The 56,071-nt window shown below is 70.0% G+C and carries 53 protein-coding genes, 1 tRNA gene and 1 riboswitch; of the genes, 35 read left to right on the top strand and 19 right to left on the bottom strand.

Annotated elements, in window-relative coordinates:
* The 3 genes from ACFU7D_RS05630 to ACFU7D_RS05620 all read right to left on the bottom strand — a co-directional run.
* Positions 1 to 716 (bottom strand): phosphoglyceromutase (locus ACFU7D_RS05630; RefSeq protein WP_378864395.1); only part of this gene is annotated, 716 nt, incomplete at its 3' end.
* Entirely contained in the window at positions 716 to 1,474 is a 759-nt protein-coding gene (locus tag ACFU7D_RS05625; RefSeq protein WP_378864392.1) for a hypothetical protein, read from the bottom strand. The genes ACFU7D_RS05625 and ACFU7D_RS05630, both read right to left, overlap by 1 nt.
* A gap of 43 nt (positions 1,475 to 1,517) precedes the next feature.
* Positions 1,518 to 2,363, bottom strand: a complete 846-nt coding sequence (locus ACFU7D_RS05620) for a hypothetical protein (RefSeq protein WP_378864390.1) — start codon at positions 2,361 to 2,363, stop codon at positions 1,518 to 1,520.
* Between the two features lie 235 nt (positions 2,364 to 2,598).
* On the opposite strand from ACFU7D_RS05620, the gene ACFU7D_RS05615 reads away from it, so the two are divergent.
* Together ACFU7D_RS05615 and ACFU7D_RS05610 are read left to right on the top strand one after the other, a co-directional pair.
* Entirely contained in the window at positions 2,599 to 3,084 is a 486-nt protein-coding gene (locus ACFU7D_RS05615; RefSeq protein ID WP_008360791.1) for a CarD family transcriptional regulator, read from the top strand.
* A 79-nt stretch (positions 3,085 to 3,163) separates the two neighbouring features.
* Complete coding sequence (locus tag ACFU7D_RS05610) at positions 3,164 to 3,763, top strand: hypothetical protein (protein WP_378864387.1); 600 nt, start codon at positions 3,164 to 3,166, stop codon at positions 3,761 to 3,763.
* 4 nt (positions 3,764 to 3,767) lie between these two features.
* Here the strand turns inward: ACFU7D_RS05610 and ACFU7D_RS05605 are convergent, their stop codons facing one another.
* Positions 3,768 to 4,460: a 2-C-methyl-D-erythritol 4-phosphate cytidylyltransferase gene (locus ACFU7D_RS05605; RefSeq protein ID WP_378864384.1), complete on the bottom strand. Its 693-nt coding sequence runs from the start codon at positions 4,458 to 4,460 to the stop codon at positions 3,768 to 3,770.
* A 169-nt stretch (positions 4,461 to 4,629) separates the two neighbouring features.
* Here ACFU7D_RS05605 and nirD point away from each other — a divergent pair, with 169 nt between their 5' ends.
* From nirD to ACFU7D_RS05580, 5 genes are all read left to right on the top strand, one after another.
* Positions 4,630 to 4,998, top strand: a complete 369-nt coding sequence (gene nirD / locus ACFU7D_RS05600; protein ID WP_378864381.1) for a nitrite reductase small subunit NirD — start codon at positions 4,630 to 4,632, stop codon at positions 4,996 to 4,998.
* A gap of 27 nt (positions 4,999 to 5,025) precedes the next feature.
* Positions 5,026 to 5,505, top strand: a complete 480-nt coding sequence (ispF, locus tag ACFU7D_RS05595) for a 2-C-methyl-D-erythritol 2,4-cyclodiphosphate synthase (RefSeq protein WP_378864378.1) — start codon at positions 5,026 to 5,028, stop codon at positions 5,503 to 5,505.
* 116 nt (positions 5,506 to 5,621) lie between these two features.
* Positions 5,622 to 7,079: a cysteine--tRNA ligase gene (gene cysS / locus ACFU7D_RS05590; protein WP_378864375.1), complete on the top strand. Its 1,458-nt coding sequence runs from the start codon at positions 5,622 to 5,624 to the stop codon at positions 7,077 to 7,079.
* A complete protein-coding gene (gene rlmB, locus ACFU7D_RS05585) occupies positions 7,079 to 8,035 on the top strand; it encodes a 23S rRNA (guanosine(2251)-2'-O)-methyltransferase RlmB (protein WP_378864372.1) in 957 nt (318 codons plus the stop codon). The genes cysS and rlmB overlap by 1 nt, the downstream gene beginning before the upstream one ends.
* Positions 8,036 to 8,085: 50 nt before the next feature.
* The gene (locus ACFU7D_RS05580; protein ID WP_378864369.1) at positions 8,086 to 9,606 is read left to right on the top strand and encodes a metallophosphoesterase; all 1,521 of its coding nucleotides are present in this window, start codon (positions 8,086 to 8,088) and stop codon (positions 9,604 to 9,606) included.
* 23 nt (positions 9,607 to 9,629) lie between these two features.
* Here ACFU7D_RS05580 and ACFU7D_RS05575 read toward each other — a convergent pair whose 3' ends face one another.
* Genes ACFU7D_RS05575 through ACFU7D_RS05565 form a run of 3 tightly spaced genes read right to left on the bottom strand, consistent with a single transcriptional unit; the run spans position 9,630 to position 12,442 of the window.
* Complete coding sequence (locus tag ACFU7D_RS05575; RefSeq protein WP_378864367.1) at positions 9,630 to 10,742, bottom strand: ABC transporter substrate-binding protein; 1,113 nt, start codon at positions 10,740 to 10,742, stop codon at positions 9,630 to 9,632.
* Positions 10,743 to 10,766: 24 nt separating this feature from the next.
* Positions 10,767 to 11,546 (bottom strand): amino acid ABC transporter ATP-binding protein, encoded by a 780-nt coding sequence (locus tag ACFU7D_RS05570; RefSeq protein WP_378724659.1) that lies wholly within the window; start codon positions 11,544 to 11,546, stop codon positions 10,767 to 10,769.
* Positions 11,543 to 12,442: an amino acid ABC transporter permease gene (locus tag ACFU7D_RS05565; RefSeq protein WP_378724661.1), complete on the bottom strand. Its 900-nt coding sequence runs from the start codon at positions 12,440 to 12,442 to the stop codon at positions 11,543 to 11,545. The genes ACFU7D_RS05570 and ACFU7D_RS05565 overlap by 4 nt, the downstream gene beginning before the upstream one ends.
* A gap of 67 nt (positions 12,443 to 12,509) precedes the next feature.
* On the opposite strand from ACFU7D_RS05565, the gene ACFU7D_RS05560 reads away from it, so the two are divergent.
* Positions 12,510 to 13,226, top strand: a complete 717-nt coding sequence (locus ACFU7D_RS05560) for a GNAT family N-acetyltransferase (protein WP_378864364.1) — start codon at positions 12,510 to 12,512, stop codon at positions 13,224 to 13,226.
* Positions 13,227 to 13,295: 69 nt separating this feature from the next.
* Positions 13,296 to 13,368, top strand: a tRNA-Thr gene (locus tag ACFU7D_RS05555).
* Between the two features lie 12 nt (positions 13,369 to 13,380).
* On the opposite strand, the gene pdxY is transcribed toward ACFU7D_RS05555, so the two are convergent.
* The 4 genes from pdxY to ACFU7D_RS05535 are packed head-to-tail and all read right to left on the bottom strand — an operon-like array spanning position 13,381 to position 16,179.
* The gene (gene pdxY / locus ACFU7D_RS05550) at positions 13,381 to 14,229 is read right to left on the bottom strand and encodes a pyridoxal kinase PdxY (RefSeq protein ID WP_378864361.1); all 849 of its coding nucleotides are present in this window, start codon (positions 14,227 to 14,229) and stop codon (positions 13,381 to 13,383) included.
* A gap of 23 nt (positions 14,230 to 14,252) precedes the next feature.
* Positions 14,253 to 14,858 (bottom strand): rhomboid family intramembrane serine protease, encoded by a 606-nt coding sequence (locus ACFU7D_RS05545; RefSeq protein WP_378724666.1) that lies wholly within the window; start codon positions 14,856 to 14,858, stop codon positions 14,253 to 14,255.
* Positions 14,859 to 14,872: 14 nt separating this feature from the next.
* Positions 14,873 to 15,433 (bottom strand): hypothetical protein, encoded by a 561-nt coding sequence (locus tag ACFU7D_RS05540; RefSeq protein ID WP_378724668.1) that lies wholly within the window; start codon positions 15,431 to 15,433, stop codon positions 14,873 to 14,875.
* Between the two features lie 56 nt (positions 15,434 to 15,489).
* Complete coding sequence (locus ACFU7D_RS05535; protein WP_378724670.1) at positions 15,490 to 16,179, bottom strand: uracil-DNA glycosylase; 690 nt, start codon at positions 16,177 to 16,179, stop codon at positions 15,490 to 15,492.
* 76 nt (positions 16,180 to 16,255) lie between these two features.
* On the opposite strand from ACFU7D_RS05535, the gene ACFU7D_RS05530 reads away from it, so the two are divergent.
* Positions 16,256 to 17,251, top strand: coding sequence for an LLM class F420-dependent oxidoreductase (locus tag ACFU7D_RS05530; RefSeq protein WP_378724671.1), 996 nt, complete (start codon positions 16,256 to 16,258; stop codon positions 17,249 to 17,251).
* Between the two features lie 64 nt (positions 17,252 to 17,315).
* Positions 17,316 to 18,866 (top strand): FMN-binding glutamate synthase family protein, encoded by a 1,551-nt coding sequence (locus tag ACFU7D_RS05525; protein ID WP_378864356.1) that lies wholly within the window; start codon positions 17,316 to 17,318, stop codon positions 18,864 to 18,866.
* A gap of 113 nt (positions 18,867 to 18,979) precedes the next feature.
* Here ACFU7D_RS05525 and ACFU7D_RS05520 read toward each other — a convergent pair whose 3' ends face one another.
* Both ACFU7D_RS05520 and ACFU7D_RS05515 read right to left on the bottom strand, forming a co-directional pair.
* On the bottom strand, positions 18,980 to 20,002 hold the full coding sequence (locus ACFU7D_RS05520) for a Gfo/Idh/MocA family protein (protein WP_378864353.1): 1,023 nt from the start codon (positions 20,000 to 20,002) through the stop codon (positions 18,980 to 18,982).
* 27 nt (positions 20,003 to 20,029) lie between these two features.
* A complete protein-coding gene (locus ACFU7D_RS05515; RefSeq protein ID WP_378864350.1) occupies positions 20,030 to 21,457 on the bottom strand; it encodes a trehalose-6-phosphate synthase in 1,428 nt (475 codons plus the stop codon).
* A gap of 170 nt (positions 21,458 to 21,627) precedes the next feature.
* Between ACFU7D_RS05515 and ACFU7D_RS05510 the strand changes: the two genes are divergently transcribed.
* The 8 genes from ACFU7D_RS05510 to ACFU7D_RS05475 all read left to right on the top strand — a co-directional run bounded on the left by ACFU7D_RS05510 (position 21,628) and on the right by ACFU7D_RS05475 (position 29,886).
* Complete coding sequence (locus ACFU7D_RS05510) at positions 21,628 to 21,924, top strand: DUF3263 domain-containing protein (RefSeq protein WP_091046051.1); 297 nt, start codon at positions 21,628 to 21,630, stop codon at positions 21,922 to 21,924.
* Positions 21,925 to 22,443 carry a LytR C-terminal domain-containing protein gene (locus tag ACFU7D_RS05505; RefSeq protein WP_378864347.1) on the top strand — a complete coding sequence of 173 codons (519 nt, stop codon included), beginning with the start codon at positions 21,925 to 21,927 and terminating at the stop codon, positions 22,441 to 22,443. It abuts the gene before it with no gap.
* A gap of 92 nt (positions 22,444 to 22,535) precedes the next feature.
* Entirely contained in the window at positions 22,536 to 23,390 is an 855-nt protein-coding gene (gene otsB / locus ACFU7D_RS05500) for a trehalose-phosphatase (RefSeq protein ID WP_378864344.1), read from the top strand.
* 98 nt (positions 23,391 to 23,488) lie between these two features.
* The gene (gene lon / locus ACFU7D_RS05495) at positions 23,489 to 25,813 is read left to right on the top strand and encodes an endopeptidase La (RefSeq protein WP_378864341.1); all 2,325 of its coding nucleotides are present in this window, start codon (positions 23,489 to 23,491) and stop codon (positions 25,811 to 25,813) included.
* Positions 25,814 to 25,881: 68 nt separating this feature from the next.
* Positions 25,882 to 26,433 carry an isochorismatase family protein gene (locus ACFU7D_RS05490; protein WP_378864338.1) on the top strand — a complete coding sequence of 184 codons (552 nt, stop codon included), beginning with the start codon at positions 25,882 to 25,884 and terminating at the stop codon, positions 26,431 to 26,433.
* Between the two features lie 79 nt (positions 26,434 to 26,512).
* Positions 26,513 to 27,424 (top strand): GlxA family transcriptional regulator, encoded by a 912-nt coding sequence (locus tag ACFU7D_RS05485; RefSeq protein WP_378864335.1) that lies wholly within the window; start codon positions 26,513 to 26,515, stop codon positions 27,422 to 27,424.
* Positions 27,425 to 27,507: 83 nt separating this feature from the next.
* Positions 27,508 to 27,646: riboswitch (SAM riboswitch) on the top strand.
* 11 nt (positions 27,647 to 27,657) lie between these two features.
* Positions 27,658 to 28,929, top strand: coding sequence for a threonine synthase (gene thrC / locus ACFU7D_RS05480; RefSeq protein WP_378724690.1), 1,272 nt, complete (start codon positions 27,658 to 27,660; stop codon positions 28,927 to 28,929).
* A 45-nt stretch (positions 28,930 to 28,974) separates the two neighbouring features.
* Positions 28,975 to 29,886 (top strand): SGNH/GDSL hydrolase family protein, encoded by a 912-nt coding sequence (locus ACFU7D_RS05475; protein WP_378864331.1) that lies wholly within the window; start codon positions 28,975 to 28,977, stop codon positions 29,884 to 29,886.
* A 45-nt stretch (positions 29,887 to 29,931) separates the two neighbouring features.
* Here the strand turns inward: ACFU7D_RS05475 and ACFU7D_RS05470 are convergent, their stop codons facing one another.
* The 5 genes from ACFU7D_RS05470 to ACFU7D_RS05450 all read right to left on the bottom strand — a co-directional run bounded on the left by ACFU7D_RS05470 (position 29,932) and on the right by ACFU7D_RS05450 (position 35,162).
* Complete coding sequence (locus tag ACFU7D_RS05470; RefSeq protein WP_378864328.1) at positions 29,932 to 31,530, bottom strand: AMP-binding protein; 1,599 nt, start codon at positions 31,528 to 31,530, stop codon at positions 29,932 to 29,934.
* Between the two features lie 74 nt (positions 31,531 to 31,604).
* Positions 31,605 to 33,173, bottom strand: coding sequence for an AMP-binding protein (locus tag ACFU7D_RS05465; RefSeq protein ID WP_378864325.1), 1,569 nt, complete (start codon positions 33,171 to 33,173; stop codon positions 31,605 to 31,607).
* Positions 33,174 to 33,207: 34 nt separating this feature from the next.
* Positions 33,208 to 34,449: an RNA polymerase sigma factor gene (locus tag ACFU7D_RS05460; protein ID WP_378864323.1), complete on the bottom strand. Its 1,242-nt coding sequence runs from the start codon at positions 34,447 to 34,449 to the stop codon at positions 33,208 to 33,210.
* 9 nt (positions 34,450 to 34,458) lie between these two features.
* Positions 34,459 to 34,800: a YciI family protein gene (locus ACFU7D_RS05455; protein ID WP_378864320.1), complete on the bottom strand. Its 342-nt coding sequence runs from the start codon at positions 34,798 to 34,800 to the stop codon at positions 34,459 to 34,461.
* Positions 34,797 to 35,162, bottom strand: coding sequence for a YciI family protein (locus tag ACFU7D_RS05450; protein WP_378724702.1), 366 nt, complete (start codon positions 35,160 to 35,162; stop codon positions 34,797 to 34,799). Before ACFU7D_RS05450 ends, ACFU7D_RS05455 begins: the two co-directional genes overlap by 4 nt.
* Positions 35,163 to 35,293: 131 nt before the next feature.
* Between ACFU7D_RS05450 and ACFU7D_RS05445 the strand changes: the two genes are divergently transcribed.
* The 11 genes from ACFU7D_RS05445 to ACFU7D_RS05395 all read left to right on the top strand — a co-directional run bounded on the left by ACFU7D_RS05445 (position 35,294) and on the right by ACFU7D_RS05395 (position 49,681).
* Positions 35,294 to 39,133: a Pls/PosA family non-ribosomal peptide synthetase gene (locus ACFU7D_RS05445; RefSeq protein WP_378864317.1), complete on the top strand. Its 3,840-nt coding sequence runs from the start codon at positions 35,294 to 35,296 to the stop codon at positions 39,131 to 39,133.
* Positions 39,134 to 39,148: 15 nt separating this feature from the next.
* Positions 39,149 to 40,483 carry a M1 family metallopeptidase gene (locus tag ACFU7D_RS05440; protein ID WP_378864314.1) on the top strand — a complete coding sequence of 445 codons (1,335 nt, stop codon included), beginning with the start codon at positions 39,149 to 39,151 and terminating at the stop codon, positions 40,481 to 40,483.
* Positions 40,484 to 40,674: 191 nt separating this feature from the next.
* A complete protein-coding gene (locus tag ACFU7D_RS05435; RefSeq protein ID WP_378724708.1) occupies positions 40,675 to 41,196 on the top strand; it encodes a GNAT family N-acetyltransferase in 522 nt (173 codons plus the stop codon).
* A gap of 196 nt (positions 41,197 to 41,392) precedes the next feature.
* The gene (gene groL / locus ACFU7D_RS05430) at positions 41,393 to 43,027 is read left to right on the top strand and encodes a chaperonin GroEL (protein ID WP_160026878.1); all 1,635 of its coding nucleotides are present in this window, start codon (positions 41,393 to 41,395) and stop codon (positions 43,025 to 43,027) included.
* Positions 43,028 to 43,231: 204 nt separating this feature from the next.
* Positions 43,232 to 44,272 (top strand): alpha/beta fold hydrolase, encoded by a 1,041-nt coding sequence (locus tag ACFU7D_RS05425; RefSeq protein ID WP_378864311.1) that lies wholly within the window; start codon positions 43,232 to 43,234, stop codon positions 44,270 to 44,272.
* A 302-nt stretch (positions 44,273 to 44,574) separates the two neighbouring features.
* Positions 44,575 to 45,150: a hypothetical protein gene (locus tag ACFU7D_RS05420; protein WP_378864308.1), complete on the top strand. Its 576-nt coding sequence runs from the start codon at positions 44,575 to 44,577 to the stop codon at positions 45,148 to 45,150.
* Between the two features lie 2 nt (positions 45,151 to 45,152).
* Positions 45,153 to 45,692, top strand: a complete 540-nt coding sequence (locus ACFU7D_RS05415) for an NTP transferase domain-containing protein (RefSeq protein WP_378864398.1) — start codon at positions 45,153 to 45,155, stop codon at positions 45,690 to 45,692.
* Positions 45,693 to 45,767: 75 nt separating this feature from the next.
* Positions 45,768 to 46,646 (top strand): AAA family ATPase, encoded by an 879-nt coding sequence (locus ACFU7D_RS05410; RefSeq protein ID WP_378724714.1) that lies wholly within the window; start codon positions 45,768 to 45,770, stop codon positions 46,644 to 46,646.
* Positions 46,643 to 47,746, top strand: a complete 1,104-nt coding sequence (locus ACFU7D_RS05405; RefSeq protein ID WP_378864305.1) for a VWA domain-containing protein — start codon at positions 46,643 to 46,645, stop codon at positions 47,744 to 47,746. Before ACFU7D_RS05410 ends, ACFU7D_RS05405 begins: the two co-directional genes overlap by 4 nt.
* On the top strand, positions 47,739 to 48,860 hold the full coding sequence (locus ACFU7D_RS05400) for an XdhC family protein (RefSeq protein ID WP_378864301.1): 1,122 nt from the start codon (positions 47,739 to 47,741) through the stop codon (positions 48,858 to 48,860). Before ACFU7D_RS05405 ends, ACFU7D_RS05400 begins: the two co-directional genes overlap by 8 nt.
* Before the next feature lie 35 nt (positions 48,861 to 48,895).
* Positions 48,896 to 49,681, top strand: coding sequence for a tryptophan-rich sensory protein (locus ACFU7D_RS05395; RefSeq protein ID WP_378864298.1), 786 nt, complete (start codon positions 48,896 to 48,898; stop codon positions 49,679 to 49,681).
* A gap of 33 nt (positions 49,682 to 49,714) precedes the next feature.
* Here ACFU7D_RS05395 and ACFU7D_RS05390 read toward each other — a convergent pair whose 3' ends face one another.
* On the bottom strand, positions 49,715 to 50,173 hold the full coding sequence (locus tag ACFU7D_RS05390; RefSeq protein ID WP_378864295.1) for a GNAT family N-acetyltransferase: 459 nt from the start codon (positions 50,171 to 50,173) through the stop codon (positions 49,715 to 49,717).
* 140 nt (positions 50,174 to 50,313) lie between these two features.
* Here ACFU7D_RS05390 and ACFU7D_RS05385 point away from each other — a divergent pair, with 140 nt between their 5' ends.
* The 5 genes from ACFU7D_RS05385 to ACFU7D_RS05365 form a co-directional block, all read left to right on the top strand.
* Positions 50,314 to 51,537, top strand: a complete 1,224-nt coding sequence (locus tag ACFU7D_RS05385; RefSeq protein ID WP_378864292.1) for a transcriptional regulator — start codon at positions 50,314 to 50,316, stop codon at positions 51,535 to 51,537.
* A gap of 98 nt (positions 51,538 to 51,635) precedes the next feature.
* Positions 51,636 to 52,151, top strand: a complete 516-nt coding sequence (locus tag ACFU7D_RS05380) for a (2Fe-2S)-binding protein (RefSeq protein ID WP_357360298.1) — start codon at positions 51,636 to 51,638, stop codon at positions 52,149 to 52,151.
* On the top strand, positions 52,148 to 54,625 hold the full coding sequence (locus ACFU7D_RS05375) for a xanthine dehydrogenase family protein molybdopterin-binding subunit (RefSeq protein ID WP_378864289.1): 2,478 nt from the start codon (positions 52,148 to 52,150) through the stop codon (positions 54,623 to 54,625). Before ACFU7D_RS05380 ends, ACFU7D_RS05375 begins: the two co-directional genes overlap by 4 nt.
* Positions 54,622 to 55,476, top strand: coding sequence for an FAD binding domain-containing protein (locus tag ACFU7D_RS05370; protein WP_378864286.1), 855 nt, complete (start codon positions 54,622 to 54,624; stop codon positions 55,474 to 55,476). Before ACFU7D_RS05375 ends, ACFU7D_RS05370 begins: the two co-directional genes overlap by 4 nt.
* Before the next feature lie 3 nt (positions 55,477 to 55,479).
* On the top strand, positions 55,480 to 56,071 hold a 592-nt coding region (locus ACFU7D_RS05365), incomplete at its 3' end, for an SRPBCC family protein (protein WP_378864283.1).

The following is a 56,071-nucleotide window of genomic DNA, read 5'->3' as shown; positions in this document are numbered from 1 at the left end:
GCCTCGGCCGCGGCGGCCGCGGCCTCGGGGTCGAGGTAGGTGCCGCCGGCGACGACCGGCTTCAGCGACTCGTCGAGCTCGTAGACCAACGGCTGGCCCGTGGGGATGTTGAGCTTGGCGATCTCGGTGTCGGAGATGTTGTCGAGGTGCTTGACCAGCGCACGCAGGCTGTTGCCGTGGGCGGTCACGAGGACGGTCTTGCCGGTCTGGAGGTCGGGCACGATCGCCGACTCCCAGTAGGGGATCATCCGGGCGACGACGTCCTTGAGGCACTCGGTCGCGGGCACGTCGATGTCGGCGTAGCGCGGGTCACCGGCCTGGGAGAACTCGGAGTCGGCCTCGATCGGCGGCGGCGGTACGTCATAGGAACGACGCCACAGCTGGAACTGCTCCTCGCCGAACTTCTTCAGTGTCTCGGACTTGTTCCTGCCCTGGAGCGCGCCGTAGTGGCGCTCGTTGAGGCGCCAGTCGCGGCGCACCGGGATCCAGTGGCGGTCGGCGGCGTCGAGGGCGATGTTGGCCGTGTTGATCGCGCGGCGCAGCAGGCTCGTGTGGACCAGGTCGGGAAGGATCCCGGCATCGGTCAGCAGCTTCCCGCCGTTGACGGCCTCGGCCCGGCCCTTGTCGGTGAGGTCGACGTCGACCCAGCCCGTCGACAGGTTGAGCGCGTTCCACTCGCTCTCGCCGTGACGCAGAAGGACGAGCTTGTAGGTCATCAGTGAGCTTCCTCGGCACCGGGCAGAGCGGCCGGGGGGAACTCGCACGAGTAGGGGTCCTCGGCCTCGCCGTGCGCCTCACCCTCGGTCTCGGTGGCGTGCTCGCCCTCGGCGGACTCGTCGGCCGGCAGGGTCGACGCCTCCTCGGTGCCCTCGGCGGCTTCCTCACCGGCAGCGCCCTCGGACGCCTGGTCCTCCGCGTTCTTGCCCTTCTTCGCGGGCTTCGTGGTCTCGTCGGCGACGGCGGCGACGACCTCGGCGTACGGACCGCACTGGGTGACGACCGGGACGTTGATGGTCCGCTCCTCACCGTCGGAGAAGGTGAAGGTCATCGGGATGCTGTCGCCCGGCTTGAAGTCGCCGGTGACCGCGATGCCACCGACGGTCGGGTCGGCCAGGTTGATGATGCCGGACTTCGGCAGCTCGATCGGGGTGAACGACTCGGGCGTGACCGTCTCCTCGGCCTCGGTCCCCGTGGCGATGGAGGTGACCGACGGCAGCGCCTTGCCGGTGACCGCCGGGTTGATCGCCGGGTCGAGCGAGAAGGTGCCGACCAGGACGCCGGAGCCTTCCTGCGCGGTCACGATGCGAGCGGCGTTGATCCGGATGGCACCGTCGAGCGTCGAGCCACCGTGGGTGATCTCGTTGGGCCGGTCGGTCGCGTAGTCGAAGCTGCTGCAGGCGGTGAGCGCCGGGAGGGCGAGAGCCACGAGTGCGCCCGTCACTGCGAGCCGCTTCTGCATAACCTTGGTCGTCACGCGCGACACTCTATCCGCCCGATACTGCGATATCGGAAAAGGGTCAGGCACGTAGGCCGACGGCGCTCGCGGCGTACAGCATCCCGCCGATCACCGCGGCGATGTAGACCAGCGTGACGAGGAGGAGCTTGCCGGCCCCGAGCTTCAGTCCCGCCCTGAGCGGCAGGTACGTCCACTTGTCCTGGTTGTCGGCGACCAGGCCCCACAGCGCGGTCAGGAAGTGCACACCCACGCCGAGCGCCGCGGCGAGCGCGACCATCACCCAGTGGGGCGGTCCGCCCGAGGACTCACCGGCCCAGCCGGCGTACGAGAGATATCCGGGGTAGCAGGCGAAGGCCGCCGCCCACAGGACCCAGGAGAAGAGGCCCTTGCGCAGCAGTACGTTGGCGAGCATCCCGAGCACCAGCGAGCCGAGGTAGAACAGCCCCGCCACCGTGCCCGCGGTGACCGAGAGCGGAATGACGAGCAGTACGCCGCAGCACAGTGCGAACCAGACGCCGCCCGGTTCGAGCCGGCCGTCCGAGATCGGCTTGCCCTCGCGCTCGTGACGACGGTCGACGACCTGGTCGACGAGGTCGTTGTGCCAGCCGAGCACGGCCTGGCCGACGAGCACGGTCACCGCGATCAGCGTCACCTCGCGTGTCGTCATCCCGGCGAGGACGGCCGCCACCGACAGGCCGATGGCCGTCAGCACCGCCTGCCGGGGGTGGGCGGAGCGGATGAGGAGGAGCGGGGCCCAGTTGCCGATCTTGTCCATGACGCTTGCTCTGCCTGCCGGGGCATCAGGAACGGCCGACGCGCTGGCCTGCGTCTGTTCCGGGTCCTGATCCTGGGCGTGCGACGACACGGTGAAGATGGTCTTGGGGGCGCTCTGCGATGCATTCGCCATGGCGGCAGTATCGGGCACTCGGCCGAGCCGCGCAGGACAACAGGCTGGCTACGGCGAGATTTCGGCGTCGTTTCGAAATCAGCCATGCTGCCACGCCTGGCGGGCCTGCGCGCGCGGAACCACACAAGTCGTCAATCTGTCAACCCCAGATTGAGCCCCTGACCTGCGCAAACACGGAATCCGAATTCTAAGATCCGTGGTAGACTTATGGACCTAGGAAGGGGTACCTAAAAATATGACTTTCACCGTCGGCGAGACCGTCGTATACCCGAACCATGGCGCGGCCGTCATCGAAGACATCGAGATGCGCACCATCAAGGGCGAGGAGCGGCAGTATCTGGTCCTCCGCATCATCGCTCAGCAGGACCTCGTGGTGCGTGTTCCGGCCAACAACCTCGAGCTCGTCGGAGTTCGAGACGTCGTAGACAAGGACGGGCTTGATCGAGTCTTCGAGGTGCTTCGTGCGGAGCACGTCGAAGAGCCGACCAACTGGTCGCGTCGTTACAAGGCAAACCTGGAGAAGCTGCACAGCGGCGATGTCATGAAGGTCGCCGAGGTCGTGCGTGACCTGTGGCGTCGTGAGCGTGACCGTGGCCTCTCCGCCGGGGAGAAGCGCATGCTCGCCAAGGCACGCCAGATCCTCGTCTCGGAGCTCGCGCTGTGCGAGCACACCAACGAAGACAAGGCTGAAGTCCTCCTCGACGAGGTGCTGGCCAGCTGAGGCTGGTTTCGGTCTGCGTTACAGGCTCCGGGGAAACCCGGGGCCTGTTTCGCGTTTTCGTGCGGATACGGTGACTCCCATGGAGGACCCCTACGCCGACTACGACGAGATCGACGAGACCGCCGAGGTCCCGCCGGCTCTCGGGATCGTCGCCGAGGACGGCCGCGGATCGCTGCCGTTCGCGCTGATCCACGGTGAGGCGCTGGTCGCCGCAGCGACGTGGTCCCTCGGGGAGTCCGGTGTGACCCCGGTCGACTTCACCACCTCGTGGGAAGGGATGGTCGCGGCCGAGGAGCCGCTGGTCCTGCACGACTCGCTGTGCCCGATGACCCCGCCGGCCTTCATCGCCCACTGTGTCACGACCGCGCTCGCGCGCGAGGCGGTCGTGGTCGGCGTACGCCCGGTGACGGATACGGTCAAGAAGCTCGGTATCGAGGACGGGGTGCCGATCCTCGGCGAGACCGTCGACCGGTCAGCGCTCGTCTCGGTCGCCTCGCCGATCGTGCTGCCTCCGGCTGTCGTCGCCGCGCTGGACGACTGGCCCGCCGGCGACTTCGCCGAGATCGCGGGGGCGCTGGCCCGCCGGTTCCCGGTCGTCTCGGTCGAGGCGCCTCCGGTCGGTCGCCGGGTCGGGTCCGAGGATGACGTACGCCTGCTCGAGGCGCTCTCGCGCGGCTGAGCGGTCAGCTGAGCAGCGCCGCGGCCGCCTGCAGGTCGTCGGCGAAGGTCACCTTGAGGTTCAGCGGAGAGCTGGGCACGGCGACGATGCGTACGCCGGACGCGTAGCGCTCCAGCGTCGCGCCGGTGTCGGTGCCGTCGAAGCCGTCCGCCGCGGCCCGGGCATAGGCGGCCAGCAGGTCGGATGCCCGGAACGCCTGCGGTGTCTGTACGCCGACGAGGGCACCTGCCACGGGCTGCAGGTCGCGCGTCGAGAGGTGGGTGAGCGGCGCGGCGGGGATGGCGCCACCGTGCTCGCCGGCGGCGGCGATGACCGCGAGGAAGAGCTCGGGTGCGGCCAGCGGCCGGGCGGTGTCGTGGATCGCGACCACGTCGATCTCGCCGGCCTCGATGTCGGCCCGGAGCACGGCGAGCGCGGCCTGCTCGGAGGCATGGCGGGTGTCGCCGCCGTCCACCATTGCGACCTCGCGATCGCCGAGCAGAGGCTGCGCGACGGCCGCGACTGCCTCCTCGTCGCCGCTGCGTACGACCAGGACGAGGCGGCGCACGTCAGGCACCTCCAGCGCGGTCCGGAGCGAGAGGCCGAGGGCTGAGGAGGCCGGATCGTCGGACCCGTCGAGCGGGAGCAGCACCTTGTTGGTGGCGGCTCCGACGCGGGTGCCGGATCCGGCGGCCAGGAGGACGAGAGCGGCGGGCACCCCTGGAGGCTATCCGTTCGGTGGAGGAGGGGGCAGAGGGGCTGGGCGCTGGTGTTTACGCACCCGTAACAAAGCGAAACAGGAGGTGACCACGACGCCCCATAGCGTTCAAATCCACCGAAGGGAGGACCCGACGAATGTCGACGAAGCGGCTCGGGCCGGCGACGTCATGAGCGAGCGCCAGCAAGCCCAGCGAGACGACCAGAGAGACTGGCAGTCCGTCTGCCCGGTCGATGCGCTCGAGGTCAAGCGCGGCGCCACGGCGCTGGTCCACGGGCAGGCCATCGCCATCTTCCGGATGTCCGACGACGTCGTCTACGCCCTCGGAAACCACGACCCGTTCGCCAAGGCGTCGGTGATCGCCAAGGGCATCGTCGGGGTGCGCGACGGAGTGCCGTTCGTGGCCTCGCCGGCTCACCGGCACGGGTTCGACCTGCGTACGGGTCAGTGCCTGGACGACCCGCACGTGACCATCCCCGTCTACGAGGTCCGAGTCGTCGACGGGCTCATCCACGTCGGGCACCGGAAGGTCGCCTGAGACGGGACATCTGGGAGACTGCGGAGCGTGCAGCTTCCTCTGGTCGGCATCGGGACCGACGTACACAGCCTGGCCGACGGTGTCCCGATGCATGTGGCCGGTCTGGCCTTCCCGGACGAGAAGCAGGGCCTGGCGGGGCACTCCGACGGCGACGTCGCGGCCCACGCCTGCTGCGACGCGCTCTTCTCCGCTGCGGGACTCGGCGACCTGGGGTCCAACTTCGGCACCTCCGAGCCCGAGTGGGCAGGGGCGGCCGGGGTCGTCCTGCTCGCCGAGGCCGCGCGCCGGGTCCGTGAGGCCGGTTTCGAGATCGGGAACATCGCGGTGCAGGTGATCGGCAACCGGCCCAAGATCGGTCCGCGGCGCGACGAGGCCAACCAGGCGCTCTCCGCCGCGGCGGCCGCGCCGGTCACGGTGACCGCGACGACCTCCGACGGCCTGGGGCTTACGGGGCGCGGCGAGGGCGTAGCCGCGATAGCAACCGCGCTCATCGTGCCGCGCCGGTAGCGCAGGCGCGAGGATGCCGACGCGGCCCGATGAAATACCCGTTGTTCGCTCGCTGGCGCTCGCTCATCGTGCGTCGCGATAGGTAGGGAACCCGCGTACGTCCCTAGACTTGGGGTATGGCACTTCGGCTCTACGACTCGGCGACCCGTGAAGTACGTGACTTCACACCCTTGCAGCCCGGCAAGGCGTCGCTCTATGTCTGTGGCCTGACCGTGCAGAGCGAGCCGCATGTCGGGCATGTGCGGAGCGGGGTGAACTTCGACGTGCTGCAGCGGTGGCTGCGGGCGTCGGGCTACGAGACCACGTTCATCCGCAACGTGACCGATATCGACGACAAGATCCTGGCGAAGTCCGCGGACCAGGGCCGACCTTGGTACAACCTCGCCTACGACATGCACCGCGAGCTCGACGCCGCCTACGCCTCGCTCAACGTCGCCCGCCCGACCTACGAGCCGCTGGCCACCGGTCACATCCCCGAGATCATCGCGCTGATCGAGGAGCTGATCGCGAAGGGGCACGCCTACGCCGCCGAGGACGGCTCGGCCGACGTCTACTTCGACGTGCGCTCCTGGCCCTCCTACGGCGAGCTGTCGGGGCAGAAGGTCGACGACATGGAGGCCGCGGCCGACGCCGACCCACGGGGCAAGCGCGACCCTCGTGACTTCGCGCTGTGGAAGGGCCGGAAGGTCTCCGAGCCGGAGACCGCCTCCTGGCCCTCGCCCTGGGGGCTGGGCCGTCCGGGCTGGCACATCGAGTGCTCGGCGATGGCCGGGAAATACCTCGGGCCCGCCTTCGACTTCCACGGCGGTGGCCTCGACCTGCGCTTCCCGCACCACGAGAACGAGCAGGCGCAGTCGCGCGCTGCCGGTCGCCCCTTCGCGAGCTATTGGCTCCACAACGCCTGGATCACCACCTCGGGCGAGAAGATGTCGAAGTCGCTGGGCAACTCGCTGGTCATCCCCGAGGTCCTGAAGAAGGTACGCGGCATCGAGCTGCGCTACTACCTGGTCGCGGCCCACTACCGGTCCCACGTCGAGTTCTCCTTCGCTGCCCTGGACGAGGCGGCGTTGGCGTTCCAGCGGATCGAGGGCTTCCTGGAGCGCGTTGAAGCCGGCTTGCAGCTGAACGACCTGTTGAAGATCAAGTCCGTTGACGTGGACACCGAGGATGACGACCTCACCGCCGCTGCGGCGTGGGACGCCTTTGCGTCAGCGATGGACGACGACCTTGGTACGCCCGCGGCGGTCGCAGTTATCCACAACACCGTCCGCCGGGCTAACCGGTTCCTTGGTGATCTGCAATCGGAGCGAGCGAAGGAACTGGCTGGGGAGGTTCGCCGCATGCTTGACGTTCTTGGCTTGGACCCCGCCGACCCGGCGTGGGGTCCGACGAGCGGGGACGACGAGAAGCTCACCGGCGCGCTCGACGTACTAGTTCGCGGGGTCCTGGACGAGCGTGCCGAGGCGCGCGCCGCCAAGGACTGGGCCCGCGCAGATGCCATGCGAGACCGGCTCAAGGACGCCGGGATCGAGATCGAGGACACCCCTGAGGGTCCGAAATGGAGCGTTAACTGATGGCAGGCAACTCCCAGCGTCGCGGAGCGATCGCGAAGGGACGCAAGAAGGGTGCCCAGGTGGGCACCGGCGGCAACCGGCGCAAGGGCCTCGAGGGCAAGGGCCCGACGCCGAGGGCGGTCGACCGGCCCTACCACAAGGCGCACAAGGCGGCCCAGGCCGCCGAGAAGCGAGCCGGCAAGGGGCCGCGCAAGCGGGCCGCCGGCGACGCCGAGTGGATCATCGGACGCAACTCCGTGGTCGAGGCGCTGCGCGAGGACGTACCGGTCAACGGGCTCTACGTCGCCGAGGGTGCCGAGCGCGACGGGCGGCTCCGCGAGGCGTTCATGCTCGCCTCCGAGAAGGGCATCTCGCTGCTCGAGGTGACCAAGGTCGAGCTCGACCGGCTGACCGGCTTCAACGGCCACCAGGGTCTGGCCGCGCGGATCCCGGCCTATGAGTACGCCCACGCCGACGACCTGATCGACCGGGCGGCCGAGACCGGGGAGAAGGCGCTGATCGTGGCGCTGGACCAGGTCACCGACCCGCGCAACCTCGGTGCGATCGTCCGCTCCGCGGCCGCCTTCGGCGCTCACGGCGTGGTCATCCCCGAGCGGCGTGCCGCGGGCATGACCGCCGCCGCCTGGAAGACGAGCGCCGGTGCCGCGTCGCGGATCCCGGTCGCTCAGACGGTCAACCTGACCCGGCAGCTGAAGGCCTACCAGGAGGCCGGCTGCATGGTCGTCGGGCTCGACATGGAGGGTGACATCACGCTGCCCGAGCTGGGTGCCCCCGACGGCCTCGCCGACGGTCCGCTGGTGATCGTCGTCGGTGCCGAGGGTGGTGGGCTCTCCCGCCTGGTCCAGGAAACCTGCGACCAGATAGTGTCGATCCCGATGGTCAACTCCGTAGAGTCCCTCAATGCCGGCGTCGCCGCGTCGGTCGTGCTCTACGCGGTCGCGGAGGCGCGTCGCTGACTTCTCGCCGCGCTCTGTTTCGGGGCCTCGCCTTCTGGGCGGGGCTCGGAGTGCTGTGGCTCGTGCTGGCCGTGGCGCTGAGCGCGTGGCTCTTCCTGTCCAGCGAACGCCAGGTGGTCCTGGCCGGCCACGACTCGGTCCTGCGCCCGACGCTGTCGGGGAAGGCGATCATCCACACCGGACCGGTGCTGCCTGACGTACGTCTGGACATCGGTGGCCCGATCGGTGTCGACGTCGCCCTCGGCAAGACCGAGCTGCGGTCGATGGACGAGCTCTTCGAGCGCTACGCGGTGCTCGGCTCGGCCCCCGACGGCCAGCGCGCGGTCGTGGTGGACCAGGTCGAGTCGATGCTCGTCGCGGCCGTGCTCCGCGGCGCCGCCGTCTCGTTGGCGATCGTCGCCGGAGGAGTTCTGCTGTGGTGGCTTCCCGGCTCCCAACGCCGGGCTGACCTGCGCAGACGTGTCAAGGAATCGGCCCACACCCGGCACGGCCTCACCACCGCGGGCATCGGCGTGGTCACGGTGGCGGTGCTCGCGGTCGCGGTCTGGCAGCCCTGGGGCGAGCCCGGAGCGCCTGCCGCCGACAAGGAGGCCGGACCGGTCGCCGGCGACTGGACCCCGCTGGCCGACTTCCTCGGCGCGGATATCCCCGTGCCCGAGGAGCTGGCCGACGTGGAGGTCCGCGGCGACGCCTATGCCAACCAGACCCGCCGGCTCGTGGCCAGCGCCGTCGACACCTACAACTCCAGCCGGATCTTCTACGAGAAGGTGGTCGCGAAGGTGCCGGACCTGGCGCTGCGCGAGCCGGGCGAGGACGAGACCGTGTCGGTACTCGTCTCCGATCGCCACGACAACGTCGGCATGGACTCCGTGGTGCGCGCGATCGCCGACGAGGGCGGCGCGACCGGCATCCTCGACGCCGGGGACGACACCTCGACCGGGTCCGACTGGGAGACCTTCTCCCTCGACTCGCTCACCGACGCCAGCGACGGCCTGGACAAGTGGGCGGTCACCGGCAACCACGACCACGGCCCGACGGTCGGCTCCTACCTGGCAGACAGCGGCTGGACCATGCTCGACGGCGAGGTCGTCGACGGCCCCGGTGGCTCGACGCTCCTGGGTGTCCCCGATCCGCGCACCAGCGGCCTCGGCAACTGGATCGATGAGAAGGGCGTCACCCTCGAGGAGGCCGGCGAGAAGCTGGCCGACATCGCCTGTGCCTCGAAGGAGGAGGGTGAGCCCGTCGCGACCCTCCTCGTCCACGACCCGTCGCTGGGCCGCGAGACCCTACGCCGGGGCTGCGCGACCCTCGTCGTCGGCGGCCACCGCCACGTCCACCAGGGGCCGAGCGAGGTGACCGGCGAGAACGGCGACGTGGGGTGGACCTACACCAACGGCACCACCGGCGGCGCCGCGTACGCCTTCGCGATGGGCAAGATCCGCCGCACCGCCGAGGTCACGCTGATCACCTACGCCGACGGGCTCCCCGTCGGCGTCCAGTCCGTCGAGCTGGAGACCAACGGGGCCCTCACCGCCCACGAGTACGTCCCGTTGGAGGGTGCCGGCCAGTGAGCCGGTGAGGGTCACTCAGCGGGTCACTGGTTCTCCAGCGGCAGGCCCGGCGGGTTGATCTCGGACTTCTCCACGGCCTCGTTCGAGAGGCCGTAGGTCTTCAGCCAGGTGGCGTACTGACCGTTCTCGATCAGGTAGTTGATCGCGTCGGCCAGCGCCTCGACCAGTCCGCTGTCCTTCTTGGTGGTCGCGGCGATCAGACCCTGCAGGGACTCGCCCGCGCCGGAGAACGTGCCCGAGTTGCGGAACGTGTCGTCGGTCCCGGCGATCTGGTAGGCGATGCCCGGGTTGGGGCCGAAGAACGCGTCGATCTGGCCCGACTCCAGGGCGGTCCAGGTCGCGGGGTTGTCCGGGAAGTACTTGACGTCCAGCTTCTTGCCCTCGGCCTTCAGCTTCGCCTGCCACTCCAGCAGGATCTTCTCCTGGTTGGTGCCCGAGCCGACCGCGACCTTCAGGCCGTCGAGCGCGCGGTAGTCGCCGTCGAACTTCCAGGTCGAGGTGCCGGCCGTGGCGAAGCCGAGGTTGTCCTGGCGGTAGGAGGCGAAGTCGTACTTCTGCTTGCGCTCCTCGGTGTCGGTCACATTGGAGATCGCGACATCGCTGGTGCCGGCGTCGAGGCCGACGAAGAGGTTCTGCCAGGTGGCGTTGGCCAGCTCCGGCTTCAGCCCGAGCACGGCCGCGATGAGCCGGCCGAAGTCGGGCTCGGAGCCGGTCAGGGTGGTGTTGTCGGTGCCGACGAACGCCAGCGGCGGGAAGCCGGCGGGCAGGGCTCCCTGGCCGATCTTCAGGGTCCCGCGCTCCAGGATCTCGGCCGGCACCTTCGCGCGGATCTCCTCGACCACCGGTACGTCGATGCTGGTCGGCTTCGCGGCCACCCCGGCGACCTCGCCGATCTTCACGCTGGTCACCTCGCCGTCGGTCTCGGTCGCGGTCTCCTCGTCCGAGCCTCTGCCGAGGAGGAAGGCGGCGACGACCGCGATCACGGCGACCACCGCGACGGCGGCGACGATCAACGGGGTCCGCCGGCGTGGGGGGATCTCGGGGGAGGGGCTGTCGCGCTTGGGGTCTGGCTTGTCGGTGGTCTCTGCGTCGGTGGTCTCTGTGTCGGTGGGCTCGGTGGTGGTGTCGTCGGACATGGTTGTCTCCTTAGGGGGTGGGGGTTAGCGGACCTTGCCGAGAAACTCGCGGGTGCGAGCGTGCTGAGGGTGGTCGAGCACCTGGGCCGGAGGCCCCTGCTCGACCACGACGCCGCCGTCGATGAAGACGACGTGGTCGGCGACGTCACGGGCGAAGCCGATCTCGTGGGAGACGATGACCAGTGTCTTCCCGCTCTGCGCCAGCTCCTTGATGACCGCGAGCACCTCGCCGACCAGCTCGGGGTCGAGGGCAGAGGTGGGCTCGTCGAAGAGCAGCAGCTCGGGCTCGAGCGCCAGCGCACGGGCGATCGCCACCCGCTGCTGCTGGCCGCCGGAGAGCTGGCGGGGGTAGTCGGTGCAGCGGTCCTTCAGACCGACCCGACCCAGCAGCTCGTACGCCTTGGTGTAGGCCGCATCCCAGCCGGCGACCTTGTGGGCGAGCAGCGGTTCGGCGACGTTGGCGGCGACGGTGAGGTGGGGGAAGAGGTTGAAGCTCTGCGCGACGAACCCGATCCGGCTGCGCTGCCTGCGCACCGCGCGCGGGCTGAGCTCGTGCAGGCGGCCGTTGTGCTCGCGTACGCCGATCAGCTCACCGGCCACCGAGACATAGCCGAGGTCCAGCGTCTCGAGGTGGTTGAGCGTACGCAGCAGGGTGGACTTGCCGGACCCGGACGGGCCGATGACGACCGTCACCGTCCCCGGGGGCAGGTCGAGGTCGATCCCCTTCAGGACCGGGTGAGGGCCGAAGGCTTTGTGCGCGTTGCGGACGCGTACGCCGTCGGTGGTCTTCTCGGTGATGGTCATGGGCGGACCTCCCAGCCGCGGGAGTAGTGGCGCTCGACGTAGTGCTGGAGGACGGAGAGGACCGCGGCGATGACGAGATACCAGGCGGTGCCGACCAGGAGGATGGCCACCTTGTCGCTGACGTGGGTGCTCTCGAGCTGGTAGACGATGCCGAAGAGGTCGACCAGGGAGACGTAGTAGACCAGCGAGGATGCCTTGACCAGGCCGATCAGCTGGTTGACGTAGCCGGGAACGATGCTGCGCAGCGCCTGGGGCAGGACGACCTGGCGCAGGCGGCGCCAGGGCGAGAGGCCGAGCGCGTTGGCGGCCTCGATCTGGCCGTGGTCGACCGAGAGCAGCCCGCCGCGGATGATCTCGGCGGCGAAGGCGGCCTCGTTGAGGCTGAGTCCGACGACCGCGGCCACGAACGGCACCAGCAGCCCGTCGACGTCGTAGGAGACCAGGCTCGGGCCGAACGGGATGTTGATCCCGATCTGAGGGAAGAAGAGGGAGGCGTTGAAGATGATGATGAGGAGAACGACCAGGGGCAGCGAGCGGAAGAACCAGATGTAGAACCAGCTCAGGGCGTTGACCAGCGGGTTGCCCGACATCCGACCCAGGGCCAGGACGACGCCGCCGACGAAGCCCACGACCGCACTGACCGCGGTCACCTCGAGCGTCACCAGCAGCGCGTCGAGCACGACGTCGAGGGTGAAGTAGTAGGAGATCCGGTCCCACTGGTAGGCCGGGTTGGCCGCGAGCGCGCGGACCGCCTCGACGGTGAGGGCGAGGACGACCGCAGTGACGACCCAGCGGCCGTAGTGACGGCGGGGCGCGACCCTTCTGGTGGCGAGGGGGTCCTCCGGAGGTGCTGGTGGGTCGGCCTCGGCGGCGGCCGGGGTGGCGGTGGTGGTCATGGCTTCCTCGGGTCTGGGGGACCGCTAGGCAAAACACATAATGTCTAGCGAGTTGCTAGAGAATAGGATGCCGCGCGTGACCACTGATGCGCGACCGATTGCTGAGACGAGCTCCGTCCTGGACAACATCGTCTGGGAGTCCCTCGTCGGACCGAACCGGCATCTGGGCAAGATCTCCGGGCTGGCCGCGCGCTACGACCCGCAGGTCGCCGCCTTCGCCGGGATCGCCGAGGACTCGCCCCGGGCCTGGGCTGATCTCGCCGCGCTGCTCGGGCCGGCCGGGACCTGCTTCTTCACCTCGCCACGTCCGGTTCGCCCGCCTGTCGGGTGGGAGGTCCTCGGCGGTGGCGAGGGCGTGCAGATGATCGACGACGGGGTCGTCGCGGTGCCCGACGCCGACGTCGTCGTGCTGGGGCCGGCCGACGTCCCGGAGATCCTCGATCTGATCGAGCGGACCAGGCCGGGTCCGTTCGAGCCGCGCACCATCGAGATGGGCACCTATCTCGGCATCCGCGCCGGCGGTCGCCTCGTCGCGATGGCCGGCGAGCGCAACCACCCCCGCGGCTGGACCGAGGTTAGTGCGGTCTGCACCGACGCCGACTTCCGCGGGCAGGGGCTCGCCGGGAGGCTCGTGCGGGCGGTGACGTACGGCATCAATCAGCGCGGCGAGCGCGCCCTCCTGCACGCCAGCGGCACCAACGAGAACGCCATCCGGCTCTACCAGGCCCTCGGCTTCACCCTCCGCCGCACCACCAACTTCGCCCACCTCCGCGCGCCGGTGTAGGGGCGTCGGGTGCGCACATCGGGCGGTGACTGGCTACGATTGTCTCGCCGTCGCGGAGGCGTACGGCATGCCGGTGTAGCTCAGTTGGTAGAGCGTTCGCCTTGTAAGCGAAATGTCGCGGGTTCGACTCCTGTCACCGGCTCCGATGCAGGTCTCAGCGCAGCTGAGTGACCTCGTACGTCGTCGGCGGGTTGGCGATGTCGTCCTGGGAGGCGATGAGCTCGAGCTCGCGACGGCCGGACTTCAGGGTGCGGTCGAGGATGGCGAAGAGGGTGTTCGCGGTGCGGCCGAGGGCGGCGGGGGTGGAGCCGGTCGAGAGCAGGTGGGAGAGGTAGACCGCCGCGGTGACGTCACCGCCACCGTTGGGCGAGATCGGGAGCAAGGGAGTGGTGACCGACCAGGCGCCCTCGTCGGAGACGGCGACCAGGTCCAGATGGGTCGGGTCCTTGGTGATCACCGAGGTCACGAGCACGTTCGACGGGCCGGACTCACGGACGATGTCGACGGCGGCGAGCACCTCCTGGAGCGTGTCGGTCGACTCGACGCCGGCCAGGAAGTTGAGCTCGAAGTGGTTGGGAGTGATCACGTCGGCGGCCGGGACGACCTCGTCGCGCATGAACTCCGGGATGCCTTCACGGACGAACATGCCGCGCCCGACGTCTCCCATCACCGGGTCGCAGCAGTAGAGGGCTCGCGGGTTGAGCGCCTTCACGCGGCGTACGGAATCCAGGACGATCGCGCCCACGGCGGGGTCGCCCTGGTAGCCGGACAGGACCGCGGAGACGGTGGAGAGGCCGTCGCGTTCGGAGATCCCCTCGATGACCTCCGCGACCTGGTCGGCGGCCACGACCGGTCCACGCCACGCGCCGTAGCCGGTGTGGTTGGAGAAGTTGACCGTGAGCACGGGCCAGACCTCGTGACCGAGGCGCTGGATCGGGAAGACTGCCGCCGAGTTGCCGACGTAGCCGAAGGCCACGTGCGACTGGATGGAGAGGATCTGCATGCAGCCAGTCTCCAACAACTGGTTCAGGCAGCCTTCTTCTGGGCTTGCTTCTGGGGCGGGTCGTTGAGCAGCCAGGCAGCCAGCGCACCGCCGATCGCGCCGAAGAGGTGGCCCTGCCAGGAGACACCGGTCTGCCCGGGGAGTACGCCGAGGAGCAGGCTGCCCCAGGCCAGGAAGATGAGCACGCCGATGACGATCTGGCCGACGCGGTGGCTGAACAGGCCGCGCAGGATCAGGTAGACGAGCCAGCCGAAGATCAGCATCGAGGTGCCGGCGGTGATGCTGCCCGGGGGCGACATCAGCCAGACGCCCACTCCTCCGACCACCCAGATGATGAGGGTCGCCACGATCCCGCGGCCGACGCCCGAGGCGAGCACCAGGAAGCTGAGGACGAGCGCGAACAGGGTGTTGCCGTAGAGGTGGGCCCAGCCGAAGTGGAGCACCGGGGCGAACACGATGCCGAGCAGGCCGGCGTCGGTGCGCGGCTGGATGCCGAGCGAGTCGAGCTGGTGCCCGCTGATGTAGTCGGTGGCCTCGAGCACCCACAGCAGGGCGACGAAGCCGAGCGACCACATGCCGGCCCGAATCCAGTCGGCGCGCTGGGGGCGCGTGGGGGAGTCCTGGCTCACGCCAGAAATCTTACCTACCGCTCCACAGCGGCGAGCCGTTGCTCGAGGCTCTCATAGAGGTAGGGGACGGCGGCCGGGTGCGGCCCGGTCTCGTAGAGCTCGGTGGCGAGCCCCCGGGGAGACTCCCCGGCGTGGTCGGCCGCCCAGGTCCCGCCACCCCCGGTGATCCGCCCGCCGTCGAGGGGAAGCACCGCCTCGGCCGCCAGCGCCACCCAGCGTCCGCCGCCGCCCTCGAGCCAGGCCACCGGCACGGCGTACGCCTCGCCCTCGGTCAGGTCGGCGTCGAGGGTGATCCCGCGGCCGATCTGGTGGGCTCCCTGACGGCTCCACAGGACGGTCGTGACCTCGAGCCGGTCCGTGTCGTCAGGGCCGGCGGTGCCCAGGACGAGGTGGTCGGCGAAGGTCGCCCAGTCACGTACGTCGGTCGCGGGGAACTCCGGAGGCCCGGCCCGTTCCAGGAGGATCCGTCCGCCGAGCACGGCGGCCCAGGCTGCGATCAGGACGACGACGATGGTCCCGCCGATCTTGAGTCGCCGTGACACCGACAGCGTCGGTCCGGTCGTGTTCTCGCCCACGTGACCCCCGTTCACCGCGCCGATGGGCCGATGGGCCGATCCTAATCGGAGTGAGCTCAGTCAGGCAGGGACCAGTCGATCGGGGAACCGCCCTGCTCGACCAGAAGGGCGTTGGCGCGGGAGAACGGCCGGGACCCGAAGAACCCCCGGCGTGCGGAGAGCGGCGACGGGTGGACGGACTTGATCGCGGGCACCCCGTTGAGCCGCGGCTCGAGATTCTGCGCGTGCCTGCCCCACAGGATCGCCACCAGCGGTCCGCCGCGACGGCCGAGAACGTCGATCGCCCGCCCGGTGACGTCTTCCCAGCCCTTCTTCGAGTGTGATGCGGGAGCCCCGGGGCGCACCGTCAGCGAGGTGTTGAGCAGCATCACCCCGCGGTCGGCCCAGGTCGACAGGTCGCCGTGCTCGGGCGTCTTCAGGTCGAGGTCGGTGGTCAGCTCGGCGTAGATGTTCTTCAGCGACGCAGGCAGGGGACGTACGTCCTTCTCGACCGCGAAGCTGAGCCCGATCGGGTGCCCGATCGTCGGGTAGGGGTCCTGGCCGACGATCAGGACGCGTACGTCCCGCAGCGGTCGCCGGAAGGCGTTGAAGATGCGGTCGCCGTCGGGCAGATAGGGACGCCTGGCCGCCAGCTCGTCGCGCAGGAAACGGCCCATCTGCTCGATCTGCGGCTCGGCCGGCGCCAGCGCCTCGGCCCAGTCGGCAGCCATCAGGCCCTTGTCCACGAGTCCGGCGAGTGCGCTCATAAATGATGAGGGTATCGGCTGGGACCGACGGATAAGTTGTCCGTGGCACTCAGGTTGGACTCACCAAGGAGTAGACATGAAGTTCGGTTTCTTCGTCCCGCAGGGATGGCGCTTCGACCTCGTCGGGATCGACCCGGCGGACCAGTGGACGACGATGAAGGACCTGGCGATCCACGCCGACTCCGGCCCCTGGGAGAGCATCTGGGTCTACGACCACTTCCACACCACCCCGGAGCCCTCCGACCAGGCGACCCACGAGGCCTGGTCGCTGATGGCGGGTCTGGGGGCGGTGACGTCGCGGGTTCGCCTCGGGCAGATGTGCTCGTGCATGTCCTACCGCAACCCGGCCTACCTGGCGAAGGTCGCCGCGACCGCCGACCACATCAGCGGTGGCCGGATCGAGATGGGCATCGGCGCCGGCTGGTACGAGCACGAGTGGCGGGCCTACGGCTACGGCTTCCCCGAGGCACGCGACCGGCTCGGCATGCTCCGTGAGGGCGTCCAGATCTTCCAGCAGGCGTGGACGAAGGGCGTCTCGTCGCTGGACGGGAAGTACTACCAGGTCGACGGCGCCATCTGTCAGCCGCTGCCGATCCAGAAGGGGCGCTCCGGCATCCCGCTGTGGATCGCCGGCGGTGGCGAGAAGGTGACCCTGAAGATCGCCGCGCAGTACGCCGACTACACCAACTTCTTCGGCGACCCGGAGGCGTTCAAGGCCAAGTCGGACATCCTCGCGGCGCACTGCGAGACCCTCGGGCGCGACTTCTCCGAGATCACCCGCTCCTCCAACTACAACGTGGTGCTGGGCGAGACCGAGGCCGAGGTCGCCGACAAGCTCGCCGCCTGGAAGGCACGTCTGGTGCCTCACCTCGGTGAGGACAAGGCCGCCGAGATCGTCGCGAACGGCAGTGGCCCGAGCGCGCTCGCCGGCACCCCCGAGCAGGTCGTGGAGCGGCTCAAGACCATGGAGGGGCTCGGGATGACGTACGCCATCGGCTACTTCCCGGACGCCGCCTACGACCGCTCCTCCCTCGAGCTCTTCGAGTCGAAGGTCATCCCCGAGTTCGCCTGAGCGACGCCCTGCGACACCGTCGCGGACGTTTACATCCAGGTGGGCGCCCGGTAGGAAGACGTACATGAAGATGACGACCCTCCTCGGGGGAGCGGCGCTCGCCGCCGGCGTGGTCGCGGTGCGCGACCTGTCCCAGCGCAAGCACGCGATCCTGCGGAACTTCCCGGTGATCGGGCACGCGCGGTACCTGATGGAGAAGATCGGGCCGGAGCTGCGGCAGTACATCGTCGCCGACAACGACGAGGAGAGGCCCTTCAGCCGCGACCAGCGGCGTTGGGTCTACTCCTCGGCCAAGGAGCAGAACAACTACTTCGGCTTCGGCACCGACAACGACATCGAGCACACCCAGGGCCACATCCATATCAAGCACCGTACGTTCGCCGACTCCCTGCCCGACGACCACGACCCGGCCGCCAAGCTCCCGTCGGCGAAGGTGCTCGGAGCGCCGCGCGGGCGAGCCAAGGCGTTCCGGCCGGAGTCGATCGTCAACATCTCGGCGATGTCGTTCGGGTCGCTGTCCGGGCCGGCGATCACGGCGCTCAATCGGGGTGCACTCAAGGCCGGGGCGATGCACAACACCGGCGAGGGCGGCATCTCGCCCTACCACCTGGAAGGCGGCGCCGATCTGGTGATGCAGATCGGCACCGCCTACTTCGGGTGCCGGAACGCCGACGGCACCTTCTCGATCGATCGGCTCAAGGAGCGGGTCGCCAGCGCGCCGGTCAAGGCGATCGAGATCAAGCTCTCGCAAGGCGCCAAGCCCGGCCTCGGTGGACTGCTGCCGGCGGCCAAGGTGACCCCGGAGATCGCCGAGATCCGCGGCATCGAGCTCGGCAAGGACTGTGCCTCGCCGTCTCGGCACTCCGCCTTCCACGACGTCGACTCGATGCTCGACTTCGTTGAGATGATCGCCGCCGAGACCGGGGTGCCGGTCGGCATCAAGTCGGCGGTCGGTGAGATGGAGTTCTGGCAGGAGCTCGCCGGCAAGATGCGGTCGGGGGAGCGGGGCGTCGACTTCATCACCGTCGACGGCAGCGAGGGCGGCACCGGTGCCGCGCCGCTGATCTTCTCCGACGCGGTCGCGATGCCGTACCGGATCGGCTTCTCGCGGGTCTACGGCACGTTCGCCGAGGTCGGTCTGACCGACTCGATCACCTTCATCGGGTCGGCGAAGCTCGGCCTTCCGGAGAACGCCGCCGTCGCCTTCGCGCTCGGCGCCGACATGATCAACGTCGGCCGCGAGGCGATGATGTCGATCGGCTGCATCCAGGCTCAGAAGTGCCACGACGACACCTGTCCGACCGGCGTCGCGACGCAGAGCAAGTGGCTCTCCGGCGGCCTCGACCCAATGGACAAGGGCGATCGCTGTGCCAGTTATCTCAGGACCCTGCGCAGGGAGCTGACGAAGGTCTCCGCCGCGGTCGGTGTCGCCCACCCCGGCCTGATCACGCCGCATGACATCGAGGTCATGAACGGCGACTACGAGTCACGCACTCTCGCCGGCGTCTACGGCTACAAGGACCACTGGGGCGCCCTCGGCCCCGATGTGGCCCGCGAGCTCCTCGCCGTCGTGCAACCGCACCGCACCTTCAACGAGAAGCCGACCACCGCCTGAGGGTCGAGACGTCAGGTACGTCGGCCGAGACGTCACTCGCGTCGGTCGAGACGGCATCCGGTGCCAACTCGACCGACGCCGCTGACGCCTCGGCCGGCGGGGGTGACTTCTCGTCAGGCCTCGGTGGCGTAGCGGGCGCCGATGGACTCGCGGATCATGTCCATCTGGCGCATCAGGCTGAGCGTCTGGCTGTGGGGCACCAGCGGGGACTCCAGGAGGCCCTCGCGCAGGCAGCGCTGCACCTCGACGATCTCGTTGGCGTACGCAGCGCCGATGACGGGCTCGTCACCGACGATCTCGACGGGCTCGTCGCCGTTGGCGGGCTTGAAGACCGCCGAGGACGGGTGGTGGAAGTCGGTCAGCTCGATGCGGCCCTGGTCGGTGGCGATCGAGGCCGCACGGGACGAGTAGGAGGTGACCGAGGAGACCATGGTGGAGAGCTCGTTGCCGGCGTACTTCCCGGTCATCACCAGGTCGAGGTCGAAGGTGGCGCCGTCGGCACCCTCGCCGAGGTTGGCCTGAGCGGTCAGCGCGCGGGCCTCGCCGAAGAGCAGGTGGGCGAAGGTGAGCGGGTAGATGCCCATGTCGAGCAGCGCGCTGGCGCCGAGCGCCGGGTCGAGGAGGCGCTGGTTCTGCTCGGGGTGGGCGACGAAGCCGAGCTCGGCGTGTACGTGCCGGGGGACCCCGAAGCGGCCCGACTTCACGTCGGTGACGAGGCGCCGGATGATCGGGTTGGTCGCCATCCACATGGCCTCCATGAGGAACAGCTTCTTGGAGGTGGCCAGGTCGACCATCGTCTGCGAGTCGGCGGCGTTGAGCGTCAGCGCCTTCTCGCACAGCACGTGCTTGCCGGCGTTGAGCACGAGGGTGGCGTGCTCGAGGTGGTGGGAGTGGGGGGAGGCGATGTAGACGACGTCGACGTCCTCGTCGGCGGCCAGCTCCTCATAGGAGCCGTGCGCGCGGACCGGCCCCTTGGCCTCGTACGCCTTCGCGAACTCCTCCGCAGACTCCTTGCTCCGCGAGCCCACGGCCACGAGTTGGCCGTCGGGGACGAGCATCAGGTCGGTGGCGAGGGAGTGGGCGATCCGGCCGGTGCCGAGAATTCCCCACCTGATCGGGTCAGAGTTGGTGGTCACGGCTCGACTCTAGCCACCAGGCAGCCCTCAGTGGGCGTTGGGCGGAAGCACGTTCTTGGTGTGACTGCCCTCCACGGCGGCGAGCTCTTCGAGGAAGGTGTCGGCCCAGTGGCGTACGTCCCGGGCGGCGACCTGCTTGCGCATCGCCTTCATCCGGCGGGTGAGCTCCTTCGGCTCGGCCTGGTAGGCCTCGAGCAGCGCGGCCTTCATCCCATTGATGTCGTAGGGGTTGACGAGCCAGGCCTGGCGCAGCTCCTCGGCCGCGCCGGCGAACTCGGAGAGCACGAGGGCGCCGTCGTCCTCGTAGCGGCAGGCGACGTACTCCTTCGCGACCAGGTTCATGCCGTCGCGGTAGGGGGTGACGACCATGATGTCGGCGGCGCGGTAGAGCGCGGCCATCTCCGCCCGGGGGAGGCTCGTGTGGAGGTAGGAGATCGCGGGTCGGCCGATGCGGCCGAGGTCGCCGTTGAGGCGGCCGACGAGGCGGTCGATGTCGTCGCGGAGCTTGCGGTACTGCTCGACGCGCTCGCGAGAGGGCACCGCCACCTGGACGAAGATCGCGTCCTCGACGTCGAGCTCGGTGTCGCGGATCATCTCGCCGTAGGCGCGCAGCCTGGCGTAGATGCCCTTGGTGTAGTCGAGCCGGTCGACGCCGAGCAGGATCTTCTTCGGGTCGCCGAGCTGCTGGCGGATCTCCTTGGCGCGCTGGTTGATGGCCTCGTCGTGGGCCATCTCGTCGAAGCCGAGGAAGTCGATCGAGATCGGGAAGGCGGCCGCGTGCACGGTGCGCCCGTCGGGGAGATAGACCAGGTCGCGATGGGTCTTGTGGCCGACGCGCTGACGCACCAGGCGGACGAAGTTCTGGGCCGCCTGCGGGAGCTGGAAGCCGACGAGGTCGGCGCCGAGGAGACCCTCGAGGAGCTGGCGGCGCCAGGGGACCTGCTGGAAGAGCTCGGCTGGAGGGAACGGGATGTGCAGGTAGAAGCCGATGCGCAGGTCGGGGCGGAGCTCGCGCAGCATCTGCGGGACCAGCTGGAGCTGGTAGTCCTGGACCCAGACGGTCGCGCCCTTCGCGGCGACCTCGGCGCACTTCTCGGCGAACCTGCGGTTGACGCGCTGGTAGCCGTCCCACCACTCGCGGTGGAACTCCGGCTTGGCCACGACGTCGTGGTAGAGCGGCCACAGGGTGCCGTTGGAGAAGCCCTCGTAGTGCTCCCGGATGTCCTCGGCGGTCATTGTCATCGGCAACAGGTGGAGCCCGTCGTCCTCGAACGGCTCGAGGTCCTCGTCGGTGCCGCCGGGCCAGCCGATCCAGACGCCGTCGTTGGCGCGCAGGACGGGTTCGAGGGCGCTGACCAGGCCTCCTGGGGAGCGTCGCCACGCTTTCGTGCCGTCCGGCATCTCCACTCGATCGACGGGAAGCCGGTTGGCCACGATTACCAGGTCAGCCTGCACATCTCCGACTCTAATGGACCGGGGCCAGGTTCGGCGCCGTGTCGTTCCACCCGTGACTTTCGGCTCCGGTCGGAATACCTGTCGAGTAACACGCCGACAGGGTGAACCACAGCGGTGTAGTTCGGCGCGTTAGGGTGTGGTCAGATGCAGACGACACCGGGGGACGAGGAATGAGCGCTGTCAACGTGCAGGTCACAGGCCCAGGCGAGGACCCCGCGAGCCTCAGTGAACGTGACAAGCAGATCCTCGACTTCGAGCGTCAGTGGTGGAAGTACGCCGGAGCCAAGGAAGCCGCCGTGCGCGAGGCGTTCAACATGTCCGCCACCCGTTACTACCAGGTGCTCAACGCTCTCATCGACAAGCCGGAGGCCCTCGAGGCCGACCCCCTGCTGGTACGCCGCCTGCGACGGCTCCGCGCGGCCCGGCAGCGTCAGCGCTCGGCGAGACGGCTCGGTTTCGAGGTCTGAATGACCGGCTGCGTACGTCCTTCGAAGGGTGAGCGTGGCGTCGCGCTTCCCACACCCGTCATCGCGCTGAGCGTGGTTGCCGTCGTCGCCGCGGTGGTCGTCTTCTGGATCACCGGGGGTTCTGACGACGGGGGCGAGAAGATCGCCCAGGCAGGGGGCACTCCGTCTCCCTCGGCGTCGGCGAAGCCGAAGCCGGCCAAGACCGAGGAGAAGAAGCCGGCCAAGGCCGAGCCCTCGCCCGTCGATCGTGCCAAGGTCAGCGTCGAGGTCTACAACCAGTCCAACATCGGTGGCCTTGCCAGCGACGTCGCGGCTAAGGCGACGACGGTCGGCTGGAACGTCGTCGGCGAGGACAACTGGATGGGCTCGGTTCCGGAGAACACCGTCTACTACCCGGGCGAGATGAAGCGCGAGGGCCAGCAGCTCGCCGATGACCTCGGCATCAAACGCACCCATGTGTCGGTCGAAGGCTCGATGAAGGGCGACCGGTTGACGGTCGTCCTGACCGGTGCTCTCTGAGGCTTTCCGGCCGTTCTCGATGGTGTGTGATCTGCCACACGGCAGTGCTCGCCCGGTCGGCTCGTAGGTCGTTGCCGTGTCACAGTTGAGCCATGGCCGAACTCCAGCCTGACGGCACCGCAGGAGAGCAGAAGTACGCCGCGATCGCGGCTGCTGCCGCCGAGACTCTCGTCGGTCTCGACTTCGACGGGACGCTCTCCCCGATCGTGGAGGACCCGGCTTCGGCTCGGATCCATCCGGACGCGGCGGAGGTCCTGATCGCGCTCGCGTCCCGGGTCAAGGCGCTGGCCATCGTCACCGGCCGACCCGCCGGACAGGTCGTCGAGCTGGGCGGGCTGGACGCGATCGCCGACGCGCTGGGGGAGCTGGGCAAGGAGCTGTACGTGTTCGGTCAGTACGGCAACGAGCGCTGGAGCGGCTCGGACCGGATCGTCATCGGTCCGCCGCCGCCCGAGGGGCTGGCCGCGTTCGAGGCGGCGCTGCCCGCGGTGCTCTCCGCGCACGGTGCGCAGGACGCCTATATCGAGGAGAAGGGTCTCGCCGTCGGGGTGCACACCCGCCGGTTCCCTGACCCCGACGGCCTCGCCGCGCGTCTGCTCCCGCCGCTGACCGAGCTGGCCGGCGAGCACGGGCTCGTCATCGAGCCCGGCAAGCAGGTCATCGAGGTGCGTGCTCCTGGCATGCACAAGGGTCACGCGATCTCCACCTTGGTGGAGGAGGTCTCGCCCGGCGCGATCCTGTTCGGTGGCGACGACCTGGGGGACGTCGAGGCGTTCGAGGCGGTGCGTGCCTGGGGAAAGGCGACCGGGTCGCCGACGGTGCTCGTCTACTCCCACGCTGGACCCGACCGGGGTCCGCTCGCCGGGCTGGCCGATGTCGAGGTGGCGGGTCCGGACGGTGTGCTGGAGCTTCTGCGTGAGCTGACCGCCGAGGCGCGCCAGGGGTAGCGCGGCGTCCGCTGACAGCGAACACGATAACCGGAGGGAACATCCGGTTGTCCCCGGGAGTTGAGCCGGTATCACTCAACTTTCTAGGAGGGTCCGCAATGGACAAGCTTCCTGTGCTGTTCGTCTCGGATGCCGTGGTCCTGCCGGGGATGGTCGTGCCGATCGAGCTCGACGAGGCCGCGCAGGCTGCGATCGACGCCGCCCGGGCCGGCTCGGAGAGCCGGCTGCTGGTCGCGCCGCGGCTGGGGGACCGGTATGCGACGTACGGTGCTGTCGCCACGATCGAGCGTGTCGGCCGGTTCCGGGGCGGTGAGCCCGCGGCGGTGCTGAGGGCTGTCGGCCGAGCGAAGATCGGCTCCGGCGTGACCGGACCCGGTGCTGCGCTGTGGGTCGAGGTCGAGGCGGCCGAGGAGACCACGACGGAGCACGCTAAGGAGCTGGCCGAGGAGTACAAGCGGCTGGTCGTCGCCGTGCTGCAGCGTCGTGAGGCCTGGCCGGTCATCGACCAGGTCAACCGCCTCACCGAGCCGTCCGAGATCGCCGACACCGCCGGCTACGCGCCCTACCTCGACGACGAGGCCAAGCGCGAGCTGCTGGAGACGCCGTCGGTCGAGGAGCGGCTCGAGAAGGTGATCGCCTGGGCCAAGGACAACATCGCGGAGTCCGAGGTCAGCGACAAGATCGCCGAGGACGTACGCGAGGGCATGGAGAAGACGCAGCGGGAGTTCCTGCTGCGCCAGCAGCTCGCCGCGATCCGCAAGGAGCTCGGCGAGGGCGAGCCCGAGGGGTCCGACGACTACCGGGCCCGGGTCGAGGCAGCCGACCTGCCCGAGGCCGTACGCGAGGCCGCGCTGCGCGAGGTCGACAAGCTCGAGCGTGGTTCGGAGCAGAACCCCGAGACCGCCTGGATCCGCACCTGGCTGGACACCGTGCTGGAGCTGCCCTGGGGCGTGACCACGGAGGACTCCACCGACGTGGTCGCTGCTCGCGAGGTGCTCGACGCCGACCACCACGGCCTCGACGAGGTCAAGGACCGGATCGTGGAGTACCTGGCGGTCAGGACACGTCGCGCCGAGCGTGGGCTGCAGGTCATCGGCGGCCGAGGCTCGGGCGCCGTGGTGCTCCTCGCCGGCCCGCCTGGAGTCGGCAAGACCTCGCTCGGTGAGTCGGTCGCCCGCTCGCTCGGACGGAAGTTCGTCCGGGTCGCGCTGGGCGGTGTCCGTGACGAGGCCGAGATCCGCGGTCACCGGCGCACCTACGTCGGCGCGCTCCCGGGGCGGATCGTGCGGGCCATCAAGGAGGCCGGCTCGATGAACCCGGTCGTGCTCCTCGACGAGGTCGACAAGGTCGGCTCCGACTACCGGGGCGATCCTGCTGCGGCGCTGCTGGAGGTGCTCGACCCGGCGCAGAACCACACCTTCCGCGACCACTACCTCGAGCTCGACCTGGACCTCTCCGACGTCCTGTTCATCGCGACGGCCAACGTCGTGGAGCAGATCCCGAGCGCCCTGCTGGACCGGATGGAGCTGGTCACCATCGACGGCTACACCGAGGACGACAAGGTAGCCATCGCCCGCGACTTCCTGCTGCCCCGGCAGCTCGAGCGGGCCGCGGTCACCGCGGACGAGGTGAGCGTCGCCGACGACGCGCTGCGTGAGCTGGCTGCCAACTACACCCGCGAGGCGGGCGTACGCCAGCTCGAGCGGCTCCTCGCCAAGGCGCTGCGCAAGGCGGCGACACGTTTGGCCACCGGGGCCGAGCATGTCGAGGTCGACCTGGACAACCTCAAGGACCTCGTCGGACGGCCGCGGTTCACGCCGGAGTCGGCGGAGCGTACGTCGGTCCCGGGGGTCGCCACCGGGCTGGCCGTGACCGGCCTGGGTGGGGACGTGCTCTTCATCGAGGCGTCCGCTGCCGACGGGCAGACCGGCCTGAACATCACCGGCCAGCTCGGTGAGGTGATGAAGGAGTCCGCGCAGATCGCGCTCTCCTTCGTCCGCTCGCACGCGGCCGAGCTGGGGGTGGACCCGGCGGTGCTGGACCGCTCGCTCCACGTCCACGTGCCCGCGGGCGCGGTGCCCAAGGACGGCCCGAGCGCCGGGATCACCATGGTCACCGCGCTCACCTCGCTCGCGACCGGACGCCCGGTGCGCAGCGAGGTCGGCATGACCGGTGAGGTCTCGCTCTCCGGCCGGGTGCTGCCCATCGGCGGCCTCAAGCAGAAGCTGCTCGCCGCCCAGCGGGCCGGCCTGACCGAGGTATTCGTGCCGCAGCGCAACGAGCCCGATCTGGACGAGGTGCCCGACGAGGTGAAGCAGGCGCTGAAGATCAACCTGGTGAGTGATGTCAGGGATGTCGTACGCGGCGCCCTCGCCCCTGCGGCCGGGGGTGCCAGCACTGCCAGCTCGGTTGCCGCTGCCTGACCGGATCGTTCCGGATGCTGCCCGCTTGATGCCTCGTGCATCGAGCGGGCAGCTCGCACACTGGAGGCATGAGCAACCGAGCCCTTCTCGTCATCGACATCCAGGAATCCTTTCGTCAGCAGGAGTTGTGGGACCGGACCCTCCATCCCGACATCGCCGAGCGCGCAGACCGGCTGGTGAGCCTCGCGCGTGCCGCCGGAGACCTGGTCGTCTGGGTGCTGCACACCGAGCCCGGCAGCGGTGGTGCCTTCGACCCGGCCTCGGGCCATGTGCGCTACCTGGAAGGGCTGAGCGGCCCGCAGTCGGGTGACGTCGAGGTGCGCAAGACCTCGCACAACGCATTCACCACGACCAACCTGCAGCAGGTGCTGACCGAGCACGGGATCACCGAGCTCGTGGTCTGCGGGATCCGTGCCGAGCAGTGTGTCGAGACCAACGCCCGGATCGGCTCCGACCTCGGCTACCGGGTCACCTATGTCGCCGACGCCGTGACCACCGAGCCGCTGGGCGGCTTGTCCGCGGAGGAGGTCGTGGAGCGTACGAAACTCGTGCTCAGCGGCCGTTTCGCCGAGATCGTGACCATCGCCGATCTGGAGGCTGTGGCAGCATCTGCGGCGTGAGCGAGCGCCAGCGAGCGATCAATGTGATCATCATGCCGTCACATCCGTATCCTTTCTTCTCCTCAACGGGTGTGGCGGCATGAGCAAGGTCGTGTTCGTGCTGCTGCCCGGCGTACATCTGCTCGACCTGGCCGGGCCGGCACAGGCGTTCCACACCGCTGGCAACCTGGGGCACCCCTACGACCTCGTCTACGTCGCGGGCGCCGAGCCGGGGGAGGTGGTCTCGGCCCAGGGGCTGCCGCTGTCGGTCACCGCGGAGTGGCCCGATCCCGACCCGGGCGACCTGCTCCTCGTGCCGGGGTGGCGGGCGGCGTACGACCTCGTCGCCGGCCCTCGGCTCTCCCGGGAGACAGCCGAGCGGCTGCGTGCCCATCATGCGGCCGGGGGCGAGGTGGCGAGCGTCTGCGCCGGGGCCGATGCCCTCGGCCAGGCGGGTCTCCTCGACGGCCGTCTCTGCACCACCCATCACGACCTCCAGGACGCGCTGTCCCGGCGTTATCCGAAGGCCCGGGTGGTGCGCGACGTGCTCTTCACCAGCGATGACCGGATCGTGACGTCGGCAGGCATCGCCAGCGGCATCGACCTGAGCCTGCACCTGCTCGCGATGCGCCACGGACCGGCGCTGGCGGCTCGTGTCGCGCGAGACATGGTCGTCTACGCACGGCGCAACGGCGACCAGCCGCAGGAGAGCGTCCTGCTGCGCCACCGGAACCATCTCGACGACACCGTCCACCACGTGCAGGACGTGATCGACGGCCGGTTCGCCGAGGCGCTCCCGCTCGCCGCCCTTGCCGAGGGCGCGGGGGTGAGCGAGCGCACCCTGACCCGCGCCTTCGTGAGCGCGACCGGTCTCACCCCGCTCCGCTACCAGCAGGCGCTTCGGCGTGAGCGGGCCGACCATCTGCTGGCCGCGGGCACCACCATGGAGTCGGCCGCCCGAGCGGTGGGCTTCGACGACGCCCGGATGCTGCGCCGCCTCCGCGCCCGCTGACCGCCGTCCAGATAGCGGACATGTGGTCCGCGGAGTGGAACCCGGATGTGTTTGGTGCCGGATACCTGCCGTACGATCGCTACTGCTCATCGAGAGGGACTGAGGGAACGGCCCAGTGAAGTCCCGGCAACCGACCGCGAGCCTCCTCCCATGCCAGGGCGGGTAGCGGAGCAGGTGCTAATTCCGGCCCGGCGCGAGAGACGTGATCGGGGAAGATGAGGAGGAGGTTTCTCATGAGCGCTGCAACCGAGGAGAAGAACGGTCTGCGCGAGGGCGCGTTCGGGAACGCATCGGCACTCTCGTGCCGAGAGTGCGGCAACCAGGTCGAGCTCGGACCGCATTACGCCTGTCCGGAGTGTTTCGGGCCACTGGAGGTGGCCTATGACTTCCCGGCCGTGACCCGTGAGGAGATCGAGGCCGGACCCCGCAACATCTGGCGCTACAAGGCGCTGCTGCCGGTGCCCGACGACATCGAGCAGAGCCCCAACACCGAGCCCGGCTTCACCCGGCTCCTGGACGCGAAGAACCTCGCCAAGGAGCTCGGCATCGAGAAGATCTGGGTGAAGGACGACTCGACCAACCCGACCAACTCCTTCAAGGACCGCGTGGTCGCCTGTGCGCTGAGCGCCGCCCGTGAGCTCGACGCCAAGGTCTTCGCCTGCCCGAGCACCGGCAACCTGGCCAACGCGGTGGCGGCGGCGGGGGCGCGGGCCGGCATCCCGACCGCGGTCTTCATCCCGAGCAACCTCGAGCAGCCCAAGCAGGTCAACTCCGCGATCTTCACCGACAACCTGATCGCCGTCGACGGCAACTACGACGACGTCAACAAGCTCGCCCAGGAGATCGCGGCGGAGGAGGACGGCTGGGCGTTCGTGAACGTCAACGTACGTCCCTTCTACGCCGAGGGCTCCAAGACGCTCGGCTTCGAGATCGCCGAGCAGCTCGGCTGGCGCCTGCCCGACCAGATCGTCATCCCGGTGGCCTCCGGATCCCAGCTGACCAAGGTCGACAAGGCCTTCAAGGAGCTGATCAAGCTCGGTCTGGTCGAGGAGAAGCCCTACCGGATCTTCGGCGCCCAGGCGACCGGCTGCAACCCGGTCGCGACCGCGTTCAAGGCCGGCGTCGACGCCATCCGCCCGGTCAAGCCCGACACGATCGCCAAGTCGCTGGCCATCGGCAACCCCGCCGACGGCATCTACGTCCTCGACGCCACCCGCTCCTCCGGTGGCGCCGTCGAGGAGGTCACCGACGACGAGATCCGCGCCGCGATCGTGCTCCTGGCCCGCACCGAGGGCATCTTCACCGAGACCGCCGGCGGCACCACGCTCGCGGTCACCAAGAAGCTCGTCGAGACCGGCGCTCTGGACCCGAGCCTGGAGACGGTGATCATCAACACCGGCCACGGCCTCAAGACGCTCGACGCGATCAGCGGCATCGTCGGCCCCCGCGCCACCATCGCCCCCAACTACGACTCCTTCGAGGAAGCCGGGCTCTCGCAGGCGTAGGGCTTGTCCCTTCGCGTTCACATCCGTGCGCTACAGATAAGAAATGTGAGCAGCGCGAAGACGAGTGAAGAGGCCAGGTGGCTCGGTGTGGTCGCCGCGACCGCCGGAGTCGCCGGCGCGATCGGCGTGGTGGGGGCGGCGGCCGGTGCCGGGTTCGTGACGTTGCTGAAGAGACAGGCGGCGCATGCACGCGACGTGATCGGCAAGCCGCTCGGCGAGGAGGCGATCTACGCCGACAAGGTCTACAAGAAGACCTACGGCGGTACGCCGGTGGAGCTCCTCGTCCTCGGCGACTCGATCGCCGCCGGGCTGGGTGCGGAGACCCGCGGCGGCACGCTCGGCGCACGGCTGGCCAAGGGTACGGCGAAGGTCCTGCAGAGGCCGGTGCGGCTGCGTACGGCCGCGGTGGTCGGGGCCGAGACCTCGATGGTTCCCGCTCAGCTCGAGTCCCTTCCGGAGAGCTACCGACCCGACGTCGCCGTGGTCATCGTCGGCGGCAACGACGTCACCCACCGGGTCCCGCAGAAGGACTCCACCCGGGTGCTGGGGGAGATCATCGACGCGCTGCGGGAGCGTGGCGCCGAGGTAGTGGTCGGGACCTGCCCCGACGTCGGTGCAGTCCGACCGCTGCCGCAGCCGCTGCGCTCGCTCGGACGCAGGATCGCCAAGCAGCTGGCCGAGGGGCAGCGGGAGACCGCGCTGGCCAAGGGCGCCCACGTCGTCTCGCTCTCCGAGGTCGTCGGCCCGTTCTTCATCACGAACCCCGACGAGATGTTCGCCATCGACCACTTCCACCCCAGCGCCATGGGCTACAAGCGCACCGCGAAGGCGATGCTGCCCTCCGTCCTCGCCGCGCTGGGGCAGGTCGAGCGGGTCCCGTTCGGCCACCACCTGCCCGAGCTCCCGCCCGAGTCGGCGCATCCTGACACGGATCCCGGTCGAGTCGGCTCGTCATAACGCGCCGACTCGGCGCGGGGTTCGGTCAGAACGCGCCGACTGGGCCTAGTGCTCGTCCGCCTCGTCCGGGGCCTTGCCGCCGGTGCTGAGCAGGTCGGCGGTGAGGCCGGTGGCGGCGCGGTAGTCGACGGTCCCGGCAGGCGTACGCGGCACCGAGTCGACGAGCAGGACGAGCTTGGGCTCGTGCGACTCACCGAGCAGGTCACGGGAGTGCTTGCGCAGGTCGGCGGCGGTCGTCTCGGACGACGGAGCCAGCTGCACCAGGGCCGCGACCTGCTGGCCCCAGCGCGGGTGAGGCATGCCGAAGACCGCGGCGTCGACGACGTCGCCGTGGCCGAGGAGCACGCCCTCGATGGTCTCGGGGTGGATCTCGAGGTCACCGGTGCGTACGAGGGTGGCGGCCCTGCCCAGTAGCGTGATCGAGCCGTCCTGCTCGCGACGGGCGAGGTCGCCGGGGAAGGTCCAGCGCCGGTTGTCGATCAGCTTGATCGCGGTGGCCGAGCGGGCGTTGTCCTTGTAGTAGCCGAGAGCCGAGGGACCGGAGCGGGCCAGCAGGCCCTCGACGCCGGGAGCCGCCGGGGTGAGGTCGGGGTTGAAGACCTCCACCTCCGGGCCGACCATGAACCGCGCCTCACCGGGGACGAGCGGGGAGCCGTCGTCGGCGCGGGAGCCGGTGACGCCGGTCTCCAGGGTGCCGTAGGAGTCGACGATGACCCGGCGGGCGAACGCGTTTCGCAGGACCCCGAGGACGTTCTCGGAGAGCGGTGCGGCGGTGTTGGAGACACCGGCGAGCGAACGCAGCGGCCAGCGCTTCTTCCCGACCAGCCGCGCCGCAGCCACCGGCCGCGCCTGGGCGTCGCCCAGCAGCGTGATCGCGGTCGCGCCGGCCTGCTCGGCGAGGTCGAGGAATGTCTCGGCGGAGAAGGTGGGCGAGGTGTCGAGCACCGCGGTGCCTCCGGCGACCAGCGCCCGCAGAAGCAGCAGCTGGCTCTGCCCGTGCAGCAGCGGACCGCCGGCGAGCAGGACGACACCCGAGTCGCGAGCTGCCGCCTCGGCGGCGAGGCCCTCGACCGACGGGATCGGCGCGTTGCGGCGGACCGTGTTCAGCGCGGCCCAGATCAGGTCCTCCTGACGCCACACCGCACCCTTCGGGGTGCCTGTGGTGCCGGTGGTGAAGATGATGTGCCAGTCACCGGGCGTACGCCCGACGGTCGGCCGCTCCTTGGACGCCGCGGCGACCTTGGCGTCGTAGTCGGGGCCGAGGACGACCCGGTGGTCGAGCTTCAGGTCGAGCTCGTCGAGGTCGTCGGTGAACTCCGGGGAGACGATGGCCGCGACGCAGTCGGTGGCGGCGTACGTCCGGGCGAGCTCGTCGCGCCGGTAGGCGTGGTTGATGTTGACCGGGATCGTGCGGGCCTTGAGGCATCCGTAGAGGGCGTCGACCCACTCGATCCGGTTGGTCGCGTGGACGGCGACCTGGGCACCAGGCTCGAGACCGACGCTCAGCAGGTGGTTGGCCAGGCGCGTGGCACGCTCGTCGATCTCGGCGTAGGAGTAGGCGCGGTCGGTGGTGACGACAGCCGTGCGATCGGGGATCGCATCGGCCATCGCCTCCAGGATGTCGGGCAGTGTGAGGGGGATCACGGCGGACACAGAGACGTAGGCTTTCCAGGGGTAGGGCCGTACGGCACCGAACCGTACGTCGGATCAGCCGGTCGTCACCTACGCGCCTCGAGCAGCTCGGCAGCGACCGTAGCGCTCGCACGATAGTCCACCTTGCTCACGGGCGTGCGAGGGACTCGCTCCACGAGCAGGATGTCCTTGGGCACCTTGTAGGCGGAGATGAGGCTGCGGCAGTGCTCCCGCAGCGCGTCGTCCGAGGTCGCGGCGCCCTCGCGGAGCTGCACGAGAGCGGTCACCTGCTGGCCCCAGCGTTCGTGCGGGGTGCCGACGACCGCGGTGTCGAACACGTCGGGGTGTCGCAGCAGGACCGCCTCGACCTCCTCGGGGAAGACCTTCTCGCCGCCGGTGTTGATGCAGCCCGAGCCGCGGCCCAGGACGGTGATCGAGCCGTCCTCCTCGCGCCGCGCGAAGTCGCCGGGGATCGACCAGCGCTGCCCGTCGATCTCCTTGAACGTCGCCGCGGTCTTGACCGGGTCGTTGTAGTAGCCCAGCGGGATCGACCCGGTGCGTGCGAGCATCCCGGTCTCGCCCGGCGCGCACGGCTTCAGGTCGGTGTCGAAGACCTGTACGTCCATCCCGACCTGGAACTTCGGCGCGGCCTGCGCGCCCTCGTTGCCCTCATCGACCTGCATGCCGGTCGCTCCGGACTCCGAGGCGCCGTAGGAGTCGAGGATGTAGCGGCCGGGCAGTGCCTCCCGGAGCTGGGTGCGAACCCCTGCGGAGAGCGGTGCGGCGCCGTTCGAGACGGCGAACAGCGCGCTCAGGTCCCAGCGCTCCGGCTCACGCAGGATCGCCTCGGCGACCGGGCGCCCCATCGCGTCGCCGAGGAACGTGAGCGAGTTGACCCCGGCCGCCTGGACGAGGTCCAGGATGCTCTCGGGCGACCAGGTCGGCTCTGTGAAGAGTGCGACCGTGCAGCCGCCGACATGGCCGTTGCCCATGATCCACTGGCTGCCGCCGTGCATCATCGGGCCGCAGGCCAGCAGCACCATCGGTGTCTCCTGCGCGGCCGCTTCCTCGGCGAGCTGCTCGACGGTGTCGAACGGCGCCCCGAACCGGCTCGCGTTCATCGCGGCCCGGATGATGTCCTCCTGGCGCCACACGACGCCCTTCGGCATCCCGGTGGTGCCGCCGGTGAAGATCACGTAGCGGTCGTCGGGGCTGCGCTCGATGTCGGGGCGCTCCTTCGAGGCGGCGGCGACCGCGGCGTCGTACTCCTCGCCCAGCACCAGCGTGGGGATGCCCAGGCCGAGCGCGGCGACCGCCTCGACGTGCTCCGGTCCGATGATCGCCGCGACCGAGTCGGAGCTGCGGTAGAGATGGTCGAGCTCGTCGTGGAGGTACTTGTGGTTGATGTTGATCGGCACCGCCCGCGCCTTCATGCACCCGTAGAAGGCGTCGACCCACTCGATCCGGTTGCGGGAGTGGATGGCGACATGGTCGCCGGGTTGGATGCCCTGCCCGAGGAGGTGGTTGGCCAGCCTGGTCGCGCGCTCGTCGACCTCGGCGAAGCTGTAGGCGTGTTCCATCGTGAACACGGCGGTGCGGTCGGGGATGGCGTCGGCCATCGCCTCGAGGATGTCGGGGAGAGTGATCGGGGTCACAGCACCGAGTGTCGCAACTAGAACGTGTTCTCGTCTAGGGAATGGGTTCAAAACCTTCCAGAGCCGCGCGTCGCCGGGTGAGGTCGGCCCGCTCCGGCCGGTGCGCGCAGAGGGCGATGGCCTCGGCATACGCCTCGATCGCCTCGCGATGGTGCCCTGACCGTTCCAGCAGTTGGGCACGTACGGCAGGCAGCCGGTGTCCCGGTAGGGCGACCGACCCCAGCGCCCGGAGCCCGGCCTCGGCTCCCTCGGCCTCAGCGACGGCGACGGCCCGATTGAGGCGTACGACAGGGGTGTCGTGGAGCGCGAGCAGCTCGTCGTAGCGCTCGACGATGCGGACCCACGCGGTCGCCTCGGACGTGGGTGCGACCGCGTGCTCCGCGGCGATCAGCGCCTGGAGGAGATAGGGCGCCGGCGCGGCGTGGGCGAGCGGGGTGAGGATCGCGAGGGCCTCGGTGATCTCGTCGGTGCGCCAGCGGGCGCGGTCCTGGTCGGGAAGCAGGACGAGAGCGCCGTCCGGCCCGATCCGCGCGTCCCGGCGGGAGTGCTGCAGCAGCATCAGGGCGAGCAGGGCGTCGACCTCCGGGTCCGGCGCCGGGAGCACCGCCCTCAGCACGCGGACCAGCCGGATCGCCTCGCCGGCGAGGTCGGAGCGTACGACATCGGGGCCGGTGCCGGGGGCATAGCCCGCGGTGAACGCGAGATAGCCGACCTCGGCGACGATCCCGATCCGTTCTCGCAGGTCAGCGAGGTCCGACGGGACCTCGAAGGACGCGCCTGCGAGCCGCTTGCGCGCCCGGGTCAGCCGCGCCGCCATCGTCGCCTTCGACTGCAGGAACAGCCGCCCGATGTCCTCGGTCGGGACGCCGAGGACCAGCCGGAGGGTGAGCGCGGCAGCGGCCTCACGCGAGAGCGCCGGGTGGGCGCAGAGCAGCACCAGCCGGAGCCGCTCGTCGGTGATCGCCTCGCCGCCGGACCCGGCCGGCACCGTGGCCATCACCTGCTGCGCCTCTTGCGTGAGCCCGGCGTCGACCACGAGCAGCGGCATCTTGCGGGCCAGCACCTCCTCGGAGCGCATCCGGTCCACGATCCGTCGCCTGGCGGTCGTGAGCAGCCACGCCGGCCCGTTGTCCGGCTCACCGTCGACCGGCCAGTGCCGGGCGGCCGCCTCGAAGGCGTCGGCAAGGCCGTCCTCGGCGAGGTCCAGGCGACGGAACTGCGCGACGAGCAGGGCCAGCAGCCGGCCCCACTCCTCGCGCAGCAGCGTCTCCAGCATCGTCGGTCGTCAGTCCAGCTCCGCCGCGCGGATCTCGATCGCCGACTCCGCCGTGGCGAGCAGCCTGCAGCACTCGACCAGGTCGTCGCGGTCCTCCGACTCCACGACGTAGAGCCCCGCCAGATGCTCGGCGGCTTCCGTGTAGGGCCCGTCGGTCACCCCGGACCCGCGCACGGTCACTGCCGTCGCCGGATCGGCGAGCGCGGCGCCGTACCCCTTCAGGTTGGTGTGCCCGCGGTCGGCGAGCAGCTCCGCGAACCTCTCGTGCGTGGCGAAGACGGCGTCCTTCTCGGCCTGCGTCTTCGCCTGCCACTCGGCCTCGACGCTGGGGATGAGCAGGTAGTACCTCATCCGGGCATCCCCTCGTGCTCGACGAGCTCGCGGACCTCGAGCGCCGTCTCGAGCTCGGCGAGCACCTTGCAGCACTCGAGCATGTCGTCGACGTCGTCGGTCTCGATCGTGTAGAAGCCGGTCACGTGCTCGACGGTCTCGGCGTACGGGCCGTCGGTGATCACTACCCCGTCACCGGTCTTGCGCAGCGTTCTGGCCTTGCTGGAGTGGTGGAGCTCGGCGCCACCGGTGACCTTGTGGCCACGCTCGGCGAGCAGCTTGGCGAACCTGCCATGAACCTCGTAGCCGGCCGCCTTCTCCTCCGGCGTCGACTCGGCCCAGAAGGCCTCGTTCGCCGGCAGCAGCACCATGTATCTGGTCATCGTCTTGATCCCTTCGCATGCCTCGGTGTGAGTCTTACACCGGGGATGACGGGTGGGACAGGGCCAAATCGACACCGAGAAGGAACGATGATGTACGTCATCCGTTCAACTCCTCCAGGAAGGCTCTGGATGTGACCGACCCCCTGCTGCGAGGCGAGCTCGCGCCTGAGCCCCGGACCCTCGTCGACATCTTCCGGGCGACCGCGGCCCAGGTGCCCGACGAGCCGGCCGTGGACGCGGGCAACGGGCTGCTGACGTACGCCGAGCTCGAGGAGGCCGCCGACGGGCTGGCCGCCGAGCTGAACGCCGCCGGGATCGGGCCGGGGGACAAGGTGGGGCTGCGGATCGCGAGCGGGACCACCGACCTCTACGTCGCGATCCTCGGGATCCTCTGCGCGGGCGCTGCCTACGTGCCGGTCGACGCCGACGATCCCGAGGAGCGGGCCCGGCTGGTCTTCGGTGAGGCGCAGGTCGCCGCGGTCGTGACCAACGACCTGCGGGTCACGACGACGGTCCAGGCCCGCGAGGAGCGCGAGCCGGAGGAGCCGTCGACCGAGGATGACGCCTGGGTGATCTTCACCTCCGGATCGACCGGCACGCCCAAGGGTGTCGCGGTCACCCATCGCAACGCCGCGGCGTTCGTCGACGCCGAGTCCCGCCTCTTCCTCCAGGACGCCCCGATCGGGGTCGGCGACCGGGTGATGGCGGGTCTCTCGGTGGCCTTCGACGCGAGCTGTGAGGAGATCTGGCTGGCGTGGCGCTACGGCGCCTGCCTGGTCCCGGCGCCCCGCGCGCTGGTGCGGTCGGGCGTCGATGTCGGGCCGTGGCTGGTCGCCAACCAGATCACAATCGTCTCGACGGTGCCGACGCTGGTCGCGCTCTGGCCACCGTCCTCGCTGGACCGGGTCCGGCTGCTGATCACCGGCGGCGAAGCGATCCCGCCCGAGCTCGCCGCCCGCCTGGTCACCCCCGAGCGCGAGGTCTGGAACACCTACGGCCCGACCGAGGCGACCGTGGTGGCCTGCGGCGCCCAGCTGACCGCGGATGGTCCGGTGCGGATCGGTCTCCCGCTCGACGGCTGGGATCTCGCCGTCGTCGACCCGGCGACCGGGGTCCCGGTCCCCGAGGGCGAGACCGGCGAGCTGATCATCGGCGGTGTCGGCCTCGCGCGCTATCTCGACTCGGCCAAGGACGCCGAGAAGTACGCCCCGATGCCCACTCTGGGCTGGTCGCGGGCCTATCGCTCGGGCGACCTGGTCGTCAACGACCCCGCCGGGCTGCTCTTCGGCGGTCGCGCCGACGACCAGATCAAGCTCGGTGGCCGGCGCATCGAGCTGGGCGAGATCGACAGCGCCCTGCTGCAGCTTCCCGGCGTCGTCGGTGCTGCCGCCGCGGTGCGGAAGAGCGCGGCCGGCAACAGCCTCCTGGTCGGCTATGTGACCGTCGACGACGCCTTCGACCAGGCCACCTCCGTCGCTCGCCTCCGGGCCGACATGCCGGCGGCGCTGGTGCCACGGCTGGCCGTGGTCGACAGTCTCCCGACGCGTACGAGCGGGAAGGTCGACCGCGACGCGCTCCCGTGGCCGCTCGCCTCCGTCGCGGGTGCGGGGGAGGGGCTCAGCGACACCGAGGCCTGGCTGGCCGGGCTGTGGAACGACGTCCTCGGCGCCGAGGTCACCGGATCGGCGGCGGACTTCTTCGACCTCGGCGGCGGCAGCCTGACCGCCGCCCAGATGGTCAGCCTGATCCGCGAGCGCTTCCCGGAGGTCGCGCTCGGCGACATCTACGACCAGCCGAAGCTCGGCGCGCTGGCCGCCTACATCGACGAGATGGGCAGCTCGGCCGCGCTCTCCGAGCGCGAGGTGCCGGCCGTACGCCTCAAGACCCAGGTCGCTCAGGTGGTCGCGACGATCCTGCTGCGCTGCCTCGCGGCACCGCGCTGGCTGACCTGGATCGCGCTCGGGACGACCCTCGCCCAGCCGTGGGCGCCCTGGCTGCCCTCGCTGAGCTGGTGGGTGCTGGTGCCCGCGATCGCGCTCTTCCTGACCCCGCCCGGCCGGATGCTGCTCGCCGCGGGCGCGGCGCGGCTCATCCTGCACGGCGTACGTCCGGGGGAGCACCCGCGCGGCGGCAAGGTCCATCTCCGGCTCTGGCTGGCGACGCACGCCGTCGACGAGCTCGGCGCCCACGGTCTCGCCGGGGCGCCGTGGATGCTCTGGTACGCCCGGCTGCTCGGCGTGCGGATGGGCAAGAACGTCGACCTGCACAGCCTCCCGCCGGTCACCGGGATGCTCACCCTCGGCAAGGGCTGCTCGATCGAGCAGGAGGTCGACCTCTCGGGCCACTGGATCGAGGGCGACGTTCTCCATCTGGGTGAGGTCGAGGTGGGCGAACGAGCCCGGGTCGGAGCGCGGTCGACGCTGCTGCCTGGCGCTCGGGTCGGCGACGACGCCGAGGTCGGGCCCGGGTCGGCGGTCTTCGGCACGGTGCCGGCCGGCGAGTTCTGGTCGGGTTCGCCGGCTGCCCGTGCGGCCCGGGAGGCACGCGGACCGTGGCAGCCGCCCCAGGCACGGGCCCGGGTCTGGATGCTCCTCTACGGCATCGCGGCCGCCGTCCTCGCCCTGCTGCCCGCGGTCGCCGTCGGCGTCGGAACCGTCGTCGGCGTCGCCCTGGCCGGGGTCCCGACGTCCTACGCCGACATCGGCCCGCTGCTCGCCTGGAGCCCGGTCGCGGTCGTGGCCGGGTTCCTCACCCTGACCGCGCTGGTCTGGGCCGTGGTCCGGCTCGCCGGTCTGGCGATCAGGCCCGGCGTACATCCTGTACGCAGCCTGGGCGGCGTCGCGGTCTGGTCGACGATGCAGGTGCTCGACGAGGCCCGTACCTGGCTCTTCCCGCTCTACTCCTCGACGCTGACGCCGCTGTGGCTGCGGGCGCTCGGCGCCAAGATCGGCAAGCACGTCGAGGCCTCGACCGTGCTGATGATCCCCGGCCTGACGCAGGTCAACGACCAGAGCTTCCTGGCCGACGACACCCTGATCGGCGGCTACGAGCTCGGCGGAGGCTGGCTGCGGGTCGAGCGGGTGAAGATCGGCAAGCGGGCCTTCGTCGGCAACTCCGGCATGGCGGCGCCCGGTCGCAAGGTGCCGAAGGCGTCCCTGGTCGCCGTGCTCAGCGCCGCCCCGCGCCGCAAGCGTGCGCAGAAGGGGGAGAGCTGGCTCGGTTCGCCGCCGGCTCCGCTGCGCCGGGCGGCCGGCGAGACCGACTCGGGGCGCACCTACGACCCGCCGGCCGGGCTCAAGGTCGCCCGGGCCCTCGTCGAGCTGGCCCGGTTGGTGCCGCAGACGCTCGCGGTGCTGCTCTACGCCGGGGTGGCCCATGTGCTCGTCAGGATCTGGGACGCCGTCGACCTGTGGCTCGCGATCCTGGTCGCCGGGCCGGTGCTCGCGGCCGCCGGAGCCGTCGCCGCCGGCATCACGGTGGCGGCGAAGTGGCTGCTCGTGGGCCGCATCCGGGCCGGCTCGCACCCGCTGTGGAGCTGGTTCGTGTGGGCCAACGAGCTGGCCGACACCTTCGTCGAGGTGCTCGCCGCGCCCTGGTTCACCGGGGCCGTCTCCGGCACGCCGGTGCTCAACCTCTGGTTCCGGGCGCTCGGCGCGAGGATCGGCCGCGGTGTGTGGATCGAGACCCACTGGCTCCCCGAGACCGACCTCGTCGAGCTCGGCGACGGAGCCACCGTCAACTCCGGCACGGTCGTGCAGACCCACCTGTTCCACGACCGCGTCCTGGCCCTCGACGAGGTCGTGCTCCGGCGCGGCGCCACGCTCGGGCCGAACTCGGTGATCCTGCCCGCCGCGGCCATCGGCCGGCATGCGGTCGTGGGACCGGTCTCGCTGGTGATGCGCGGGGAGAGCCTGCCGGACAAGACCCTGTGGATCGGCAACCCGATCGGTCCCTGGGACCAGGCCGGCTGAGCGGATGCCTCTACCATGACCGCCGTGCCGAAGCTCCCCACAGCGGACCCCTACCTCGCAGGTCACGGGGACCTGTCGTGGAGCGCGACCCACTACGACCTCGAGCTCACCTACGACCTGGTCGGCAACCGGCTCGCCGGCACAGCGACGATCCGCGCGGTCGCCGTCGACGACCTCAGCCGCGTCGTCCTCGACCTCGCCCACCTGCGGGTGCAGAAGGTCGCGATCGACGGCCGCCCACCGGCCAAGTGGTCCCACCACGACCACCGCCTGGTGCTGAACCTCCGCTCGCGGATCGCGGCCGGCGAGGAGTTCGTGGTCACGGTCCGATACTCCGGCAAGCCCCGTCCGGTGGTGCTCTCCCATCACGGCGACGCCGGCTGGGAGGAGCTCGACGACGGTGTCATCGTCGCAGGTCAGCCGCATGGTGCGCCGACCTGGTTCCCGTGCAACGATCGCCCTTCCGACAAGGCCCGCTACGCGATCAGCGTGACCACCGCGCCGGGCTATGCGGTCGTCTCCAACGGCGAGCTGACCTCCCGCGTACGCCGCGGCAGCGGGGAGACCTGGCGCTACTGGCAGGCCGAGCCGATGGCGACCTATCTCGCCACCGTGCAGATCGGGCGCTACCGGGTCGTCGACATCGCGCCGACCGAAGGGCCGGGCGGACGGGTGCCGATCCGGGCCGCGTACCCGGTCGACGCCACCGCCGGGTTCGAGGCGTCCTTCGGGCGCCAGCGGGAGATGATGGCCTACTTCACCTCCGTCTTCGGGCCCTACCCGTTCGACTCCTACTCCGTCGTGGTCACCGACGACGAGCTCGAGATCCCCCTCGAGTCGCAGTCGCTGTCGACCTTCGGACGCAACCACCTCACCGGCGAGTGGTCGGACGTACGCCTCGTGGCCCATGAGCTCGCCCATCAGTGGTTCGGCAACGCGGTGACCCTGCGCGAGTGGCGCGACATCTGGCTCCACGAAGGTTTCGCCTGTTACAGCGAGTGGCTGTGGTCCGACGCCTCCGGGGGCCGCTCCTGCGGCGAGCACGCCCGTCACCACCACCGTCGGCTCTCCGCCCTGGCGCAGGATCTGGTCCTCGCCGACCCCGGTCCCGCGGACATGTTCGACGACCGCGTCTACAAGCGTGGAGCACTCACCCTGCACGCCGTGCGGCGCACCGTCGGCGACGAGGCGTTCTTCCGGCTCCTGCGCACCTGGGTCGCCCGGCACAGCGGCGGATCGGTCGTCACCGCCGACTTCGAGGCCCTCGCGGCCGAGGTCAGCGGCCGAGACCTGACCGCGCTCTTCGACGCCTGGCTGCGCCGGCCCGCGCTGCCGGATCTACCCGCCTGAAGACAGCCGCGCCGCTGGTCGAGCCGTTTCCCCGCTGGTCGAGCCGGATTCGTGAGGAACGAACGAATCCGTGTCGAGACCAACACGGTCGTCTGTCGCGATCGATGGGACTGTGTTGGTCTCGACACGCTCGGCCGCAGGCGGCCTCACGGCTCGACCAGCGGGCGCTGGCCCCGGCTATCCTCGGCGACGTGCCTGAGCTGACCTTCCGTGACGCGACCTTTTCCGACGTGGAGGCCCTGGTCGGGCTGATCGAGTCCGCCTACCGCGGCGACGCCTCCCGCGCCGGCTGGACCACCGAGGCCGACCTGCTCGCCGGCCAGCGGACGGACCCCGAGGGCGTACGCGAGGTGATCACGGCACCCGGCTCCCGGCTCCTGGTCGTCGAGCGTGCCGGCGAGATCGTCGCCTGTTGCCAGCTCCAGAAGCGCGAGGCGTACGTCTATTTCGGCATGTTCTCCGTCTCGCCGGCCTTGCAGGGCGCCGGTGTCGGGAAGGCCGTGATCGCCGAGGCCGAGCGGATCGCGCAGGCGTGGGGCGCGGCCGAGATCCGAATGACTGTGATCCGCCAGCGCGAGGACCTGATCGCGTTCTACGAGCGGCGGGGGTTCCGGCGTACCGGGCGTTTGGAGCCGTTCCCCTACGGCGACGAGCGTTTCGGGCTGCCGCTGCGGGACGATCTGGAGTTCGCCGAACTCGCCAAGCCGGTCTGAGTTTTCTTGCACTCTCGGGGGTCGAGTGCTAAACATGAGGCTGGCACTCTTACCATGAGAGTGACAACAACCGGACCGGTGACGTTGAGGCGTCGCGAGCGGCAGGGAAGGGTTCTGCCGGGAGTGGCGTCGTCCGTCGCGGGCAGCCCATCGGACCGGATCCAACGAACTTCCCAAGTGAAGGATCGCAGGAGCAATGCCGAAGCTCATCGCTTTCAACGAGGAGGCCCGTCGGGGTCTGGAGAAGGGTCTCAACACCCTCGCCGACGCCGTCAAGGTCACCCTCGGTCCCAAGGGCCGCAACGTCGTGCTCGAGAAGAAGTGGGGTGCCCCCACGATCACCAACGATGGTGTTTCCATCGCCAAGGAGATCGAGCTCGAGGACCCCTACGAGAAGATCGGTGCCGAGCTGGTCAAGGAGGTCGCGAAGAAGACCGACGACGTCGCCGGTGACGGCACGACGACCGCGACCGTTCTCGCCCAGGCGCTGGTCCGCGAGGGCCTGCGCAACGTCGCCGCGGGTGCCAACCCGGCCGGCCTGAAGCGCGGCATCGAGGCGGCCGTCGACGCCGTCTCCGAGCAGCTGCTCGCCCAGGCCAAGGACATCGAGACCAAGGAGCAGATCGCTGCTACCGCCTCGATCTCCGCTGCTGACACCACCGTCGGCGAGATCATCGCCGAGGCGATGGACAAGGTCGGCAAGGAAGGCGTCATCACCGTCGAGGAGTCGAACACCTTCGGGCTCGACCTCGAGCTGACCGAGGGTATGCGCTTCGACAAGGGCTACATCTCGGCCTACTTCGTGACCGACCCGGAGCGTATGGAGACCGTCCTCGACGACCCGTACATCCTGATCGTCAACTCGAAGATCTCCAGCGTCAAGGACCTGATCCCGGTCCTGGAGAAGGTCATGCAGACCGGCAAGCCGCTGGTCATCCTGGCCGAGGACGTCGACGGCGAGGCTCTCTCGACGCTGGTCGTCAACAAGATCAAGGGCACCTTCAAGTCCGTCGCCGTCAAGGCTCCGGGCTTCGGTGACCGCCGCAAGGCCATGCTGCAGGACATCGCGATCCTCACCGGTGGTCAGGTCATCTCCGAGGAGGTCGGCCTCTCCCTGGAGACCGCCGGCATCGAGCTGCTCGGCCAGGCCCGCAAGGTCGTCATCACCAAGGACGAGACCACCATCGTCGAGGGTTCGGGCGACCAGGGTCAGATCGAGGGCCGGGTCAACCAGATCCGCGCCGAGATCGAGAAGTCGGACTCCGACTACGACCGCGAGAAGCTCCAGGAGCGCCTCGCCAAGCTGGCCGGCGGCGTGGCCGTCATCAAGGTCGGCGCGGCCACCGAGGTCGAGCTCAAGGAGCGCAAGCACCGCATCGAGGACGCCGTCCGCAACGCCAAGGCTGCTGTCGAGGAGGGCATCCTCGCCGGCGGTGGTGTCGCGCTGATCCAGGCCGCTGCTGCTGCCTTCGAGAAGCTCGAGCTCGACGGCGACGAGGCCACCGGTGCCTCGATCGTCAAGGCCGCCATCTCGGCGCCGCTGAAGCAGATCGCCATCAACGCCGGCCTCGAGGGCGGCGTCGTGGCGGAGAAGGTCGCCGGCCTCCCGCAGGGTCACGGCCTCAACGCCGCCACGGGCGAGTACGTCGACCTGCTGGCCGCGGGCATCATCGACCCGGCCAAGGTGACCCGCTCGGCGCTGCAGAACGCCGCGTCGATCGCCGCGCTGTTCCTCACCACCGAGGCCGTCGTGGCCGACAAGCCGGAGAAGGCCGCCGCTGGCGGCGACCCGACCGGTGGCATGGGTGACATGGGCGGCATGGGCTTCTGAGCCTGTTTCGCTAGCTTCACCAAGAGGGCCTCTCCTTCGGGAGAGGCCCTCTTTCGTTGCGGCGGGGGCCGGTTCCTTCGTCAAGGTATGCAGAGAAAGGACCGCTTCCCTGGTGGAGCTCCGCAGGGGAAGTGACCCTTCGGCTGCATACCCTTACGAAGGAACCGCCCGCCGACCGCGGACCACCGGGCTACGCTCGAAGCCATGGCCCCGAAGGCGATCCCGGCGCTGGCGATCTCGGCCGTGCTCTTCGCCGGATGCGGCGGGGAGCCGGCCGCCGCGCCGCCGTCCCGGACCGCGACCCCAGGGACACCGGAGTCGACGTCGGCGACACCGGCCCCCTCGCCGAGCCCGTCGGAGACATTGCCACCGGTGACCGACAAGGTCTCGCTGCCGCAGCTGATGCGGGAGGACTTCCCCGGTGGCGAGGTGAAGGTGCTGCGCGAGTCGGGCAGCACGGATGCCTATCGGCGCTTCGAGGTCAGCTACCCGAGCGGCCGGCTGACGATCACCGGCGTGCTCTTCCGTCCGCGAGGCGCCGGCCCGTTCCCCGGAGTCGTCTTCGCGCACGGCCACATCGACACCGACATCTACGTCACCGGGCAGGGGCTGCGGCGGGAGCAGGACCGGCTGGCGCGGGAGGGCTACGTCGTCCTGCACACCGACTACCGCGGCCACGCCGGATCCTCTCCCGTCCCGGAAGGAACCGAGGAGGACGAGAGCCGCCTCGGCTACACCCGCGACACCATCAACGCCGTCCAGGCGATGAAGCGACTTCCGTACGTCGACCCCGACCGCACCGCGCTGCTCGGCCGCTCGATGGGCGGGGGAGTGGTGATGAACGCGCTCGTCGCCCAGCCGGGGCTGGTGCGGGCCGGGGTGGCGTACGCGTCGGTCTCCTCCGACATCGTCGACAACATCAACCGGTGGGCGGTGCCGTCGCGACCCGACGAGGTGGCCAGGCTCTACCGGCAGTACGGCGACCCCGAGACGGAGCCGGAGTTCTGGGACGGGCTGTCGGCGCGGACGTACTTCGACCGCATCGAGGTCCCGCTCCAGATGCATCACGGGACCAACGACGAGTCCTGCCCGATCAGGTGGGCCTACACCACCCGGGACCTGCTGGAGAGCGCGGGCGTACGCCAGCGGCTGTGGGTCTACCCCGGAGAGCAGCACGCCTTCGGGCCGCAGTGGGATCTCTCGATCCGGCGGGTCATCGGGTTCCTCGATCGTCATCTGGCATGACCTGATCGGACGATGAGGACGGGTCCAGCGGTCCCATCCTTTTGGGGACTTTCGACACTGTCTCGACAACAGCTCGGTAACGCAACATTGGTGCTCCACACAGTGGCCGACTGCGGGGAAGCGTCTGGATCTGGGGGGCTTTGAAGCCCAAGGGAATATCCGGGTGAGGTTCTGCAGCGGCGGGCGGGGTCAGGGCTCTTCGAAGCCAGGGCCCCGCCTGCGTGTGTCAACGTGCGTGTGTCAACGTGCGGGGCTCCAGAGGGGTCCACGGAAGGCACCCAGCGATGAGGCATGATGTTGGCATGAGCGAGCGCCAGCGAGCGACAACAGGTCTCAGGCCGCCGCGGTCACCGTGGCGTTGGGTCGCCGCCGTGGTCGCCGCCGCGGTCGTGCTCGTCGCCATCGTCGCCTCCTTCGGCCTCCTCAGCGCCGACGACACTGCCGAGGACCCGGAGGCCTCACCTCCGTCGCCGACCGCGACGGTCACCGAGACCGCGCCGGTCCCCTCGTCATCGGCTCCGGCGGAAGGTGCGGGGGCGACCGAGCTGACCGTCGTGGCGGACGCCGCCCGGTGCATCCCGCCGACCTCGAAGTGGCTCTCCCAGAACGCCGCGCTGGCCTTCGAGGGCACCGCGGAGAGCGTGAGCGAGAGCGAGGCCGTGCTGCGGGTGAAGACGTGGATGTACGCCGACGGTGTCGGTGGCACCGACACCGTCCGGATCATCCTGCCCGCGCCGAGCACGATCCCGATGCCCGAGTTCGAGAAGGGCAAGACCTATCTGGTCGCGGCCAAGGGCGATGCCAAGGTCATCGGCTGTGGCTACAGCGACGTCAAGGCCGCGAAGCTGCAGAAGCTCTACACCGCCGCGTTCAAGTGACGATGATCGCCGGCCTGCTCCTGGCCGCCGGCGCCGGGCGGCGGATGGGCATGCCCAAGGCGCTGGTCGACGACTGGCTGGTCCGGTCGGTCGAGGTGCTGCGCGAGGGCGGCTGCGACGAGGTGCTCGTCGTGCTCGGCGCCGCCGCCGAGGAGGCTAGGGCCCGGCTCCCGGAGGGGCAGCGGGTCGTCGTCGCCGAGGACTGGGACGAAGGGATGGGGGCCTCGTTGCAGGTCGGTCTGGCGGCTCTGGGACCTGACGCCGAGGCTGCGATGGTTCATCTCGTCGATCTGCCCGACGTCGGGGCCGATGTGGTGGCCCGAGTGGTCTCGGCCGGCTCGGCAAGCTCGGCCGGCGGGCTGGCACGAGCGGCGTACGCCGGGGTTCCGGGCCATCCAGTGCTGATCGGGCGCGACCACTGGGCGGGGGTCATCGAGGCCGCCGTCGGGGACCAAGGGGCTCGGAGCTACCTGAAGACCCACGACGTACGCCTGGTGGAGTGCGGCGACCTCGCCGGAGGGGACGACGTCGACCGCCGCTGAAACCGACGGCACGTTCGTACCCTCCTATGAGGTTGTCCAACCCTGAGCCAACGCTTCGCGTTCTAGGCTCAGGTCATGGACCTGACGCCCCAGGAGATCGCCGACCGCCTGGCGGCGACTGGATACCTGGCCGACCCGGAGCTGGCGACGGTGACGTTCCTCGGGCTGAAGATGCAGCGGCCGCTGCTGCTCGAGGGTGAACCGGGGACCGGGAAGACCGCGCTCGCGGAGGCGGTCGCCGAGGCACTCGACCTGCCCCTGGTGAGGCTGCAGTGCTACGAGGGGATCGACGCGACCCAGGCGCTCTACGACTGGGACTTCGCTCGCCAGATCCTGCACCTGCGTGCCCTCGAGGCGGCCGGTGGCGCGGGAGAGGTGGAGGAGGCCGAGAAGTCCCTCTACGACGAGCGGTTCCTGCTGGCCCGCCCGGTGCTGGCCGCGCTGCGCCAGGCCCCGTCGGTGCTGCTCGTCGACGAGGTCGACCGGGCCGACGACGAGTTCGAGGCGTTCCTGCTCGAGGTGCTGTCCACCTACCAGGTGACCATCCCGGAGTTCGGGACCGTCGCGGCGACGGTCCCACCGGTCGTCGTCCTCACCTCCAACCGCACCCGCGAGCTCCACGACGCCCTCAAGCGCCGCTGCCTCTACCACTGGATCGACCACCCGGGCCTGGCCCGCGAGATCGAGATCGTACGCAGCCGGGCCCCCGAGGTCGCCGAGGAGCTCGCCCGCCAGGTGGTCACCGTGGTGCAGCAGCTGCGCGGAGCCGAGGGCGCGAACGCGCTGCTCAAGCCCCCGGGCGTCGCCGAGACCCTCGATTGGGCCCGCGCCCTGCACCATCTCGGGGTGGCCGAGATGGACCTGGAGACCGCCGCCGCGACGCTCGGCGCGCTCGTCAAGCATCGCGAGGACGCCGACCGCGTCCGGGCTGCCCTGGACCGGCTGCTGGCATGACAGCACACGACGGCCCCGAGATCCTGCTCGGTTTCACCCGGGCGCTCAGGGCGGCCGGGGTCCAGGTGACCCAGGACCGCGCCCACGGCTTCCTGCAGGCGGCCGCGATCGTCGGCGCCGGCGACCCGACCGCCACCTACACCGCCGGACGGGCCACGCTGTGCGCCGGTCCCGACGACCTGCGCCGCTACGACCAGGTCTTCGAGGCATGGTTCGGGTCGACCGCGACGCTGCCGGGGCCGCAGGGTCCGCCGCGTACGGTCTCGGTCACCTCGACCCTGCCCGAGACCGAGCCGCAGGAAGGCGACGGAGAGGGTGAGGAGACCGACGACCTCATCCGGGCGCGGGCCAGCGACCTCGAGACCCTGCGCCACCGCGACGTCGCCGGCCTCGACCCGGCCGAGCAGGAGCGCGTCGCCGCGCTGATCGCTCGCCTCCGTCCGCGAGCCCCACGCCGCCGGACGCCGCGGCAGGACCCCTGGCGGCGAGGGCGCGTCGACGCCCATCGCACCCTTCGGGCCAGCCTGCGACACCTCGGCGAACCGGCCGGGATCCACTACCGCAGGCGTGGTGATCGGCCGCGCCGCGTCGTGTGGCTGATCGACGTGTCCGGCTCGATGAGCTCCTACGCCGACGTGCTGCTGCGGGTCGCCCATCGGGTGATCTCGACGACCGGGAGCGGGGCGGTGTTCACCATGGGGACCAGGCTCACCAACGTCACCCGCGCGCTGCGCCACCGAGACCCCGATCGCGCGCTCGTCGCGGCCGGCGAGACAGTGCCCGACTGGTCGGGCGGGACCCGGCTCGGCGACGACCTGCAGGCGTTCCTGCGGCGGCACCAGGGTCTGGCCAGGGGCGCGGTGGTGGTCATCGCGAGCGACGGCTGGGAGCGTGGCGACACCGCGCTCCTCGAGGAACAGGCGGCGAGGCTGCACCGTCTCGCCCATCGCGTGGTGTGGGCCAACCCACACCGTGGCAAGGTTGGATATGAACCACTGCAGCGAGGCATCGTCGCGGTGCTGCCGCACGTGGACGACTTCGTCGCCGGACATTCCCTGGCGACATACGAGGATCTGGTGGAGGTGATCGCGCGTGCGTGACGTACTCGACGATCTGATGAAGTGGTGGGAGTCCGGCGAGACGGTGGCGGTGGCCACGGTCGTGGCGACGTTCCAGTCGGCCCCCAGGCCGCCGGGCGCCTCGATGCTCGTCGGCCCCGACGAGAGCGCGGTCGGCTCGGTCTCCGGCGGCTGCGTCGAGGGCGCCGTCTACGAGGTCGCCCGTGAGGTCGCCGAGACCGGCGTCCCCGAGCTCAACCGCTACGGCGTCTCCGACGACGACGCGTTCGCGGTCGGGCTGACCTGTGGTGGCATCCTCGACGTCTTCGTCGAGAAGGTCTCACCCGAGACGTTCCCGGAGCTCGGCGAGCTCGCCGAGGACGTACGCAGCGGCAGCCCGGTCGCGCTCGCGACCGTCATCGAGCATCCCGACCCCGAGATCCTCGGGCGCCGCGTCATCATCCGCCCCGAAGGGGTCAAGGGCTCGCTGGGCAGCGCCCGGATGGACGACGCCGTCCACGACGACGCGCTCGGGCTCCTGGCTCACGGCACCAACCAGACGCTTTCCTATGGGATCGACGGCGAGCGCCGCGGTGAGGGGATGCGGGTCTTCGTGTGGTCCTTCGCGCCCAAGCCCCGGATGCTCGTCTTCGGCGCGATCGACTTCGCCGCCGCCGTCGCTCGCGTCGGCGCGTTCCTCGGCTATCACGTCACCGTCTGCGACGCCCGTCCGGTCTTCGCCACCAACTCGCGCTTCCCCTCGGCCGACGAGGTCGTCGTCGACTGGCCCCACCGCTACCTGGGCGCCGAGGTCGAGGCCGGCCGCATCGACCAGCGCACCGTGATCGCCGTCCTCACCCACGACCCGAAGTTCGACGTACCTCTCCTCGAGGTCGCCCTCCGCCTCCCCGACATCGCCTACGTCGGCGCGATGGGCTCGCGCCGCACCCACGACGACCGCCTCGCCCGACTGCGCGAAGCCGGGTTGTCGGATGCCGAGATCGCCCGCCTGAGCAGCCCCATCGGCCTCGACCTCGGCGCCCGTACGCCGGAGGAGACCGCCGTCTCCATCGCCGCCGAGATCGTCGCCGGTCGCTGGGGCGGCTCCGGCGAGCGCTTGGCGACCACTACCGGACGGATCCACGAAGATCGTTAGGCAAAACCGCGATCGTGTCTTGCTACGGTCGAAGGGTGAAGAGAACATGGCAGCTCGGTAATGCCCTAGCCCTTGTCTTTGCGCTCGTAGCCAACTTCCTGACCGGTGCGCAGATCCTCGATCTGCCGCCGATCAATGAGGTATCGGACAAGTACGCCACCTACCTGACCCCGGCTGGATACGCATTCTCCATCTGGACACTCATCTATCTGCTGCTGATCGTCTTCGCGGTCTACCAGGCGAGAGATCTTCGGGATCCGCGCGATGAGAACGACGTCCCGCTGAGGCTCGGGCCGCTCTTCATCATCGCCAGCATCTGCAACGGGCTGTGGACCTACGTCTTCGTGAAGGAATGGGTCGGCCTCTCCGTCATCGTTCTGCTGACCCTCACCGCAACGCTCTACGCCGCGCTGTGGCGTCTCGGGGTGGGCACGACCCGGCCGTCGACCAAGGACTTCCTCATGGTCTGGCTGCCGCTGATGCTCTACACCGGATGGGTCACCGCGGCCAGCATCGTCAACATCGCGACCTACCTCGACTCGAAGGACGTGACGGTCAGCCCACTGGCCTCGACCGTGGTGATCGTGGTGCTCACCGCCGCCCTGCTGTTCCTTCTGCTCAAGCGCAACCTGCGAGAGCTGCTGTTCTCCTGCGCCTGGGCGCTGGTCGCGGTCGGTCTCCGCCAGCTCCAGCTCTCGCAGAGCACGTCGGTGGCGATCGTGGCGCTGGTCTGCGCCGGAGTCCTGGTCCTCGCGATGCTCGTCCACGCGATGGCTCGCGGACTGTCGTACGACGGACGCACCGAGAGCGCTCCGGCCTGATCGTCAACGGGCTGAGCGGCCGAAACGGGCGCGCTACAGCTCCTTCTCGTAGTAGAGCGCCCGCGGCCCGGAGCCGCGGCCCTCGTGGTTGTCGAAGCCGAACTTCTCGTACAGCGCGCGGGCCGAGGCGTCGTCCTCGCTCGTCCCCAGGTCCATGTACGTCGCACCGCGGGCCTTCGCCTCGTCGATGATCGCCTGCAGCAGGATCGTGCCGAGTCCCTGCCCGCGGCGGGAGGGCACGACGTACAGCTCGGCGAGGTAGGCCTCGAGCTCGTCGGCCGTGGTCTGCAGACGGAAGCGGGTGATGCCGTGGCCGACCGCGGGGTCGCCGATCAGCATCACCGTCGTGTCCCCGCCGGCGACGAGCCCGCTGAGGTGCCGGGCGAGCTCCTCGGCGGGCGGGGCGGGGTAGGCGTACTCGGTGTTGAAGTCGACCTGCAGCCCGGCAGCGGTCTCGAAGTCGGCCCGGGTCGTGGCGGTGCGCGTCGTCATGCACCCACTCTGACACCGCCCTGGGAGCCGCGATCGAGCGTGGCGCGAGCGGGTACCACCGAGGGGATCGTGAGGCGCGTCACAGGGTGCTACCTTGGCAGAACCCAGCCTCAATGGGCCGGACTCCGAAGGGGGATCTGATGGTCCGTAGCGATCTGCAGGAGCGCCGCATCAGCGCGGCGCGGGCGTGGACCGCCTTCGTGGAGAGCGGCGATGCCGCCGAGGACTTCGTCCGGCCGGAGATCTTGACCAGCTGGACGCGCTCGGCGACGGCCATCAAGCCCGATGTGCGCGAGGCGCCGCTGGCCGACGAGGACGAGACCCGGGAGATGTGGCAGGGCTCGCCGCTCCAGGTGGCGGTCGAGCGGGTCGAGGAGGAGCTGCGGTGCACCGCGGACGACGGTGACCTGGTCATTGCGGTGACCGACCCGGACACGCGGGTGCTGTGGACGTACGGCGGCCGGGTGATGCGCCACAAGGCCGAGTCGGTGAACTTCGTGCCGGGTGGCCGCTGGGACGACGAGAGCGCCGGCACGAACGCGCTCGACCTCGCCAACCGCACCAACGCCCCGACGATGGTCTTCGGCCCCGAGCACTATGCGGAGGTCGTGCACAACTGGGTCTGCTGGGCCGCACCGCTCCACGACCCGGTCACCGGCAAGCACCTCGGCGTCCTCGACCTCTCGACCACCTGGGACCGCACCCATCCGATCGGGTTGGCCACCGCCCGCGTGATGGCACGGCTTATCGAGGGAGCGCTGCCGAAGCTCCCGACCCAGCGCGACGAGGAGGCGATCGCCGAACCGGGCCTCGTGCTGACGCTGCTCGGCACCGCCGAGACCTGGCTCGACGGGCAGCGCCTGCTGCTCAACCGTCGCCAGACCGAGATCCTCGCCCTGCTCGCGCTCCACCCCGAGGGTCTCTCCCTGGAGCGGCTGCACGCGATGGTCTACGGCGACCAGGCGGTCACCTTCTCGACGCTCAAGGCCGAGGTCTCCCACCTGCGCCACGCCCTCGGCGGCCAGGTCGCCTCGAGGCCGTACCGTCTGCTGATGCCGGTCGTGACCGACGTCGAGCAGGTCCTCGCCCTGATCCGGCACGGCCGGGTGGCCGCTGCTGTGGAGGCGTACGGCGGGGATCTCCTGCCCGGCACCAACAGTCCGGCGCTGGCCGAGATGGCCGAGTACGTCGCGGTCGCGCTGCGCGAGGCGCTGATCGCCGACCCGCAGCCGGACGCGGTGCTCAGCTACAGCGAGCTGGCCCCTTACGACACCGAGGTCGTCGACGTCTGTCTGCGCCGCCTGGGCAGCAGCGCCCACCCCGCGTTGCCCCTGCTCAGGGCGCGTTTGGCCGCCAGCCGCTGACCAAGAAGAGGTATGCCGCAACGGCAGCCAACCGGAGCCCAACCCTGCACGTCTTAGTGTGATCTGGCCCACACAGTGACGTCTGGCAGGGAGACAACATGGCCCGGATCAGCATGCGCGTCGACGGTATGAAGGTCACCGACGACGTCGAACCGCGAACGCTGCTCGTGCAGTACCTTCGCGAAGGACTCGGCAAGACCGGCACGGTGATCGGTTGCGACACCAGCAACTGCGGCGCCTGCACGGTCCATCTCGACGGTGACTCGGTGAAGTCGTGCAACGTGCTCGCGGTGCAGGCCGACGGGTGCGAGGTGACCACGATCGAAGGCCTCGCCGACACGGTCGAGAGCGACCTCCACCCCGTCCAGGAAGCATTCCGCGAGTGCCACGGTCTGCAGTGCGGATTCTGCACGCCCGGCATGATCATGCAGTCCGTCGACCTGCTCAAGCGCAACCCGCAGCCCAGCGAGGACGAGATCCGCGAGGGCATCGAGGGCAACCTGTGTCGTTGCACGGGCTACCACAACATCGTCCGCGCGGTGCAGTACGCCAGCGGACACCTGGCCACCGCCGCCAACCCGCGCGGCGCCACCGAGGAGGTGGACGCGCTGTGACCGCGGTAGAGGCACGACCCGACAAGACCAACGAGATCGGCCGCGACCGGCGCCGCAAGGAGGACGCGCGCCTGATCACCGGACGGACCCGTTGGACCGACAACATCAACCTGCCCGGGATGCTGCACCTGGCGATGGTGCGCAGCCCGTTCGCCCACGCCCGGATCACGGGCATCGACACCAGCGCCGCGGAGGACTCCGAGGGCGTGGTGACCGTGCTGGCCGCCAAGGACTTCGACGAGAGCCTCGGCGCCTGCATCAACGCCTGGCCGATCACGCCCGACCAGAAGACGCCGGCCCACCCGCCGATCGCCACCGACCGGGTCACCTTCGCCGGTGAGATCGTCGCGATCGTGGCTGCCCGGTCCGCGGCCGCGGCCCGCGACGCCGCCGAGATGGTCGAGGTCGACTACGAGGAGCTCCCTGCGGTCATCTCCCTCGAGGAGGCGGTCAAGGACGAGGTGCTCGCCCACCCCGACCTCGGCACCAACAAGTCCGCCCTGTGGGTCTTCGACAGCGCCCAGGCCGGCACCGGCGGCAACGTCGACGAGGCGATCGCCTCCGCGAAGAGCGACGGCATCGTGATCGAGCGGACCTATCGCCAGCAGCGCCTGATCCCGGCCTTCATGGAGCCGCGCAGCGTCGTGTGCGACCCGACCGGTGAGCAGATCACCGTGTGGAGCGCCACCCAGATCCCGCACATCCTGCGGTTCGCGTTCGCCGCGACCACAGGCGTACCCGAGTCGAAGATCCGGGTGATCGCGCCCGACGTCGGCGGTGGCTTCGGCGGCAAGCTCCAGCAGACGCCGGAGGAGATGATCGTCTTCGCGATCGCCCGCCGGCTCGGCAAGCCCGTGAAGTACACCGAGACCCGCTCGGAGTCGCTGCTCAGCGCCCACCACGGCCGCGACCAGATCCAGAAGCTGACCCTCTCGGCGACGAAGGACGGTCAGGTCACCGGCCTCAAGGTCGAGCTCGACGCCAACCTGGGTGCCTACGTCGCCATCGTCGGCGGCGGTGTCCCGGTGCTCGGCGCCTTCATGTTCAACGCGATCTACAAGTTCCCGGCCTACCAGTTCAACTGCCAGACGGTGCTCACCAACACCACCTGGACCGACGCCTACCGCGGCGCGGGGCGGCCGGAGGCGACGTACGCCATCGAGCGGCTGATGGACGAGCTGGCCGCCGAGGTCGGGGTCGACCCGCTCGAGATCCGGGAGAAGAACTGGATCAAGCACGAGGAGTTCCCGTTCACGACCATCGCCGGTCTGACGTACGACTCCGGGAACTACGAGGCCGCGACCGCCAAGGCGAAGGAGATGTTCGGCTATGACGCGCTCCGTGCCGAGCAGGCCGAGCGGCGCGCCAACAACGACCCGGTCCAGCTCGGCATCGGCATCTCCACCTTCACCGAGATGTGCGGCCTGGCACCGTCTAGGGTCCTCGGCAGCCTCGACTACGGTGCCGGCGGCTGGGAGCACGCCCAGGTGCGGTTGACGCCGACCGGCAAGGTCGAGGTCATCACCGGTGCCAGCGCGCACGGCCAGGGGCACGAGACCGCGTTCAGCCAGATCGTGGCGGACCGTCTCGGCGTACCTTTCGAGGACGTCGAGGTGCTCCACGGCGACACCCAGATCGCGGCCAAGGGCTATGACACCTACGGGTCGCGTTCGCTGGTCGTGGGTGGTGAGGCGCTGGTTCGGGCGGCCGACAAGGTGCTCGAGAAGGCCAAGCCGATCGCGGCGCACCTGCTCGAGGCGAGCGTCGAGGACATGGAGTTCACCGGCGGCAGATGGACGGTGCGTGGCACCGACCAGGGCATGTCCATCGGCGAGCTGTCCACGGCGGTCTTCGCCGCGCACAACCTGCCCGACGGGGTCGAGGCCAACCTCGACTCCGAGGCCACCTTCGACCCGGAGAACTTCAACTTCCCGCACGGCACCCATCTGTGCGCGATGGAGGTCGACACCGAGACCGGGCAGGTGAAGATGCGGAAGTACGTCTGCTGCGACGACATCGGCAACATCATCAACCCGCTCATCGTCGCAGGTCAGGTGCACGGTGGACTGGTCCAGGGCATCGCCCAGGCGCTGTGGGAGGACGCGGTCTACGACGACGCCGGGACCCTGGTGTCGGGCTCGTTCGTCGACTACCTGCTGCCCACCGCCGCCGACACGATCAGCTTCGAGATCGACCACACCACCTCGCCCGCGACCACCAACACGCTCGGCACCAAGGGGGTCGGCGAGGCGGGCACGATCGCCTCCACGCCGGCTGTGGTCAACGCGGTCGTCGACGCGCTGCGTCCGCTGGGCGTGCACGACGTGACCATGCCCTGCACGCCCGAACGGGTGTGGCGGGCCATCAACGAGGGCTCGGCCGGTGGCGACACCACCGGTGCCGCCGCACCGCACTTCGATCCGTCGACGGGCATGTCCGGGAACGTCGACCGCACGGAAGGAGATGTCCAGTGATTCCCGCATCGTTCGACTACGTCGTCCCGACCACGGTCGAGGAGGCACTGGCCGCCCTCGCGCAGTACGGCGACGAGGCCAAGATCATCGCCGGCGGGCAGAGCCTGCTGCCGGTGCTGAGGATGCGCCTCAACGCTCCGGAGTGGGTCATCGACCTCGGTCGCATCGACTCGCTGCGCGGCGTACGCGACGAGGGTGCGGCGATCTTCGTCGGCGCCATGACGCGCCACTGCGACGTCGCGGCCGATCCTCTGGTCGCCGAGCACGCCGCGCTGGTCGCTCGTGCCACGGCGACGGTCGCAGACGAGCAGGTACGCCACCGCGGCACGTTCGGTGGCGCACTCGCCCACGCCGACCCGGCAGGCGACCTCGGAGCCCCGGCACTGGCCCTGGACGCCGAGTTCGTCATCGCCGGGCCGGCTGGCGAGCGGGTCGTCCCGGGCTCGGAGTTCTTCCAGGGGCTCTTCGAGACGGCCGTCTCCGAGGACGAGCTGCTCATCGGCGTACGCATCCCGAAGCACACCGGATGGACGGCCCACTACGAGAAGTTCGTCCGGGTCGCCCACCAGTGGCCGATCTGCGCGGTCGGTGCGACCCTCAAGGTCTCCGGCGGCGTGATCGAGGGCGCGGCGATCGGTCTCACCAACATGGGCGCGACCCCGTTGCGTGCCACCGGGGTCGAAGCCGCACTGGTCGGCCAGCAGGCCACCGAGGAGGTCGTACGCAACGCCGCGGCCCTGGCCGCGGACGGCGCCGAGCCGCCCTCCGACCTCAACGGCGATGCCGACTACCGGAGTCATCTGGTCACGGTGCTGACCCGGCGCGCCATCACGAAGGCCCTCGGGGGCTGAGGCGTGGACCTGACGCACGAGTTCACGGTTCCGACCTCGGTCGAGGAGACCTGGAACAGCTTCCTGGACATCGGCTCGCTCGCCGAATGCTTCCCGGGAGCCCAGGTCACCTCGGCCGAGGGCGACACCTTCACCGGCACGGTCAAGGTCAAGCTCGGCCCGATCGCCATGGTCTACGCCGGCTCCGGCACCTTCGTCGAGAAGGACGAGGCCGCCCGCCGCCTGGTCGTCGAGGCCAAGGGACGCGACAAGCGCGGCAACGGCACCGCCGGCGCCAACGCGACCCTGACCATGGCGCCCGAAGGCGCGGGTACGAAGGTCGAGATCGTCACCGACCTCGCCGTCACCGGCAAGCCCGCCCAGTTCGGCCGCGGGGTCATGCAGGACGTCTCCGACAAGCTTCTCGGGCAGTTCGTGGCGTGCCTGGAGTCCAAGTCGGCGCCTGCTCCCGCACCGCTGGTCGAGCCCGCGAGCGAAGCGAGCGGTGTCGAGACCAACACGGGCCCATCGAGCGCGGGGGGGGGCCGGGGTGGTGTGGAGACGCCGCCGCCCACCGGGTGCCGGGGGTCGGCCCCCGGGGGGGCGGGCCCCAACG

It is taken from the genome of Nocardioides sp. NPDC057577 (assembly GCF_042801335.1).
In the GTDB taxonomy this organism is placed as follows: domain Bacteria; phylum Actinomycetota; class Actinomycetes; order Propionibacteriales; family Nocardioidaceae; genus Nocardioides.
The sequence above is the reverse complement of the archived record's forward strand: the minus strand, read 5'-3'. Positions and strand labels throughout refer to the sequence as shown.

Bases quoted from the DNA above. Each gene is read 5' to 3' on its own strand.
- ACFU7D_RS05620 (WP_378864390.1), bottom strand. From the start codon at position 2,363: ATGGCGAATGCATCGCAGAGCGCCCCCAAGACCATCTTCACCGTGTCG.
- ACFU7D_RS05615 (WP_008360791.1), top strand. From the start codon at position 2,599: ATGACTTTCACCGTCGGCGAGACCGTCGTATACCCGAACCATGGCGCG.
- ACFU7D_RS05610 (WP_378864387.1), top strand. From the start codon at position 3,164: ATGGAGGACCCCTACGCCGACTACGACGAGATCGACGAGACCGCCGAG.
- nirD (WP_378864381.1), top strand. From the start codon at position 4,630: ATGAGCGAGCGCCAGCAAGCCCAGCGAGACGACCAGAGAGACTGGCAG.
- cysS (WP_378864375.1), top strand. From the start codon at position 5,622: ATGGCACTTCGGCTCTACGACTCGGCGACCCGTGAAGTACGTGACTTC.
- rlmB (WP_378864372.1), top strand. From the start codon at position 7,079: ATGGCAGGCAACTCCCAGCGTCGCGGAGCGATCGCGAAGGGACGCAAG.
- ACFU7D_RS05575 (WP_378864367.1), bottom strand. From the start codon at position 10,742: ATGTCCGACGACACCACCACCGAGCCCACCGACACAGAGACCACCGAC.
- ACFU7D_RS05570 (WP_378724659.1), bottom strand. From the start codon at position 11,546: ATGACCATCACCGAGAAGACCACCGACGGCGTACGCGTCCGCAACGCG.
- ACFU7D_RS05565 (WP_378724661.1), bottom strand. From the start codon at position 12,442: ATGACCACCACCGCCACCCCGGCCGCCGCCGAGGCCGACCCACCAGCA.
- ACFU7D_RS05560 (WP_378864364.1), top strand. From the start codon at position 12,510: ATGCCGCGCGTGACCACTGATGCGCGACCGATTGCTGAGACGAGCTCC.
- pdxY (WP_378864361.1), bottom strand. From the start codon at position 14,229: ATGCAGATCCTCTCCATCCAGTCGCACGTGGCCTTCGGCTACGTCGGC.
- ACFU7D_RS05535 (WP_378724670.1), bottom strand. From the start codon at position 16,179: ATGAGCGCACTCGCCGGACTCGTGGACAAGGGCCTGATGGCTGCCGAC.
- ACFU7D_RS05530 (WP_378724671.1), top strand. From the start codon at position 16,256: ATGAAGTTCGGTTTCTTCGTCCCGCAGGGATGGCGCTTCGACCTCGTC.
- ACFU7D_RS05525 (WP_378864356.1), top strand. From the start codon at position 17,316: ATGAAGATGACGACCCTCCTCGGGGGAGCGGCGCTCGCCGCCGGCGTG.
- ACFU7D_RS05510 (WP_091046051.1), top strand. From the start codon at position 21,628: ATGAGCGCTGTCAACGTGCAGGTCACAGGCCCAGGCGAGGACCCCGCG.
- ACFU7D_RS05505 (WP_378864347.1), top strand. From the start codon at position 21,925: ATGACCGGCTGCGTACGTCCTTCGAAGGGTGAGCGTGGCGTCGCGCTT.
- otsB (WP_378864344.1), top strand. From the start codon at position 22,536: ATGGCCGAACTCCAGCCTGACGGCACCGCAGGAGAGCAGAAGTACGCC.
- lon (WP_378864341.1), top strand. From the start codon at position 23,489: ATGGACAAGCTTCCTGTGCTGTTCGTCTCGGATGCCGTGGTCCTGCCG.
- ACFU7D_RS05490 (WP_378864338.1), top strand. From the start codon at position 25,882: ATGAGCAACCGAGCCCTTCTCGTCATCGACATCCAGGAATCCTTTCGT.
- ACFU7D_RS05485 (WP_378864335.1), top strand. From the start codon at position 26,513: ATGAGCAAGGTCGTGTTCGTGCTGCTGCCCGGCGTACATCTGCTCGAC.
- thrC (WP_378724690.1), top strand. From the start codon at position 27,658: ATGAGCGCTGCAACCGAGGAGAAGAACGGTCTGCGCGAGGGCGCGTTC.
- ACFU7D_RS05460 (WP_378864323.1), bottom strand. From the start codon at position 34,449: ATGCTGGAGACGCTGCTGCGCGAGGAGTGGGGCCGGCTGCTGGCCCTG.
- ACFU7D_RS05455 (WP_378864320.1), bottom strand. From the start codon at position 34,800: ATGAGGTACTACCTGCTCATCCCCAGCGTCGAGGCCGAGTGGCAGGCG.
- ACFU7D_RS05450 (WP_378724702.1), bottom strand. From the start codon at position 35,162: ATGACCAGATACATGGTGCTGCTGCCGGCGAACGAGGCCTTCTGGGCC.
- ACFU7D_RS05440 (WP_378864314.1), top strand. From the start codon at position 39,149: ATGACCGCCGTGCCGAAGCTCCCCACAGCGGACCCCTACCTCGCAGGT.
- groL (WP_160026878.1), top strand. From the start codon at position 41,393: ATGCCGAAGCTCATCGCTTTCAACGAGGAGGCCCGTCGGGGTCTGGAG.
- ACFU7D_RS05425 (WP_378864311.1), top strand. From the start codon at position 43,232: ATGGCCCCGAAGGCGATCCCGGCGCTGGCGATCTCGGCCGTGCTCTTC.
- ACFU7D_RS05420 (WP_378864308.1), top strand. From the start codon at position 44,575: ATGAGCGAGCGCCAGCGAGCGACAACAGGTCTCAGGCCGCCGCGGTCA.
- ACFU7D_RS05415 (WP_378864398.1), top strand. From the start codon at position 45,153: ATGATCGCCGGCCTGCTCCTGGCCGCCGGCGCCGGGCGGCGGATGGGC.
- ACFU7D_RS05410 (WP_378724714.1), top strand. From the start codon at position 45,768: ATGGACCTGACGCCCCAGGAGATCGCCGACCGCCTGGCGGCGACTGGA.
- ACFU7D_RS05405 (WP_378864305.1), top strand. From the start codon at position 46,643: ATGACAGCACACGACGGCCCCGAGATCCTGCTCGGTTTCACCCGGGCG.
- ACFU7D_RS05390 (WP_378864295.1), bottom strand. From the start codon at position 50,173: ATGACGACGCGCACCGCCACGACCCGGGCCGACTTCGAGACCGCTGCC.
- ACFU7D_RS05385 (WP_378864292.1), top strand. From the start codon at position 50,314: ATGGTCCGTAGCGATCTGCAGGAGCGCCGCATCAGCGCGGCGCGGGCG.
- ACFU7D_RS05380 (WP_357360298.1), top strand. From the start codon at position 51,636: ATGGCCCGGATCAGCATGCGCGTCGACGGTATGAAGGTCACCGACGAC.